The 57,671-nt window shown below is 37.1% G+C and carries 58 protein-coding genes (2 of these 58 running past the window's edge); 14 read left to right on the top strand and 44 right to left on the bottom strand.

The window, feature by feature from the left end:
- From JKA74_RS07890 to JKA74_RS07840, 11 genes are all read right to left on the bottom strand, one after another.
- Positions 1 to 695, bottom strand: the 5' portion of a protein-coding gene (locus JKA74_RS07890) for a hypothetical protein (RefSeq protein ID WP_201430617.1). 382 nt of this gene lie to the left of the window's left edge; 695 of the gene's 1,077 nt are visible here — the first part of the coding sequence; the start codon lies at positions 693 to 695; its stop codon lies off the left edge, out of view.
- A 1-nt stretch (position 696) separates the two neighbouring features.
- Complete coding sequence (locus JKA74_RS07885) at positions 697 to 1,464, bottom strand: ABC transporter permease subunit (protein ID WP_201430616.1); 768 nt, start codon at positions 1,462 to 1,464, stop codon at positions 697 to 699.
- On the bottom strand, positions 1,457 to 2,182 hold the full coding sequence (locus JKA74_RS07880; protein ID WP_201430615.1) for an ABC transporter ATP-binding protein: 726 nt from the start codon (positions 2,180 to 2,182) through the stop codon (positions 1,457 to 1,459). Before JKA74_RS07880 ends, JKA74_RS07885 begins: the two co-directional genes overlap by 8 nt.
- Positions 2,157 to 3,419, bottom strand: coding sequence for a nitrous oxide reductase family maturation protein NosD (nosD, locus tag JKA74_RS07875; protein ID WP_201430614.1), 1,263 nt, complete (start codon positions 3,417 to 3,419; stop codon positions 2,157 to 2,159). The genes JKA74_RS07880 and nosD overlap by 26 nt, the downstream gene beginning before the upstream one ends.
- Positions 3,419 to 3,856, bottom strand: a complete 438-nt coding sequence (locus tag JKA74_RS07870; protein ID WP_201430613.1) for a nitrous oxide reductase accessory protein NosL — start codon at positions 3,854 to 3,856, stop codon at positions 3,419 to 3,421. Before JKA74_RS07870 ends, nosD begins: the two co-directional genes overlap by 1 nt.
- A gap of 11 nt (positions 3,857 to 3,867) precedes the next feature.
- Positions 3,868 to 4,479: a hypothetical protein gene (locus JKA74_RS07865; protein ID WP_201430612.1), complete on the bottom strand. Its 612-nt coding sequence runs from the start codon at positions 4,477 to 4,479 to the stop codon at positions 3,868 to 3,870.
- A gap of 59 nt (positions 4,480 to 4,538) precedes the next feature.
- Complete coding sequence (nosZ, locus tag JKA74_RS07860; RefSeq protein ID WP_201430611.1) at positions 4,539 to 6,560, bottom strand: Sec-dependent nitrous-oxide reductase; 2,022 nt, start codon at positions 6,558 to 6,560, stop codon at positions 4,539 to 4,541.
- A 56-nt stretch (positions 6,561 to 6,616) separates the two neighbouring features.
- Positions 6,617 to 7,120: a c-type cytochrome gene (locus JKA74_RS07855; RefSeq protein WP_201430610.1), complete on the bottom strand. Its 504-nt coding sequence runs from the start codon at positions 7,118 to 7,120 to the stop codon at positions 6,617 to 6,619.
- A gap of 60 nt (positions 7,121 to 7,180) precedes the next feature.
- On the bottom strand, positions 7,181 to 8,407 hold the full coding sequence (locus JKA74_RS07850) for a hypothetical protein (protein WP_201430609.1): 1,227 nt from the start codon (positions 8,405 to 8,407) through the stop codon (positions 7,181 to 7,183).
- Positions 8,408 to 8,499: 92 nt separating this feature from the next.
- Positions 8,500 to 9,222, bottom strand: coding sequence for an iron-sulfur cluster repair di-iron protein (gene ric, locus JKA74_RS07845; RefSeq protein ID WP_201430608.1), 723 nt, complete (start codon positions 9,220 to 9,222; stop codon positions 8,500 to 8,502).
- Between the two features lie 163 nt (positions 9,223 to 9,385).
- Complete coding sequence (locus JKA74_RS07840) at positions 9,386 to 9,577, bottom strand: hypothetical protein (protein ID WP_201430607.1); 192 nt, start codon at positions 9,575 to 9,577, stop codon at positions 9,386 to 9,388.
- Between the two features lie 73 nt (positions 9,578 to 9,650).
- Here JKA74_RS07840 and JKA74_RS07835 point away from each other — a divergent pair, with 73 nt between their 5' ends.
- Positions 9,651 to 10,403, top strand: a complete 753-nt coding sequence (locus JKA74_RS07835) for a methyltransferase family protein (protein WP_201430606.1) — start codon at positions 9,651 to 9,653, stop codon at positions 10,401 to 10,403.
- Between the two features lie 196 nt (positions 10,404 to 10,599).
- On the opposite strand, the gene JKA74_RS07830 is transcribed toward JKA74_RS07835, so the two are convergent.
- From JKA74_RS07830 to JKA74_RS07785, 10 genes are all read right to left on the bottom strand, one after another.
- Complete coding sequence (locus tag JKA74_RS07830; RefSeq protein ID WP_201430605.1) at positions 10,600 to 11,193, bottom strand: NfeD family protein; 594 nt, start codon at positions 11,191 to 11,193, stop codon at positions 10,600 to 10,602.
- Positions 11,180 to 11,671, bottom strand: coding sequence for an RNA polymerase sigma factor (locus JKA74_RS07825; protein WP_201430604.1), 492 nt, complete (start codon positions 11,669 to 11,671; stop codon positions 11,180 to 11,182). The genes JKA74_RS07830 and JKA74_RS07825 overlap by 14 nt, the downstream gene beginning before the upstream one ends.
- A complete protein-coding gene (locus JKA74_RS07820; protein ID WP_201430603.1) occupies positions 11,668 to 12,504 on the bottom strand; it encodes an alpha/beta fold hydrolase in 837 nt (278 codons plus the stop codon). The genes JKA74_RS07825 and JKA74_RS07820 overlap by 4 nt, the downstream gene beginning before the upstream one ends.
- A gap of 592 nt (positions 12,505 to 13,096) precedes the next feature.
- Positions 13,097 to 13,924, bottom strand: coding sequence for an ATP-binding cassette domain-containing protein (locus JKA74_RS07815; RefSeq protein ID WP_201430602.1), 828 nt, complete (start codon positions 13,922 to 13,924; stop codon positions 13,097 to 13,099).
- A gap of 4 nt (positions 13,925 to 13,928) precedes the next feature.
- Positions 13,929 to 14,699, bottom strand: coding sequence for an ABC transporter permease (locus JKA74_RS07810; protein ID WP_201430601.1), 771 nt, complete (start codon positions 14,697 to 14,699; stop codon positions 13,929 to 13,931).
- Between the two features lie 64 nt (positions 14,700 to 14,763).
- Positions 14,764 to 16,578 (bottom strand): OmpA family protein, encoded by a 1,815-nt coding sequence (locus JKA74_RS07805; RefSeq protein WP_201430600.1) that lies wholly within the window; start codon positions 16,576 to 16,578, stop codon positions 14,764 to 14,766.
- Between the two features lie 11 nt (positions 16,579 to 16,589).
- On the bottom strand, positions 16,590 to 17,711 hold the full coding sequence (locus JKA74_RS07800; RefSeq protein WP_201430599.1) for a hypothetical protein: 1,122 nt from the start codon (positions 17,709 to 17,711) through the stop codon (positions 16,590 to 16,592).
- 10 nt (positions 17,712 to 17,721) lie between these two features.
- Positions 17,722 to 18,411 carry a hypothetical protein gene (locus JKA74_RS07795; RefSeq protein ID WP_201430598.1) on the bottom strand — a complete coding sequence of 230 codons (690 nt, stop codon included), beginning with the start codon at positions 18,409 to 18,411 and terminating at the stop codon, positions 17,722 to 17,724.
- 128 nt (positions 18,412 to 18,539) lie between these two features.
- Positions 18,540 to 19,040, bottom strand: a complete 501-nt coding sequence (locus tag JKA74_RS07790; RefSeq protein WP_201430597.1) for an NfeD family protein — start codon at positions 19,038 to 19,040, stop codon at positions 18,540 to 18,542.
- Positions 19,041 to 19,057: 17 nt separating this feature from the next.
- The gene (locus JKA74_RS07785; RefSeq protein WP_201430596.1) at positions 19,058 to 20,545 is read right to left on the bottom strand and encodes an AAA family ATPase; all 1,488 of its coding nucleotides are present in this window, start codon (positions 20,543 to 20,545) and stop codon (positions 19,058 to 19,060) included.
- Between the two features lie 527 nt (positions 20,546 to 21,072).
- On the opposite strand from JKA74_RS07785, the gene JKA74_RS07780 reads away from it, so the two are divergent.
- Complete coding sequence (locus tag JKA74_RS07780; protein WP_201430595.1) at positions 21,073 to 21,459, top strand: VOC family protein; 387 nt, start codon at positions 21,073 to 21,075, stop codon at positions 21,457 to 21,459.
- Between the two features lie 94 nt (positions 21,460 to 21,553).
- On the opposite strand, the gene JKA74_RS07775 is transcribed toward JKA74_RS07780, so the two are convergent.
- Positions 21,554 to 21,760 (bottom strand): hypothetical protein, encoded by a 207-nt coding sequence (locus JKA74_RS07775; protein ID WP_201430594.1) that lies wholly within the window; start codon positions 21,758 to 21,760, stop codon positions 21,554 to 21,556.
- Between the two features lie 253 nt (positions 21,761 to 22,013).
- Between JKA74_RS07775 and JKA74_RS07770 the strand changes: the two genes are divergently transcribed.
- The 5 genes from JKA74_RS07770 to JKA74_RS07750 all read left to right on the top strand — a co-directional run bounded on the left by JKA74_RS07770 (position 22,014) and on the right by JKA74_RS07750 (position 26,196).
- Positions 22,014 to 23,132: an SPFH domain-containing protein gene (locus tag JKA74_RS07770; RefSeq protein WP_201430593.1), complete on the top strand. Its 1,119-nt coding sequence runs from the start codon at positions 22,014 to 22,016 to the stop codon at positions 23,130 to 23,132.
- Positions 23,133 to 23,134: 2 nt separating this feature from the next.
- Positions 23,135 to 24,244, top strand: coding sequence for a hypothetical protein (locus JKA74_RS07765; protein ID WP_201430592.1), 1,110 nt, complete (start codon positions 23,135 to 23,137; stop codon positions 24,242 to 24,244).
- Positions 24,245 to 24,455: 211 nt separating this feature from the next.
- Positions 24,456 to 24,872, top strand: a complete 417-nt coding sequence (locus tag JKA74_RS07760; protein ID WP_201430591.1) for a Fur family transcriptional regulator — start codon at positions 24,456 to 24,458, stop codon at positions 24,870 to 24,872.
- Positions 24,873 to 24,929: 57 nt separating this feature from the next.
- On the top strand, positions 24,930 to 25,292 hold the full coding sequence (locus JKA74_RS07755) for a DUF3703 domain-containing protein (protein ID WP_201430590.1): 363 nt from the start codon (positions 24,930 to 24,932) through the stop codon (positions 25,290 to 25,292).
- A gap of 10 nt (positions 25,293 to 25,302) precedes the next feature.
- Positions 25,303 to 26,196 (top strand): cation diffusion facilitator family transporter, encoded by an 894-nt coding sequence (locus tag JKA74_RS07750; RefSeq protein WP_201430589.1) that lies wholly within the window; start codon positions 25,303 to 25,305, stop codon positions 26,194 to 26,196.
- Between the two features lie 184 nt (positions 26,197 to 26,380).
- Here JKA74_RS07750 and argH read toward each other — a convergent pair whose 3' ends face one another.
- From argH to JKA74_RS07695, 11 genes are all read right to left on the bottom strand, one after another.
- Positions 26,381 to 27,724, bottom strand: a complete 1,344-nt coding sequence (gene argH / locus JKA74_RS07745; protein ID WP_201430664.1) for an argininosuccinate lyase — start codon at positions 27,722 to 27,724, stop codon at positions 26,381 to 26,383.
- A 35-nt stretch (positions 27,725 to 27,759) separates the two neighbouring features.
- The gene (locus JKA74_RS07740) at positions 27,760 to 28,809 is read right to left on the bottom strand and encodes a M20 family metallo-hydrolase (RefSeq protein ID WP_201430588.1); all 1,050 of its coding nucleotides are present in this window, start codon (positions 28,807 to 28,809) and stop codon (positions 27,760 to 27,762) included.
- Positions 28,809 to 29,588 (bottom strand): acetylglutamate kinase, encoded by a 780-nt coding sequence (gene argB, locus JKA74_RS07735; RefSeq protein ID WP_201430587.1) that lies wholly within the window; start codon positions 29,586 to 29,588, stop codon positions 28,809 to 28,811. Before argB ends, JKA74_RS07740 begins: the two co-directional genes overlap by 1 nt.
- A gap of 356 nt (positions 29,589 to 29,944) precedes the next feature.
- A complete protein-coding gene (locus JKA74_RS07730) occupies positions 29,945 to 30,895 on the bottom strand; it encodes a Rossmann-fold NAD(P)-binding domain-containing protein (RefSeq protein WP_201430586.1) in 951 nt (316 codons plus the stop codon).
- A 337-nt stretch (positions 30,896 to 31,232) separates the two neighbouring features.
- Positions 31,233 to 32,201: an N-acetyl-gamma-glutamyl-phosphate reductase gene (gene argC, locus JKA74_RS07725; protein WP_201430585.1), complete on the bottom strand. Its 969-nt coding sequence runs from the start codon at positions 32,199 to 32,201 to the stop codon at positions 31,233 to 31,235.
- Positions 32,194 to 33,393 (bottom strand): argininosuccinate synthase, encoded by a 1,200-nt coding sequence (argG, locus tag JKA74_RS07720; protein WP_201430584.1) that lies wholly within the window; start codon positions 33,391 to 33,393, stop codon positions 32,194 to 32,196. Before argG ends, argC begins: the two co-directional genes overlap by 8 nt.
- A 236-nt stretch (positions 33,394 to 33,629) precedes the next feature.
- Positions 33,630 to 34,373, bottom strand: a complete 744-nt coding sequence (locus JKA74_RS07715; RefSeq protein ID WP_201430583.1) for a GNAT family N-acetyltransferase — start codon at positions 34,371 to 34,373, stop codon at positions 33,630 to 33,632.
- A 477-nt stretch (positions 34,374 to 34,850) separates the two neighbouring features.
- Positions 34,851 to 35,084: a DUF5615 family PIN-like protein gene (locus JKA74_RS07710; protein WP_236587595.1), complete on the bottom strand. Its 234-nt coding sequence runs from the start codon at positions 35,082 to 35,084 to the stop codon at positions 34,851 to 34,853.
- A gap of 111 nt (positions 35,085 to 35,195) precedes the next feature.
- Entirely contained in the window at positions 35,196 to 35,435 is a 240-nt protein-coding gene (locus tag JKA74_RS07705; RefSeq protein WP_201430582.1) for a DUF433 domain-containing protein, read from the bottom strand.
- Positions 35,436 to 35,685: 250 nt separating this feature from the next.
- Entirely contained in the window at positions 35,686 to 36,390 is a 705-nt protein-coding gene (locus tag JKA74_RS07700; RefSeq protein WP_201430581.1) for a hypothetical protein, read from the bottom strand.
- A 7-nt stretch (positions 36,391 to 36,397) separates the two neighbouring features.
- Positions 36,398 to 37,036, bottom strand: a complete 639-nt coding sequence (locus tag JKA74_RS07695) for an SGNH/GDSL hydrolase family protein (RefSeq protein WP_236587592.1) — start codon at positions 37,034 to 37,036, stop codon at positions 36,398 to 36,400.
- A 272-nt stretch (positions 37,037 to 37,308) separates the two neighbouring features.
- On the opposite strand from JKA74_RS07695, the gene JKA74_RS20950 reads away from it, so the two are divergent.
- On the top strand, positions 37,309 to 38,883 hold the full coding sequence (locus JKA74_RS20950) for an OmpA family protein (protein WP_201430579.1): 1,575 nt from the start codon (positions 37,309 to 37,311) through the stop codon (positions 38,881 to 38,883).
- On the opposite strand, the gene JKA74_RS07685 is transcribed toward JKA74_RS20950, so the two are convergent.
- The 6 genes from JKA74_RS07685 to JKA74_RS07660 all read right to left on the bottom strand — a co-directional run bounded on the left by JKA74_RS07685 (position 38,871) and on the right by JKA74_RS07660 (position 45,187).
- Positions 38,871 to 39,227 (bottom strand): MmcQ/YjbR family DNA-binding protein, encoded by a 357-nt coding sequence (locus JKA74_RS07685; RefSeq protein ID WP_201430578.1) that lies wholly within the window; start codon positions 39,225 to 39,227, stop codon positions 38,871 to 38,873. The genes JKA74_RS20950 and JKA74_RS07685 overlap by 13 nt on opposite strands.
- Entirely contained in the window at positions 39,227 to 39,457 is a 231-nt protein-coding gene (locus JKA74_RS07680; RefSeq protein WP_201430577.1) for a DUF6728 family protein, read from the bottom strand. The genes JKA74_RS07685 and JKA74_RS07680 overlap by 1 nt, the downstream gene beginning before the upstream one ends.
- 82 nt (positions 39,458 to 39,539) lie before the next feature.
- Positions 39,540 to 41,495, bottom strand: coding sequence for a (E)-4-hydroxy-3-methylbut-2-enyl-diphosphate synthase (gene ispG / locus JKA74_RS07675; RefSeq protein WP_201430576.1), 1,956 nt, complete (start codon positions 41,493 to 41,495; stop codon positions 39,540 to 39,542).
- Positions 41,496 to 41,965: 470 nt separating this feature from the next.
- Entirely contained in the window at positions 41,966 to 42,550 is a 585-nt protein-coding gene (locus tag JKA74_RS07670) for a 3'-5' exonuclease (protein WP_201430575.1), read from the bottom strand.
- Entirely contained in the window at positions 42,547 to 43,995 is a 1,449-nt protein-coding gene (gene nhaC / locus JKA74_RS07665; protein WP_201430574.1) for a Na+/H+ antiporter NhaC, read from the bottom strand. Before nhaC ends, JKA74_RS07670 begins: the two co-directional genes overlap by 4 nt.
- Before the next feature lie 58 nt (positions 43,996 to 44,053).
- Positions 44,054 to 45,187: an NAD(P)/FAD-dependent oxidoreductase gene (locus JKA74_RS07660; RefSeq protein WP_201430573.1), complete on the bottom strand. Its 1,134-nt coding sequence runs from the start codon at positions 45,185 to 45,187 to the stop codon at positions 44,054 to 44,056.
- A gap of 139 nt (positions 45,188 to 45,326) precedes the next feature.
- On the opposite strand from JKA74_RS07660, the gene JKA74_RS07655 reads away from it, so the two are divergent.
- Complete coding sequence (locus JKA74_RS07655) at positions 45,327 to 45,833, top strand: DUF4442 domain-containing protein (RefSeq protein WP_201430572.1); 507 nt, start codon at positions 45,327 to 45,329, stop codon at positions 45,831 to 45,833.
- A 331-nt stretch (positions 45,834 to 46,164) separates the two neighbouring features.
- On the opposite strand, the gene JKA74_RS07650 is transcribed toward JKA74_RS07655, so the two are convergent.
- The 4 genes from JKA74_RS07650 to JKA74_RS07635 all read right to left on the bottom strand — a co-directional run bounded on the left by JKA74_RS07650 (position 46,165) and on the right by JKA74_RS07635 (position 48,806).
- Positions 46,165 to 46,812 (bottom strand): tetratricopeptide repeat protein, encoded by a 648-nt coding sequence (locus JKA74_RS07650; RefSeq protein ID WP_201430571.1) that lies wholly within the window; start codon positions 46,810 to 46,812, stop codon positions 46,165 to 46,167.
- A 268-nt stretch (positions 46,813 to 47,080) separates the two neighbouring features.
- Positions 47,081 to 47,638 (bottom strand): peptide deformylase, encoded by a 558-nt coding sequence (def, locus tag JKA74_RS07645; protein ID WP_201430570.1) that lies wholly within the window; start codon positions 47,636 to 47,638, stop codon positions 47,081 to 47,083.
- 1 nt (position 47,639) lies between these two features.
- Positions 47,640 to 48,053: a Holliday junction resolvase RuvX gene (gene ruvX / locus JKA74_RS07640; protein ID WP_201430569.1), complete on the bottom strand. Its 414-nt coding sequence runs from the start codon at positions 48,051 to 48,053 to the stop codon at positions 47,640 to 47,642.
- A gap of 3 nt (positions 48,054 to 48,056) precedes the next feature.
- Entirely contained in the window at positions 48,057 to 48,806 is a 750-nt protein-coding gene (locus JKA74_RS07635) for an iron-sulfur cluster repair di-iron protein (RefSeq protein WP_201430568.1), read from the bottom strand.
- A gap of 108 nt (positions 48,807 to 48,914) precedes the next feature.
- On the opposite strand from JKA74_RS07635, the gene JKA74_RS07630 reads away from it, so the two are divergent.
- The 3 genes from JKA74_RS07630 to JKA74_RS07620 all read left to right on the top strand — a co-directional run bounded on the left by JKA74_RS07630 (position 48,915) and on the right by JKA74_RS07620 (position 53,265).
- A complete protein-coding gene (locus tag JKA74_RS07630; protein WP_201430567.1) occupies positions 48,915 to 50,540 on the top strand; it encodes a S41 family peptidase in 1,626 nt (541 codons plus the stop codon).
- A 5-nt stretch (positions 50,541 to 50,545) separates the two neighbouring features.
- Positions 50,546 to 51,706 carry a homogentisate 1,2-dioxygenase gene (locus tag JKA74_RS07625; RefSeq protein WP_201430566.1) on the top strand — a complete coding sequence of 387 codons (1,161 nt, stop codon included), beginning with the start codon at positions 50,546 to 50,548 and terminating at the stop codon, positions 51,704 to 51,706.
- 149 nt (positions 51,707 to 51,855) lie between these two features.
- Positions 51,856 to 53,265 carry an exonuclease domain-containing protein gene (locus JKA74_RS07620; RefSeq protein ID WP_201430565.1) on the top strand — a complete coding sequence of 470 codons (1,410 nt, stop codon included), beginning with the start codon at positions 51,856 to 51,858 and terminating at the stop codon, positions 53,263 to 53,265.
- A gap of 176 nt (positions 53,266 to 53,441) precedes the next feature.
- Here the strand turns inward: JKA74_RS07620 and dnaA are convergent, their stop codons facing one another.
- Positions 53,442 to 54,860 carry a chromosomal replication initiator protein DnaA gene (gene dnaA, locus JKA74_RS07615; RefSeq protein ID WP_201430564.1) on the bottom strand — a complete coding sequence of 473 codons (1,419 nt, stop codon included), beginning with the start codon at positions 54,858 to 54,860 and terminating at the stop codon, positions 53,442 to 53,444.
- A 317-nt stretch (positions 54,861 to 55,177) separates the two neighbouring features.
- Between dnaA and JKA74_RS07610 the strand changes: the two genes are divergently transcribed.
- Together JKA74_RS07610 and scpA are read left to right on the top strand one after the other, a co-directional pair.
- Entirely contained in the window at positions 55,178 to 56,983 is a 1,806-nt protein-coding gene (locus tag JKA74_RS07610; RefSeq protein ID WP_201430563.1) for a methylmalonyl-CoA mutase family protein, read from the top strand.
- A 3-nt stretch (positions 56,984 to 56,986) separates the two neighbouring features.
- A protein-coding gene (gene scpA / locus JKA74_RS07605; RefSeq protein WP_201430562.1) for a methylmalonyl-CoA mutase crosses the window boundary here: on the top strand, positions 56,987 to 57,671 show its 5' portion. Its footprint extends 1,454 nt past the window's final position; only the first 685 of its 2,139 coding nucleotides appear in the window; its start codon is at positions 56,987 to 56,989; the stop codon falls past the right edge of the window.

The following is a 57,671-nucleotide window of genomic DNA, read 5'->3' as shown; positions in this document are numbered from 1 at the left end:
AAACCCACACCTATGTAGCGGTGATGGGATGTTTTCTTCATGGAAATACGTGCCATGTCAAACTTAAGCAGCCACAGCCCAATTAAAATAGCTGCAATGCCCATAACCCAATTACCATTACTGTGGAAAGGAGTTAGTATCCCTATGATAAACAAACCTAATAATCCGTAGAGTAAATACCGACTCCAATTGGGATTAGGTAAAAATTTAGTCAGTTCCAGTCGCTCCCCGACTATTGTCCATAATATAAAAGCTATCCACCAGGGAGAAGCCATGGGAATAAATCCTGTTTTAATTACTAAAATATTGCCGATCAACCAGCAGATGGAGCCTACCAGCAATAGCCACTGCTCAGGCAACTTATATTTAAGTGCCTGAATGTATAATATTAAAACCAGGCCTGCACTTGCAAGCATGAGGAAATACAGCCCTGATTGATAAAAACCTGAAATAAAAAGTGGAGCTGAAAGCCCCCCTAATAAAGGAACAAGAAACCATCCTTTTCCTTTCATGACAATACTTCTTTCCAGGGCAATTAAGCTTCCCAGAAAGCCTCCAGTCATCAATAAGCCATGTGTTGCAGCCGTTTCAGAAATAACAATTTCAGTCCAGCCCAGTCTCACCCAACCACCTGCTATCCCTGAAATGAGAGAGATAATCACAAAGGGAAAGATAAGACTACTTTTCGGTGGCATCTTACAAATCCTTCTTGTGGAACAATCTGAATGAAATAAATACAGGCAAAGCAGTCCAGAAAAGCAATGCCAGAAAGGCTAAAGCAATACCCCAGCCCTGTGTAAAGAACTGGTTAAAAACTGCTCCACTATATCCCATTAAAGCTGCTGCCTGTGTTTGCATCAGCACCAGTATTCTACCAATATCAATCGGGTTAAGCAATGTGATATATAAGATAATTTTTTCTATAGGGTAATCGCTGAAATTATACATCAAAAGCAAGATCAACCCATCAAAAATCAATACAAAATACACCCAGAACAATAAGGAAACTCCCATTCCTTTTGCTTTATCCCGAGTCCATATTCCGGCCACCAAGGCGATAGCTATAAAAATAAAAGTCAGCAACAAATCGACTCCCAATAGCATTAATGAAGCAATGGAATAATTCATTACCAGCATAGGTATTCCTAAACCTACTATTAAGGCCAGTCCGAAGGCGATACATAGCCCAAGGAAAATACTACTTAAAATAGTTTTCCGCTTAAGGGGTTGTGCCAGCATCAGCACTATAAATTCGTACATATTATAGTAGTACATGGTGGAGAAAATAATGGTCATCATGGGTACTACCAACAAGCTCAGGTTAAGCAAGCCCAATAAAGCTTTATCGGCTTGCCCTTCCAGCATAAAAAAACCAAAAGATGCCGCCATCAGGAAAATCATGTACAAGAGGATAATCCAGTTTCTGAAAAGATCCTGAACAATAAATTTAGTGATCTTAAGCATGAACGGCCTCCTCTCCATTTAAAATATGTGCAATGATTTTATTCAACCTGTCTTCTGAAGTTTCCATTTTAAGTTGCTCCAGACTTTTGAAGAACTGCGTTTTCCCGTCCATTAAATAAGCCACATGAGTGGTAATCTCGTCCAAATCATTCAGTATGTGAGAGGTAATTAAAACCAGCTTTCCATTGGTGATGGATTTTCTCAGCTTTTCCTTTAATATTTCATTAGAGACAGGATCCAGCCCTGCTGTGGGTTCATCCAGAACAAGAACTTTTGGATTAAACAAAAATGCCAGGGCAGCACTTACTTTTTGTTTCATTCCTCCGGATAAAATATTTAATCTTTTGGTTTTCATCTGTTCAATTTCAAACGAATCATACAGCTCCCAATCATAGACATCAGCTTTTATATCCTCCCTCACATCCCTTATCATATTAAATAGCTGGCCTACTTTCATATTATCAGGAAAACGGCTGATTTGAGGCATATATCCAATATTCTGACGGTACAAACTCTGGTTTTTAATAGAACTTCCATTGAATAACATTTCCCCCTTATCGGGAATCACCATGCCTAATAATGCTTTAATGAGGGTAGTTTTACCCGAGCCGTTTGGGCCTATTAAAGCCACACCCTGTCCTAATTCAAATTGCAGGTTTATATTTTGCAATACATGATGCTTTCCAAACTTTTTATTGAGTTCTCTGATATGAATCATGTGATATAGGTTTAATTTGTGGTTTTTTGTCTATTAAATGTTCTGGTATCATTTGAGGGAACATACGTTCGGCCATCTCCATGCTATTTACCAAAAAGCTGTGCAACAACATATTGGCTGCAGGAATTTTATCCGTCACCAAAGCAAATAAATTCACAGGCCGATGCGGCACATCCCCTATTCCATCTTTATCCAGATCATATCCTTTATACTGTCCCCAATAATTACCTTCAAAATGATTAAGATTGGATTTTGAGTTGGTTAACACTTCAAAAGTGTTGCCAATGAAGTTGTTGGATAAAATTTCATTATTCAGGCAATTGCCTTTAATGTTAATCGCCTTTCCATTATTGATAAAATTATTATTAGAAATCCTGATTCTATTGGCGCCCTCAGCCAAAACACCGATTGTATTTCTTTCAAAAATATTTCCTTCCATCAGGCCATCGCTTATTTCTTTCAGCAGAATGCCGTAGGAGGCACCTCCCCAATTATCTTTGAACTGATTTTCAATCATTTTAATTTGCTTACTGAACATAACTGCCACACCGGAGCCATTGTGCTGAAAAATATTATTTTTATAAATGTCGTAATTTGAGAACATGAAATGCAATCCGTAACGCATGTTGTATTTACTTGAATTTCCCCTGATCAGGCTTTGGTCCACAAACTCAAAATAGATGCCGTCCCTGTGATAGCTCACCATATTATCAATCACCTCTATATTATTTGCTTTCCAGATGTGAATAGCATTACCAGCATTGATTTCATTTTCGGCATCTCCTATGATGGTGTTGGAGATCACTTTACAATGAGATGATTTTTGTAGATAAATTCCAAAAAATGTATTTTTCAAAATATTATCCTTTATCACCACATTGCGTACCTCCACCAATCTAATAGCCGCTCTGTCTTTAAGAAAACTTACCCCCACATTTTGAAGTGTAAGTCCACTTATGTTTACATTATCGGAAGCCACAATCAATATTTCGTCTCCCCCATTGCTGTCAATAACAGGTTTACCCACACCTATAATAGTCAAAGGTTTTTCAATGGTAATCAGGTCTTCAAAATAAGTGCCGTTATGGATATAAACGGTATCATAATCAGCAGCCATTTCCACAGCTTTTTTTATTTCCGAAAGATCGGATTTAGGTTTAACATGCCAGGTTTTGGCAGATAAAACTTCCGCAGAGCAGGCAAAAAATATGAAACCGATTAAAAGTTTATAAAGCATCAATTGATGGGGACAGATTTCAATTCTTTTTTTAATTCAGGCCAGGTCATTACAAGTCCATCATCAGTCATGGTATTTTCTTGTGAAAGAAATGCTGCAATATTGCCACCCATAGGGCTTTTATACTTTTCTGACTGCACAAAAACCAGCTCTTCTACATTATGTAACTCAGCAGGGTCATCATAGCTTAAGACCAGTATATAGGCATACTTCTGATCGGGATTTTCCTTCATAAATGGTAGCATGCATTCCACGGCATCAAATTTAAATACTCTGGCTTTTTCAGTGACTAATTCTCCCCCATATTTAGGATCTACAATTCCCATTTTGCAATACACACAATGATCGGTGCCAAAAGCAATGGGTTCAGGCTTAGGGGTACACGACTGAAAGCTGATGAAAATTAAAATCAGCATTAAATTTTGAAGGTACTTCATACAATCAATATTTAATTAGTAGATAAATAAGAAGCTTTTTCTTTTGGAACAGCTCTTCTTTTTCTCCAAAAGGCCAACCCTGAAATGATGATTGACAAGCCCAGGAAAACACCACCCCAATGCGGATAAGATTTTACATAGAAGTTGAGTAAATCTTTTTCGCCAAATAATGGTGGCATAAATGACATTCCTTCTATTTTAATGGGAGCCATAGGATCAAGATTATGTCCATAATCATATAACCAAAGATAAAAATCATAGATTCCTAAAGTGCCTAATACTGCCATCAATATAAACCAGCTTAAGTAAGCCCAGGTTTTATTCAGCCAGATGGTTAATACTCCAAAACCCAACATAAAATAGGTGATGATAGGGAAATATTTAAGTTCAGGAATAGATTCAGGATGAATGGCCTGCATGCCTATGTAATGATTGAGAATATTTACATTCTGCACTATATTTTTTTCACTTCCTGAGACCTTATTGATCCAGATATGGAGTTGTAAACCACCCGGAAATTGAGCTGCCTCAAGTGTAATTTGCCAGAGTGGAAAAAAGAAAACTAATCCCAGACATATTAAGCTAGCGAGCATGATGATTCTCGGCTGCAGGAAATTTTTCATAAGAAGATTTTGTAAGTAAAATACTGCCACCGTATGCCGATGGCAGTATTTGAATTTAATTATTTGGAAGCATCAGCACTTGCTTTGGCTTCATCATAGAATTTATGAGCCGCTTGCTGATTGTTTCTCAATTCTTCGTTCAATCCCCATTTCAAAGGAACATCAGAACCTTTAGCAGATACCCTTGCATAACCTGACATTTCCTGATGAAGTGCCGAGCAGAAATCCGTGCAATAGAAGGCATAAACTCCCACTTTTTTAGGTTCCCAAACCAATGTTCTGGTTTGTCCCGGCATAACCAGTAATTCTGCATTGGTGGCTCCCTGTATGGCAAATCCATGAGGTACATCCCAATCCTGCTCCAGGTTAGTTACATGGAAATATACTTTATCTCCTACCTGGAAACCTTCAATATTATCAGGTGCCAGGTGACTCCTCATGGCAGTCATGTACACATGCACTTCATTACCATCACGCTCTACTTTGGTTTTACCCTCACCTAAAGTGGCATAAGGGTGTTCATTGGCTTCAATGTCATAGAATTTCACTGCGTTAGGCTGTACCTTATCAGCTTTAATTCCCTGCGCATAATGCGGCTCTCCTTTGGTAGGGAAATCCAATATCAGTTTCATTTTATCTCCGCTGATATCAAATAATTGAGCTGAGTGCGCTAATTCAGGTCCTGTTGGTAAATATCTGTCTTTGGTGATTTTATTCATGGCGAGCAAGTATTTGCCATCCGGTTTACGGGTTTCACCGCCCGGTATCATTAAGTGACCAGGAGAATAGAAAGTTGGTTGTCTGTCTAAAATTTCTTTAGTTTCTACATCCCATTTCACTACTTCAGATGAAATAAAGAAGGTAGTATAAGCATTGCCTCTTCCATCAAACTCTGTATGCAAAGGACCTAAACCTGGTTTTTTAACAATACCGTGTAGTCCGGCTTCATAGTTAATCACCGGAATTCCATCTATATCGCCATCGAAATTTTCATCTTCTATAGCCTTCATCAATTTACTAAAAGAATAAACAGACATATCTGCGGACAATTTACCGTTACCTACTATATATTCTCCCGTTGGATCAACATCGCATCCATGTGGCGATTTAGGTACAGGAATAAAATAAACCATTCCCGGTAATTCTTTAGGATCAAGAATTTTAGTCAATGTTCGTTCCTTTGATTCAACAATTCCTGTACTTTCATCTACCAAATTGTGGAAATAGGAAGTCTGACGCTCAGTAAATTTACCTTGCTTCATATATTCCTCTGCTTTTTTCCAGTTAATGATCGCCATTAAATCCTTATCTTTCTGAGAAGCATTTACTTCTAAAAGGGAATGTGCCTGCTCTGAATTATAAGTTGTTAAAAAGCTCCATCCGTGCGAAACTGCTTTACCATTTCTTGCAAGGTCATAATTAAAACCAGGCATTTCAATCTGGAAGGCCAGTTCCATATGACCGTGCTCAGGATCCACTGAAACGTAGTTGATCAACCCTTTAAAGTTTTCTTTGTAAGTATCAATAGGCACATCTTTCTGTGGAATGGGAATACTAAAACGTGTGCCGGATACTAAGTATTCAGAGTTTTCGGTAATAAATGGTGCACAGTGCAAGCCTGCCACATCAGGAATTTCAAGAATCTCAACCGTTTCAAAAGTAGATAAATCAATCCTGGCTATTCTTGGTGTATTATTGCCGTTTACAAATAGCCACCTGCCATCAAATTCCCCTTTTGTTTGAGAAAGTTCAATATGGTGTGAATCGTCCCATGGAACAAATCCATAAGAGGTATTGAACATCGGCTTGGTTTCTTCACTATATCCATACCCATTTTCAGGGTACTGAGAAAATACAGGAATTTCTTTTAACAATCTACCTGACGGAAGTCCGTAGGCAGTAATTTGTCCGCTATACCCACCCGATAAAAAGGCGTAATATTCATCATACTCGCCCGGGGCCACATAGGCTTGTTCGGCTGCATTTCCTTCTACCACTTTGGTGGAGTCTTTCTGGTCGCATGAAATAGTGAATGCTATCAGGAATAGCATCCAAAATCCAAACTGCATTCTATTTTTCATGTTCATGATTGTTGATTTTATATTGTTCTTTTTTAGGTAATTATTTTAAGAAAGTATTAGATAGCCTGGTCTTTTTTACCCGTCTTATCCATATCATTATTTCTAAAGAACTCCAGTATGGCACGTGCATCTTCCATTTTCACATTCTGATTTGGCATGCGTGTTAAACACTCTTCCAATAATTTTTGAGCTTCCGGATCTTCCACCAACATTACATCTACATTGGTGATCATATTCATGATCCATTCAGGCTTTCTTCTATTAGTAACACCTGCAAAACCAGGCCCTACCACTCTTTGATCAGTTAATTTATGGCATGAGGAACATTTCATTTCATAAATTTCCCTTCCACGTTTTATCATTTGTTCATCCAATTCCACAGTTAATTCCACCTCTTTCACCTCTCCGATTCCTTTTCCTTGCTTAATAGATTCAGGTACATCTTTCTTCTGGGTTTGTTGCTCAGATTGCTGCTCAGACTTTTGTTCAGAGCCGCCTCCACCGCAAGCATACATAATCATTAATGCGATCAGGATTACAGGTAATTTTAGCTTTTTCATAGTTTTCATTTTTATTGGTACAAATTAAGTTATTGTGTTTAGTTAAAATCATGATAAAAGTCATGTATATATATGAGCTTCCTTTAATTGAACTTGATTGAGCAGTCCCTTTAATAATATAAAAACCAGTCCCAGAGGCAATAAAACAGACATAAAAGCCAGTACTTCATGATAGGCCGGTAACATGCCCCATCCCATCCAGTAGAAAAATCCCTGGAGAAATAAGATCAGTTCTGTAGCCACAAATCCTATGATGAAAACAGCTGAACCGAGTTTACCTTTAAATTGTGGGATTCGTTCAAATAGAATAACAAACAACCATCCTGTAATGAGGCCTAACATGGTTAAATGGATATACCCTATCATGAAATTCCTAATAACAGTGGAAATGCCGGCTATATCAGGGAATACTAACATGAGTTGAAATACTACTTTTGCCAACCATGAAAATAACCCAAACAGCAGTAAGGCACGAGTCAAAGAATTTTGAACTTTAAATGCAGCAAGCAATTGTTTCCTTACCGGCAGAAATAGATATATAATAGCTGCCATTTGCAGTACTACTCCTAATGCATTAGTGAGAAATAAAAATTCCTGTTGGTAGGCCCAGTCCAGTACGTGGAAGAAAGTAAGCAGTAAACCTGATACATAAAGGTTGAAAAATCGTATAAAATGCTTTTGAGAAAGATGTACATTCCAGTTATTGAACTGGCGGAGGATCAATGCTAAAACAGCTAATGCAAACCAGCCATTAAATTGGAAATGAAGGTAAAATTGTATAGCTAAGAGATACAATGGACTGCTTCTCAAATCTGTGGCCATGATTGGCCCCATCGCCCAAATGCCGAGCGTAGAAATAAGCATAAAAATCAGGCTGGCTTTTACCAAAAGAAGCACCTGCGGATTTTGAATTTGCAGATCTTTCCAGATTCTCCAGGCAAAAATATAACTGGCAATAATGTGCAGGGTAGAAAAAGTAATTGAAACGGCTGCATAACCTTGTATAGGAAAGCTGACCATCATACCCACAACAGATAACTGTGTAAACCAAAACAGGCGGGAATAAAACGGCTTTTTTTGTTTGTCAGGAGGAACAAAAAAATCTACAAAAAAGGCATACAGGGCCAGATAGATCCAACCTAACATTGCAATATGTGAATGCCCATGCAACATATGCCTGTAATCAAGCCATGGAATTTCCCATACGAAAGCAAATCGCAATAGAAGTCCCATTAAGGCAGCTATTAAGAAATTAATTAACGAAACCAAAATCCATGAGCTACGCATAAAAGTAGAATTAAGAGCCTTAACTACTAATGTAGTTAATTCTGACCATATTTTAAGATTATTTTATCCTTTTATCCTATAAATAAAAAAAATTATGTTTCATTGGCCTCTATTTCAATAGCCGCAGGGAATAAGATATTGTTTTCCAGATGGATATGTTTATGCAAATCTTTTTCAAATTCCTCCAATAGCTGATAAGTAACCCTATAAGTATTACAGGCATCTGTGGGAGGTGTATAGCCTGAAGTAAGTTCAACTATTCTTTCAAAGCGATCACCTTCAGCTTCATGTTCATCCATCATCATGCTAATTGGATTTTTTACTGTACCAAAATAAGGGGGGTCTATAGCTGTTCCTGCCATTTCAAAATTTACCATCTGTCTTATATAAGGAAATAAAATATCCTCTTCTTTCCCCATATGAGCTGTTAACTCAGTAGCTGATTCTTTAAATTCATCTCTAATCTTAAAAAGCTCAGGATGTGAATCTCCATGTACTTTGCACAGTTTGTCAAGATATTGGGATAGCAATGGAATACGCTCCTGCACATACCTATGATGTTTCTTTTCAATATAATCTGCCAATAAATCCATTGGCCAAGATTTAAAGTCAATATCTCCTTCTTTTTTGACAGCAAAAATTTTATCTAATGCTGACTTTACCTCAGCAGAATTTATTTTCTTCTTATCGCATGCTTCCTCTATGGATCTGTTGCCCTTACAGCAAAAGTCTATTCCAAAAGCTTCAAATACAGTAGCTGCTCTGTAATCCTTTGCCACTAATTCCCCGATTGTTTGTTCTTTGATAGTATTCATAATTATCTCTGTATAGAGCTTTAGTCAAGTTTTCAAATTACTTCTTAAGTTTTGTCCGCTTCTTTTCTTTATGATAATACAAATATACATAATTTTCTATTTCGGATAATTTTATCCTTTATTATTTTAATACAAAACTCTGACAAAACATACATAATAAACATCATATTTTGCGTCTGCTAAAAATTAATTTCAAAGTAATATGAAAAAGACTTAAGATACCTCTATCATCTATTTTAAAGCATTTTAATGAAAAAGTATATTTTGATTGCATAAAATCAGCCCTTTTAATTATTAATTTACCAACAAATTCATACATCATTTTCTCTAAATCCAAATATTGTTTTTTTTCCATTTATCACTGATTGTAATGAATTTTATATTGTTTTGTCTGTTATACCAATCACTAATTGCATCTAAACAACAACATGGCATTACAAGAAGAACTAGAGAAACAAGGAGTATGGCTTTTCAAATACAGAGGTACTCTTCCCATTATTATCTTATTAGTAGGTCTGGCAATTTACCTACATACTGCACTTAATCCTGAAATCTTCCTTCTGAAAGGAACTATCTATGAAGACTATTTTGTCTATTTCTGCATCTTCATAAGTTTAATAGGGCAAGTGGTCCGGGCGTATACTGTAGGCCACACTCCCAAAAATACCTCCGGAAGAAACACTGGTGAACAAGTGGCAGATACATTGAATACTTCCGGGATTTATTCAACTGTAAGACATCCTTTATATGTTGGGAATTTTCTGATGTGGCTTGGGCCTGCACTGGTAACAGGAAATGTATGGTTTGTTGTCGCCTTTTGCTTATTCTATTGGGTATATTACGAAAGAATTATGTTTGCCGAAGAACAATTCCTTCGTAGAAAATTCAAAGATACTTATACAAGCTGGGCAGAAAGGGTTCCTGCTTTTATTCCTTCGTTCAAGAATTTTGAAAAACCCAATATCTCTTTCAGTTGGAAAAAAGTATTGAAAAAAGAGAAAAATGGATTTGCTGCTATATTTATCATTTTTGCACTTTTTGATGTACTAGGTCAATTGGTGACCGGTAAAAATGATTACAATTATTATCTATTGGGGGCATGTGCTTTTTCGATTGTCCTCTATATCATTTTAAAAATCCTGAAAAAGAAATCTTCCGTCTTACATACGGAAGGAAGATAGAATTGATTATAGTTATTTATAGCAATGAAAAGCCGACTTATACTTACTATAAGTCGGCTTTTTTATTGGCATTTTCACCATAGTAATTTGAAAAACTCCTAATTAAAGCTGACTTATATCCGTGCTACAGATCCACTCCTATCAGTAAACTACAACGCTTAGTTTCTGATTTTAACTTCCTATAGTAAATCTCTTCTTAAGATTGATGTAAATCTGTTTGCAGTTCACTCCACTCTTTTAAAGTAGCCAATTCATCTTTTATACTTTTCCTGATCAGAAAATAGAGCCCCACTGCAACAAAAACAAAAGATATGTGCATTAAAATCATCCATTTCTGCTCAATATGGAGGCTAAACTCGGGGGTTAACAAATAAAAGCCAATTACATACAAAACAAGTATGATGATGGTAAAAACACCGTGTATCTTCTTTCGCAGATGATGAAACTCCATCATTTTTCGAATGTGCTGCTCGGTTGTCATGTCAGGAGGCAAACTAAAGCCTTTCATTAAACTGAAAACCTCTGCCAGTATTCTGACCAACAAACCTCCCAACATAAAAAGCATACCTATGTGACTTAACAATTCATTAAAAGGCGCTATGTATTTGAAAAACAAGACAAGCCCTATAAAAGTAATACTCAACACTATGATAGTTCCATAATGGCTCATTATAGATTCTCTTTTCTTTTTTTGTGCCAACTGAATAATTTCCTCTATACCTGAACCTTTCTCCACAAGCTGCTTTCGTCCCGATTGCCACTGATTTTTATAAGTATCAAAATTTTCCATTTTCTATTATTTCTTTAAGCCTGGTCTTTATTCTATGTATTCTTACTCTCAAATTCGTAGGGTTAATCCCAATTACCTCTCCTATTTCATCATAGCTGAGGTCATCCAATACCATCATAATAATTAAGCGGTCCATTTCTTTTAATTGACCAATTGCTGCAAATAACAGATCGTATTCATCGGCTTCGCTTGTATCTGCATTCATTTCCGAATGTTCCGTATCCAATGAAGTATACAGTAATTTCTTGTTTTTTCTGAGGTAACTCAAGCAAGTATTTACAGTAATTCTGTACACCCAGGTTTTGTAAGAAGAGCGCCCTTCAAAACCTGCCAATGCATTCCAGACATTCATAAAAATCTCTTGTGTTAAATCATTTGCAGCTTCTTCATCTCCCTTCACATACCCAAGGCAAACTTGTTTTACCATGGGTTTAAATTGCAAATGAAGAGCTTCAAATGTTTGAGGGGTAAAATTCATTGAGACAGAAAATCATTTAATTGGTCATAAAACCATTCCGGCTGATCAAACATAATAAAATGCTTGCTATCAGGAGCCAATACAATTGACTTTTCCTTAAGATGAAGAAATTGCTCTTCAAAGTTTTTCAACACAATCTCTCTATCCGGGAAGTCCGCTCCTAAAATGATTGTTTTTGCCTTTATATCTTTCAGCGAAGGTCTTAAATCCACTTTCAGTAAATCTGTATAACCATACACAAAAGTTTCTCTGTCTGCTTCAATTCCCCATTGCGTTAAATCATTTATTTTACTTTTATTGTTGGTCATATTTTGAGCCATTAAATTGGCCATAGCCGCTATAGCACTGTCATTTTGCTGCAACATTTGTTGATTATAAGCACTTTCATATTGTATTGCTGTTGATGGAACTCCCGGCATCATTAGAGCACGCATGCAGGGCAAAGCATCCACAAGGATTAATTTGTCAATCTTCTCCGGAAATTCAGCAGCAAGTTCCATGGCCAACATACCTCCCATGCTATGCCCAACTATCGAGAAATGATTGAGCTTCTCTTTGAGAATATAGGCTCTTAATTCTTTTTTAATAGTTTCGTACCAGGGCATTTCAATAGCTGGTAAACCATTAAAGCCTGCATAGGAAACCATGATTGAGCTATGCTGCTTTTCTAAATGCTGTATGCTTTCTTCCCATACAGCACCTGGAGTGGTAAAGCCTGGTAAAAGCAGCAGAGTGTTTCCCTCACCAGATTTTTCTGTATAAATAGCCGGATTTTGAGAAAAAGCTATCCAGGAAAATAAAAAGAATGCTAAAGTGATTGTAATTGTTTTCATACGTTTTCAATTTATAAGTTTCCACTTAGTATCAAAAACCATTGAATTGTTACATTGAACCGAAAATATTCTCCAAAAACTCTATCACTCTGCAAATTAGTCGCTAATCAGTTACTTTGCTCACTCTCCCCTTTTAATGTCTATTCCAGGTTGAAAGCTTAATTTTAGGCTTCTCATGAAAAATAAATATTCATTTAAAAATTAGATTCTTTTAATCAGGAGATACAAGAATTAAATTCGCCTATGAAATCTCGAAAAATTAAGAGTTTTACTGAATATTGAGGTTTTCACTTAAATTTCACACCTCTTAAAACCATATTTTCTTCTCCTTTCTTTTGTTTTGATACAAAAGAAACAAAAAATCAAGACAAAAAGATGCTTCCACGCTGCAATTCAACGCGCTCCCCGCCTTTTTGTCGGCCAGCCCGCCCGATTATAGCGAAGATCATTTGGTTATTGAACATCGAAATATTTAACAAGACAACTCTAATTTTATGCTTTTTGGGATTTCCAGTAAGAATGTCGTATTGATAAAAAAAGATCCGACTAATTCATAGTCAGATCTTTATCACATAAACTGAAGCGGTATTGCTTAAGAAGCTAACATTGCAGTTTTTATTTGTTTTACTATTTCTAAATGCCCCAAGCCAAATTCTTTCCAGGCCAGGTTCAATGCTTTCATGTCAAAATGCTTCACTATTGTACCATAATGAGCATGTTCACCATCAATTGTAGGATAGCCAATTACATAAATACTATCGGCAAGCTCAACAGCCAATTCAATATCATGTGTGGAATACATAATGGTATTAAATGAATGAAGAGAGCTGATTAGGTTAAAGGCATTTTTGGCATCTTCAATGTTTCCTACATCTAGCCCTGAGAAAGGTTCATCAAGCACCATGTAATGCCCGGAACAAAATATTTGCTCAATAATAGCTGTTCTCTGTCTTTGCCCCCCGGATAATTCATTGGGATATTGATCTTTTGCTTTTTCAAGTCCCCATTCAGACAGATAACTCATGATTTTGTCATGTTTTTCCTCCTTTGTCATCTTCTGGTTTCTCAACGCAAATAATAAAGCCTCATAGACAGTTTTATTTCTAAAGAGAGTGTATTTTTGATCTACAAATCCAACATCTCCTTCTTCAACTTCTTTGGCATCGTTTCCTCCATCTGTTAAGGTATCTGCTATCAAAATTTTGCCTGTAGTGGGTTTTACCAAGCCTGTAAGTGCCCTGAACAGCGTGGATTTACCCCGGCCTGAACGACCTACAAATGCTATTACCTGTCCGGTAACACTGCCTTCTCTTACAACATCCTTTTCAACAAAGTTGATATCCTTTATAATTACTTTATCACCATAAGCCACGCTTAGGTTTTCAACATAGAGTAAGGTATTATGCTTGCTATAACTCATCAAACTAAATCTTTGAATATCTAAAAAATGTTTTTCTAATGAAGCTCAAGATAAAATCTATAGATAAGCCCAGCGTTAAAATAACAATCTGCAAAGCTATAATTCTCCCATGGTTCATGAATTTATCAGAGTTTTTAATAAGAAATCCCAAGCCACCGGCTGCAACAAGAATTGACTCCACTGTTACCAGCATCATCCACACTATGGCCAGATTCTGACGGATAACCTCAATAACATGATCAATTCTTCCTTTCACAACAACTTCCCATAATACTTCCCATCTGTTGCACTTTAACGATCTGGCATGATCAAATTCCTGCTCACCTATTGCGTTGACCATACTTAATAAAGAAGTAGTTAAATAGGTACTCATAAAAGTAACCAGCACCCAAATCTGCATTGTTCTGGCATTGCTAATAAGTATAGCAAGGTAAAAAGTGATCCCGGTAAGCGGCAAATACCTTAATTTACTTACAGCAATGGCTATTGGCTTAATTACAGGAATAGTAGATAGGTATGTGAGTATCAATGATATGATGATTGCTACAAATATAGCTATGACGCATAACCATAATGAACTGGCAATGTGTACTACCAATCCTTCATTATATAATTCCACAAAACCTGTTAAAACCTGCTGTGGGGAAGGAAATAAATGCCTTTCACCCATACTGGTTAAAAACCAGATAAGAAGCAATGCACCAATCCAGAAAATCACAATCATTCTGGCAGTGTTCTTACCTACATCTTCGAATGGTTTAACTAAATACTTCATCAGCTTATCTTATAAAAAAACAGCTCCCCCTTAAATAAAAGGAGAGACTATCTTGGTGAGTGATTTATTTCAGTAAACTGATAACTACTCTTCTGTTTTTTGCTTTCCCACTACTAGTAGAATTACTGGCAATAGGCTCATCTTCGCCTTTACCTATAACACTTTGGAAACGTGATTGTGGAATTCCTTTGCCACGCAAGAAGTTAACCACAGATTGAGCTCTTTTTTGAGACAAATCATAATTCATTTCAGCAGAACCATCGTTATCGGTATGTCCTTCAAGCCTAAGTTTTGTATCCTCTGCCTGAATTAAAAGGTTATAAATTGTTTCTAAAGTAGCTTCAGAAGAAGGTGAAATATTGGCACTTGCTGTTTGGAAATTAATATTCCACTCACCGGATGCCATTACTTCATCAGCAACCTGGCTATAATCAGCCTTGTAAGCAGAACCGGCATCAATGTCATTTATATTTTTTATAAAGTAAAGATTAACAGCTTCATCATAAGGAATAATTCGCTTCACTGATTCATTAAAACCAAATGGATTCAGCTCACTTAAATAAGAAGAAACCTGGTTATAAACCGCTTTGTATCTGTTCGTTCCATCAGTAATACCATAATATTGCATTACATCGGCATAGTTAAAAACCCTTGAGCCTCCCATGTTATAATCAATGCCATTTTTAGTACCTTTTTGCCCCTTGAACATATCGTACCAGTACTTTGGCGTTTCCAATTCGTAAGTTGATGCAACAGCTTCAGAAGCACGCACACTCCACTCATCATACTGCTTCATTTGATTGGAAGCAGTTAAAGCTGACTTTAAAATATTACTTACAATATCCGGGTGCTTAACAGCCCATTCCTTTACAGCAATCACTGTAGTGGCCATTTGATTATTGAATTCCTTTGTAGAAACGATATCAGTAAAACCACTTAGCTCATCGAACACCATTTTATCTCCTGGCGTCCATGTTGCGCAACCATCGATCTTTTTATTAATCACCTTACCGGTCAATTTTCCATTAATTACCTCTTTTAAAGGTACTGTCCAACCTGCTTTTTGCGACTTGATTAGTTCCTCGGCTGATTTTATATAATCATCATCCTGAGAAGGATAAAAATTAACTGCCTCAGCATCATAAGTAGTTACATCCGGGTTAACTTTAAGTCCGTTGGCAAAAGCGTAATTCAGAGCCGTTACCCAATCACCATCACCCAAAACAGTAGATATCAAAGCACCTTTCATACTTTTAGGATCAACTTTCCAACTCGGGGGGCCTATTAATTTATCTTCTCCATAGCTCAAACCTACAGCTCCAACCACCTGAACATGGTATTTATCAACACCAAATTTATCATTCAAAGCCTGTTGCATGGTACTAATATAAAATGGTGCACCATCTCCCATCATCATAATAGCAAAAGCACTTTTATCAGCATCAGGAAATTCTTCACCTCTGTCAAATTCTTCAATAAATTTCATTTGCATATTCCGAAGTTCGGAAAGCCAATCTTGTCTTACAATTTCAAGGTTAACCCCATTCTTCTCCATTAATGATCCGGCTGTGGTTCTTGCTCCTCCATTAGATACAATTATACCTGACTGAGCATTCCATGCATAAGCGGCAATCCTTACAAGTGGCTTATCATCTACTTCGCTTGATCTCTTAGTAGATGGCAGGGGCATTTTCTCTGTCGAAGTAATATTGTTTACTTCTTTATTATCAATATTTAGCTTATCTAATTGCTTCGCCTCACCAACTATAAGGCCAGGTGAATAAAAATAAATTGAGGCAAGGATAGCCCCAATTACTACTACTACAATTAATAATTCTGATAAGGTTGTTAACTTTGATGTTCGTAAAATCTTTCCCATTTTTTTCTTTTTTAATCAAACATATTACCGAATCCTCCTCCGGCTTGTTTATCTTCTTGTGTTAATCTATAATTAGGATTATTGTATTTTTTTGATTCAGGAATAAAATCATCTCCTGTCTTAATTTTATCTGCCAACGTATCTAGTTGAGAATATAACTCGTCACTATTTACATCATATTTTGAGGTTAACATGTCAATATCAGATAGATTCTCCTGCGTTTTGGCAATATCCATCGCAATGGTTTCTGTTACCACATCAAGTGCGTATTCCAGCTCCCAATCTTTTGTGAAAAGCATAGCAGATTTAGCCCCATCAGTGGCAGCTTTGGCTGTTTTGGCAAATTCATATTCCTTTTCAAGCATTTTAATGGTTACCTCAAAATCAGAAATTTTAATGTCTATTGCTGTTCCGGCCAAGGTAAGTTTGCGATCCAACTTGCCCATAATATTAGCTCTACTTCCATATTTCTGCACAAAGCTCTTACTTTGTTCCAGCTGATGTGAAATCCGCTGTGACTGGGACAGTTTTTTCGCCAAATTGCTATGAAGTTCTACATATTCATCTGTATCCTTTCCTGCATTGCCTTTTTCACTCAATATAGCTTCCATCTGAGATTTGATGCCTTGTGCTTGCTTTTGTAATGAAAGTACTTGATCCTGGAATTCTTTTGCTTCTTTTTCAGACCGAAATGCTTCAGACTCCATCGTATTCTTTAAGGCTTTGATCTTTGCTTTTGAATCAACAAAAACCTTTCTGTTCTTAAGCATTTTCATTTTCTGCTCCTGTAACTCACCAAAAGGATCATGTCTGATCAATGATTTGTGAATTGATCTGGTAACGCTCCTTAAACCTTTAAAAATGACTGGGAGCATCATTACAAAAAATATCAGAAAAACTGCCACGCCTGCCAATGCAATAATTTGCCCAAGGGCAGTAAATAATGGGGGGAGTATATACACCCATGCAGCATAGCCTAAGCCTCCGAAAAGAGCTATTTTTAATAATGCGTTAAGCCCCTTTTCTCCGCTTCTCCAGTTTTTAGGGTTTAAGGAAATCTCTCCTTTTTCGTCATTAAAATGTTTTAGAATGGGTAGCTCTAAGACATGGCTTTTTGATTGTTGTTTATCCATTTAGATAAAATTATATGTTTTTATTTATTCCATTCACTACTACCATTATAGTGTCCAGAATTTTAGATTTCGCCACATCATTTGCAGTGATTTTTTGATCTATTTCTGAAACTTCTGCCAGCATATTTATATCAATTGACTGCAAATCCTTCTTTTTGCTGCTAATCTGATTTTGTATATCCCTTAGCTGTTTCTCCAAAGAAGAAATTTCGGCAACAAGGTTCTCTTTTTTTACTTTTTGAGCATTTTGAATTTGTTCTTTCTTGGATTTTCCCTGGCCTTCATACTTCTGATGAACTTTTTCAATTTCCGCTATATAAAAATCGGATTGCTCTAATAGGCTACTTTTAGTGATCTTTGAGTCAACACTTTGAGCCATTGTAAGAGCCATTTTATACATCTGAGGATCATTGGAACCTACTGATTGAATGGCTTTAAAAAATTCATAAAAATCATAACCCGGCTGATTTAATCCTTCAAAGCCAGCTTCGTACATTTCAATAATAGAAGCCAATACAGATTCACTTAAATCCTGTTTTGGTGTAACCTTCGGAAATTGTGTAGTGCTTTTAGGAGAATCAGGGAAATTTTGGGAAGGTTTGGCCTTCTCTACTACTTTTTTAGCTTTAGAATCTTCCTCTACTTGACTTTTGTCAACATTTACAAATAGAGCTTTCCAATCGAATTTTTCTTTAGACATAGTAATATATTGTTCAAAAATAGAAATTAATTTGTTATATAAAAAATCAAATTTATATCATTTTCTTGTCAGAAATTCAGTTAATGCTGTATTTATTCAGTACTGCTGCGTTTAATATCGATAGAAGGTTATTTAATAAGTCTGGACCATGCATATTTCAGGATTAAAAACAAGCAGACAAATGCTATGAGTAATTGTATGATACCTCCAAGAAATACTACTCCAAAATAGGTACGTTGCAAGACGAAAATTATAAAGAATGATGTACCTATTAAAATCATCAAGGCTGAGAGCTTTCCAAAACCAGGAATTGCTTTCATTCCTATTTTTTTACTCAATATAAATAAGCTTAAAACCATAAAAATGATTGGTAGGAAATAAATCATCACATTTAGTTCCAGCAGATTAGCACTCAATATAAAAAACATATAAAAAGTAAGCACAGCAGCAAGAATCCCTGGAATACAAACCCCATAAACTATTACACTAGCCACATATTTAAGTCTGTTAAAATTATTGCGATTAACAGTTGTTGAAAGTATAAGTGTAGCAATAAATAGGATACAGAAATAGGCTAATATAATGTATTGGCTTTCTGAAAGGAAGTTAATGAGATCTTGTATAGTCACTTGTTTTCTGTTTAGTTTTATTCCTGATCAAATAAAATAATTTCATCTACAGCTTTTAATACCTCTGGTACATCCTCCTCTGTAATGGTCATTAAAATTTCTTTAGTAATAGGAGTAACTATTACAATACGGTTGGCCTGCTTTTCAATAATTTTTTCAAATAAATTCCGCATTGTTCTGGCATTGCCAAATCCTCTATGTCGCTTTTCATGAGCCCGCTCTATAATTGCCATCACCTTTTCTTCAGCATCCTCACTTAGCACAAAATCAGCATTGGTCACATACAGTTTGAATATTTCCAACAATGCTTCCGGTTCAAAATGATCAAATTCAAAATAGCGATTAAACCTTGATTGAAGGCCGGGATTAGATTGAATGAAGATTTCCATTTCATCCGGATAACCTGCCACAACTATTACTAAATCACTCCTTTTATCCTCCATCCTCTTGAGCAATATCTCAATGGCCTCCTGACCAAAATCATTAAGACCGCCAGATGAAAGGGAATAAGCTTCATCAATAAAGAGCACCCCTCCTTCGGCCTGTTTGATTATTTCTTCTGCTTTAATGGCTGTTTGTCCTACATAACCTGCCACTAAGCCAGCCCTATCTGTTTCAACAACATGTCCGTTCTTTAGATAACCTAAATGTTTATATATTCTCCCAAGCAATCGGGCTACTGTAGTTTTACCTGTTCCGGGAGGCCCCATAAAAACAGCGTGTAGAGCATTTTTAGTAGTTTTCAGCCCCTCTTCTTCTCTGATTTTCTGTATTTTCAGAAAATTGGTCAAATTATTCACACTACCTTTTATTCCATCAAGACCAATTAGATCATTCAGCTCATCCAACACTATTTCCAGAGTGTCATTTTCAGGAATTCCTTTATAATCAGAGTGGGAAATGATAATTTTGGGATGATTAAGTTTTTCCAGTATTTGCTTTAAAAATTCTTCCTCTGCTTTGGTAATGCTGCCATCTGATTTCACCATTAATGAGGCTATTCTGTTGATGACTCCTACAAGGCCAGGCAAAAGTTCACTTTTCATTTTGGCTAATACTGAAGAAAGCATCAATTCTCCTTCCATAGCTTTAACAGCTTGAATAAATGAAGTATTCCTAATCAGCTGTATGTTCTTATCAAACTGTTCAGAAGTAGTAAGCGCGTTGAGTTTTTCCAGGCTATAAATTGTACTTAAATCTTTTCCCTGAATCATCTCATATAAGTAGATAAGAATAAATTTAGCTCCTGATTCATTGGCATTATTTCCTGAAGATACTTTTAGATAATCATTATATACCTGCAATATATCAGCCATTAAAACATACTCTGCTTTATAATGGGAAGCCGAATGACTATCATTTGCCAATTGAGCTACTATATTACTAAATTCCTTATCTGAATTGAGTTGCCTGCAAATAGAGAGTGATTTAACCACTTCTTGTTTAAGTATATTGACAAACTCCGCACTTACCTTAGGGGAATTGGAGTTGATTTCATTTTTCATTCAGAAGTAGCTAACTATAATAATAAATCAATTCTAAGTCAGCAATATAATAATAATTACAAAAATTTGATCAAAATTAGGTAAGTATATGAAAATAATAATTCTCTTATCTGTGTAGTAGTTGGTCGTAAAATGATAATGGATTGCCCAAAACGCCAACTACTGACAAGAGAGCGGAATTATAATAGAACCTAATGCTTTGAAAATGCTGGATTACCTGGGGCTTGGGGCTCAAATACGGGCAATCAAGATTATGTGATAACAATTCGTGGCGCTTTGGTTAAATGGCACATAGCAGATTGGATCTGCTTAGCATGAAGAATTATGAAACTCACGCCAGAATCAGTAACCAAAAAACAAATGAATAAACACTATACCATTGATGAATCACTGAAAGGAGCAAGTAGTATTTTTTAGTTCTCAGCATTCTTTTATTTATATTTTAAATGTCAATTAAATCTACTAGATTAGTTACATTTCAAATACCATCGCACACTTTATGCATTGATTCCTAAAATAAAAGCAAAATGAAAAACAACTACAAACCAGATGGATATAATTCTGTCTCTCCTTATTTTGTGGTAGATGGAGCCCAAAAACTAATTGATTTACTTAAGCAGATTTTTGATGCGGAAGAATTGAGACGTTACGACACACCTGATGGCAACATCATGCATGCTGAACTTCGAATTGATGATTCTGTTTTGATGATGGGAAATTCCTCCGTTCAATATCCACCAAATCAATTAATGCTACATATTTATGTGAAAGATGTAGATCAAACTTTTCAGAAGGCGATTGATGCAGGTTGTCAATCAGTAGAAAAACCAAAAGAAAGAGAAGGTGATCCTGATCGCAGAGGCACATTCAAAGATTTTGCCGGAAACACATGGTCTATCTCTACTCAAAACTGAAATAGCAAAATAATGCCAAAGAACATGCTTTTTCGGTTTGATATAGACATAATAATATAAAAGAAGACTATAAGATGTATGTTAACTCACGCGATTATTCATCTTCTCCACTCCTCAATGCCCAAATAGTGATACCGGCAACAGTAATTACTCCAACTGCGAGCAAAGCAATATTTATATTTCGCTGAGCTCTTTTCGCTTTGTTCAGATATCCAGATCCCAGTCCTCTTCTATTAATAAAGGCTTCTATATCACTCACTCTATGTTCCAATTCCTCTTTTGCTCTTTTTGCTATTTCCATCACATTTAAGTTTTGTTTGTCTTTTTATTTACGGAAAAAGTATCATTCATGTTTGATCTCTTTTCTTAAATAAAAAGGACATTCTGACTCAAAAAGAGCCATACTTAAGGAGTAGTGAAAATTAACCAATCAGCCCCTGGCTATTTTAGGTGATAGAGTTCTTACATATTTGGTGTTTTCCTTTTATTTCATCTAATAATTCACTTTTTTTATTGGATAAAAGGGGAAGCTTACTCAACAGGAAATTTGAAATATGGGATTCTTTAAAGGTTTAAGAGGTGAATTTATTGATATTATTGAATGGACAGATAATTCCAACAATACTTTAGTCTATCGTTTTGAAAGGCACGACAATGAAATTAAAAATGGCGCGAAATTAACTGTCCGTGAAGGACAGGCTGCAGTATTTATAAACGAAGGCAAAATTGCCGATGTATTTATGCCCGGCATGTATTCGCTTACTACTGAGAACCTTCCTATTCTTTCCACCCTAAAAGGATGGAAATATGGTTTTGACAGTCCTTTTAAAGCAGAAGTTTATTTCATAAGCACCCGTAATTTCACTGATCAAAAATGGGGTACTAAAAATCCCATCACTCTTTCCGACAGTCGCTTTGGTATGTTGGAAATAAGAGCTTTTGGTACCTACGTGATAAAAGTCAATGATCCTACCCTCTTTATCAGGGAAATTGTAGGTACTGATGGTCATTTTACTACTGAGGAAATCAGTAACCAGCTCCGTAGTTTGGTGGTCACCCGCTTTACAGATGCTATTGGGGAAGCTGGTTTACCTGTGGAGAAATATGCGGCCAATACCAATGAAATATCCGGGTTGGTAAAAGGCATTATGCAGGAAGATTTCAAAACCTATGGTATAGATTTGACTAATTTTCTGATAGAGAATATTTCCATGCCGGACGAAATCAAGACAGAAATATTTGAATTAAGCAGATTGAACACTATAGATTTGGACAAATTTGCTAAAATAAAAGCGGCCAAAGCCATGGAAAAAGCGGCCGAAAATGAAAGCGGAACTGCCGGTGCAGGAATGGGCATGGGAATGGGTTTCGCTATGGCCAATCAGATGGGCCAATCATTCACGCAACAACAGCCGAATCAAACAAATAATCCAAATTCCGCAGGAAGCCCTCCCCCGGTGCCCAATCAGACAGCTTTTCATGTAGTAGTGAATGGCCAGCAATCCGGCCCTCATGACATGGCCACACTGCAACAAATGATTGCTCAACACCAGCTCACTAAAGATTCCCTGGTATGGAAACAAGGGATGAACAATTGGACAGCGGCCGGTCAGATAAATGAATTTTATAATTTATTCGGAAGCGTTCCCCCACCACTTCCTCCGCAGGAATAATAATGGATAACATAACAAATAATCCGGTTGCCATTACCGATACCTTTGGCTGTATTGATTGCGGAGCAGATTTAAAATACAAGCCCGGTTCCACAGAATTGATCTGTGAATATTGTGGTGCCAAAAATGATATCCCACAATCGGAAGATATCATTGAGGAAATGGATTTTGAATCCTTTTTTGACAAGGAATCGGATATGCAGGACCAGATGTCCGTGAACATTGTCAAGTGTACAATTTGTGCTGCCGAATCTTCTTTGGAACCTCACATAACTTCTTCCAATTGCCCCTACTGCGATACTCCCTTAATTGTTAGTAATGCACATTTGGAAAATATTTTACAACCCAAAAGTCTGCTACCTTTTAAAATCCTGAAGGAAGAAGCCATTAAATCTTTCAGGAATTGGATCAAAAAACTCTGGTTTGCACCCAATGCATTGAAAAAGGCAGCCTTGTCTTTTGATCATTTTAAAGGTGTTTATCTACCATTCTGGACTTATGATTCAGATACCGAAACGCCTTATATTGGTCAGCGAGGTACCCATTATTATGTAAGTGAAACTTATTCCACTACTGAAAACGGCAAATCCGTTACTAAAACAAGACAAGTTCGTAAAACCAGATGGCATCCTGTTTCCGGCCGTATTAATCATTTATTCGATGATGTGCTCGTGCCGGCTTCCCAATCTCTTCCTCAAAAACAGGTGACTGCACTGGAACCATGGGATCTGAATAACCTTGTTCCATATGATGCCAAATTTTTAAGCGGTTTCATCACTGAGAAATACCAAATTAATCTGAAAAATGGGTTTGATAATGCCCGCAACATTATGGATTCCAGCATTACCACCTTAATCTATCAGGATATTGGTGGCGATGAGCAAAGGATACTAAGCAGAAACACCTCTTATTCCAATATTACATTCAAGCACATCCTGCTTCCTGCCTACATAAGCGCCTACAATTTCAAAGGTAAACTCTACCAGTTCATGGTAAATGCCAGAACGGGTGAAGTGCAGGGCGAAAGGCCATGGAGTGTGGTCAAAATTGTATTTGCTGTATTAGGAGTTTTAGCTGTTATTGCTTTATTGTACTTTCTTTTTAAGAAATAGGTAGTCAGGTAAAATCTGCTATTCTTAAGATAATGTCTCAATTAGAGAAATTCGCAGAAACCTTGAATGGGAAATCCAGTATTTATATAGAGTCAATGAGGTTCTTATGATTTTCACCAAACCTGAATTTTTGCGGAAAAATATCAAACTTTATGAAGAATAGCCTACAAAGCTAATTTATAAGAACACCTCCCACTAAAGCATTTAAAAAATGGTAAAAGCACTAGAGCAAAAACTATTAAAGCACAATATAAAGCCTACTGCTATGCGCGTGCTGGTGTTGGATTATTTTAATAGCTTATCTGCAGCGATTAGTTTATCAGCATTATATGAGGAGTTCGACCGATCAGATAGGATCACCTTATACAGAACCCTTAAAGCATTTGAAGCTAAAGGATTGGTACACAGTATTGATGATGGAACAGGTGCCCCAAAATATGCACTTTGTGAAGCCAATTGCAATACTACAGATCATAATGATTCACACATTCACTTTCATTGTGACAGCTGCGAGAGGACCTTTTGCCTGCAAAAATTCAGTATACCTGAATTTGACCTACCTACTAATTTCATTCAACAAGAAGTTAAACTTGTAGTAAATGGGGTTTGTGATCAATGCACTGCGTAAAAATGCAATTCCATTGCACTCCTTTGTTATTTACCTTTGGGTCAAAATGGAACAATAATGAAGTTAAATAGAGTAATGCCCAACTACCTAAAGGCCCATTTCCAAAATGAGCTTAAGATAAGCGAAGAAGCGTGGGTTAATGGAAATCTGCTTAAATCATGGCACCATCTTGAAAGAGCCCACATATTAGGGCAGGCTTACCCTGTTCCACACACATATGTGCATTGGCTAATGTTGGTTTTCGGGTTCAGAATTAAAAGTTTCAGTGAAATAGTGGGCCAGCTGCCGAGATTACTTGTAGGTGGGGTAAAATCTTTTGTTGGTACTATTCCGGTTGGCAATACCGGAGGTGCCAATGTACCTCCACTTAAACCTATGACTATTCCAGCCGATTTAGCCGAAATGATGAAAAAGCCATAAAACTCAAGCTATGTCACATCATCATTCACATGAAAATCAGTCCGGTAAAAACCTGAAGATTGCCTTTTTTCTCAACTTAGGATTTACCATTCTTGAAATAATTGGTGGCTTTTACGTCAACAGCATTGCTATCATCTCAGATGCGGTGCATGATCTGGGAGACAGCCTTTCCCTTGGTACTTCCTGGTACCTGGACCATAAATCGAAACAAGGTGCCAGTAAGGATTTCTCTTTTGGCTACACACGTTTTTCACTCTTAGGGGCTTTAATTAATAGCTTGGTGCTGATAGCGGGATCTATTTATGTGATTTATGAAGCAATAGGCAGGATTTTGGAGCCAGAACGTTCAGACGCTGATGGTATGATTATTTTCGCCATTATTGGGGTATTAGTGAATGGATATGCTGCCTACAAGCTCAGCGGGGGCAAATCAATTAATGAAAAGGTAGTGTCCTGGCATTTACTGGAGGATGTTTTGGGTTGGGTAGCTGTTTTGATAGTTGGTATAGTCTTAAAATTCGAAGATATTCAGTACTTAGACCCAGCCTTGTCCCTTTTAATTACAATTTACATACTTTATAATGTAATCAAAAGATTAAGGGATACACTATTCATATTTTTACAAGGAGCACCCAAAGATATAGATATCAATGAAGTGAAAAATAAAATTTTATCCATCAAAAATATTGAATCATTGCACCACACACATATTTGGTCATTGGAAGGAGAGAAGCATGTGTTTACCACGCATATCAAACTAAAAAATATCAAAAAATTTGAACAATTGCTGCAGATTAAAAAGGAGGTGAAAGCACTTTTGAAAGATTATCAATTTGAACATTATACCGTAGAAACAGAGCTTGATGAAGAGACTTGTGAACTTGGAAGTAAAAATGGGCCATAAACTGTCAACAATGAATTATTTCATTTGATTTAGGTTTAGTACTTCTTCCGGGTCTCCATTATCATTTATGATTTACTTCCTTTCAAAACCATGACCAAAATCAACTCTCCATTTCCTTGCAGAATAAGGCTTTAAATTATTGATCTATCCATAATCTGCTGCTGAAGACTACAGATAGTAGCCCTCAACGATCACCATCTGCTAATTTCACCAAAGCCTCCTCTACCTTTTCAAACCCAAAACCTTTCTTCACCTGCATAAAAGCATTTTGAATCTCTGGAAGGCACAAATTTCCTATGCTTCCTTCATGGCTGTGATCCACCTTTCGCTCAGGGTTAAACTCGCCATTTTCAATGGCTAATCCCACCTGAACATAGGCTTCTCTAAAGGGTACACCCGATAAAACTAATCTGTTTACCTCTTCAACGCTGAACAAGTATTTGAACTTGTCATCTGCTAACAGATTATCTTTGACAGTGATGTTTTCCAGCATGTAATGCATCATTTTCAGGCAGCTTTTCAATTCCCCAATAGCAGAAAAAAGCATTTCTTTAATCTGCTGCAAATCCCGGTGGTAGCCGGAAGGTAAATTTTGCGTTACCATTTGAATGTTATTAGGTAAAGCTGAAAGCTGATTGCATCGCGCCCTGATTAATTCAAAAACATCCGGATTTTTCTTATGAGGCATAATGCTGGAGCCGGTAGTCAAATGATCCGGAAAGCTGATAAAGCTAAAGTGCTGGTTTAAAAATAAAGTCACATCCATTGACATTTTTGCCAGTGTTTGGGCAATAGAAGCCATACCCTGAGCTAAAATTCGCTCAGTTTTGCCTCTGCCCATCTGCGCATACACTACGTTATAATTCAGGTTTTCAAATCCTAAGAGTTCTGTTGTCATTTTTCTGTTTAAAGGAAAAGAAGAACCGTAGCCCGCAGCTGAGCCTAAAGGATTTTTATTGCTGACTTTCCATGCCGCCAGCATCACTTCCAAATCATCAATCAGGCTTTCTGCATAGGCACCAAACCACAAGCCAAAAGATGAAGGCATGGCTAATTGCAAATGTGTGTAGCCCGGCATTAATTTCTCTTTATGCTGATCAGCCAGTGCAATCAGTTGGTTAAACAGCAACTCTGTACCCGCTACAATTTCATGAATTTCATGCCGAAAATAGAGTTTCAGATCAACCAAAACCTGGTCATTTCTGGAGCGGCCGCTGTGGATTTTCTTTCCTACATCCCCCAGCCTCTCTGTTAATAGTCCTTCAACCTGAGAATGAACATCTTCAACTCCGTCATCGATAGTAAAGTGACCATTGTCTATTTCAATAAGAATCTCCTTTAAGCCTTTCAATAAAGTTCGAAGTTCTGATGAAGTCAGCAAGCCTACACTTTCCAGCATGGTGATATGTGCCATAGACCCGAGCACATCAAATCGTGCCAGTGAAAGATCCAGTTCACGGTCTTGCCCCACGGTAAATTGATCCACTAAAGAATCATTGTCAGTGGCCTTCTGCCAGATTTTATTCATTTTTTTCATATCTACTTAGTTTGGTTGCCAATTGATTAGCTGACTACCTTTTCTAAAATTTTAATATACAAAGCTATTCCCTCTTCAAATTCTTGTATGTAAATAAATTCATCTGCTGAATGACTTCGTGCAGAATCTCCGGGACCCATTTTTAGGGAAGGCACGTCCAATAGGGCTTGATCAGAGGTAGTAGGGCTTCCGTATGTGGTTCTTCCTAATGCTAAACCAGCCTGAACAATCGGATGCTCAGGTGCAATAAAGCTTGGTTTTAAACGGGTCGATCGCGGGATGACCTCACTTCCTACATGCTTTTTAATAATTTCAAGTGCCTCATTATTGCTGTATCTGTCTGTGGTACGCACATCTACAGTAAATTTACAGGTATCCGGCACCACATTGTGTTGGGTGCCTGCCTGAATCATTGTTACAGACATTTTCACGGGGCCCAGGAAATCTGATACTTCAGGAAATTGAAAACTTCTAAACCATTCAATATCCTCCATGGCTTTGTGAATGGCATTCACTCCTTCTTCCCTTGCAGCATGCCCGGCCTTCCCTTTCGCCACACAATCCAGCACCATCAGCCCTTTTTCTGCAATGGCCATATTCATTAAAGTTGGCTCGCCAACAATAGCAAATTCAATAGGTGGCAGCTGAGGATAAAGCAATTCCAGTCCATTTTTCCCTGATATTTCCTCTTCTGCAGTACCCGCCCAAATGATGTTATACTTTAGATTCTCACGCGAATAAAAATGTAGGAAAGTTGCCAACAAGGCCACTAAAGCTCCTCCGGCATCATTACTTCCTAAGCCGTACAATTTCCCGTTTTGAATATCAGCTGAAAAAGGATCACTTGTGTAAGCAGCATTAGGCATTACTGTATCATGATGAGAATTCAATAAAACACTAGGCTTTAGAGGATCAAAAAGTAAATTGCTTGCCCATACATTGTTATGCAACCTGTTAACTGCAACACCTTCCTTTTCAAGAAAATTACTTAATAAATCAGCCGTGGCATGCTCCTCTTTACTAAAAGAAGGTGTTTTAATCAATTCGCACAGAAGATTCAGATATTTATTTTCCATTATTTTTGAATAAACGTTCCTGCTAATGGATTAGCTACTTCTTCCGCCTGAACAATTCGTACTGCTTTTACGTCATGCGAGAGCGCCTGAAAAGCAGTTTCCAACTTTGGCAACATACCATCCGCAATTGCTCCCCGCTCCTTCAAGCTTTTGTAGTTTTCTGTATTGATTTCCTTGATGAGTGAATTGTCATCGTTCACATCTTCCAGCACTCCTTTCTTATCAAAACAGTAAATTAGCTCCACTTCGTACGATTTTGACATTGCCATAGCTAAAACAGAGGCGATTGTATCAGCATTTGTATTATATAGCTGTCCTTTTCCATCATGCGTAATCGGAGAAAATACCGGAATCAGTGATAATTTTAGTAAACCTGAAAGCGTATCTGTTTGTACTCCCGAAATAGCCACATCTCCCACTAAACCATAATCGACCACTTTTGCCGGACGTTTGGTAGCTGTAATTAAATTTGCATCTGCCCCGGAAAAACCTATTGCGTTAGAATGCTGCATTTGTAATTGTGCCACCAGGTTTTTGTTGATTAAGCCTGCATATACCATCGTCACCAAATCTAAAGTTTCAGCATCTGTTATTCTACGCCCTTCATGCATTTTGGGTGAAATACCCATTTTGGCACCTAGTTCTGAAGCAATTTTTCCTCCACCATGAATTAAGATTTTTGCTCCTGAAATAGTAGAGAAATCCTTTAAAAAAGATTGCAATCGAGATTTATCATCAATGATGTTTCCTCCTATTTTAATGATTTTGAGTGGGTTCATAGGTGTAGGTTTAGTGTTATGATTAAGATTAATATTTGGATGAAAATAAAATCATTTTGAAATAAAAACTACTTGTATAAAATGCCTCACATTCGAGTAATCATTGGCACTCGTAAAAATTCAATATATTTCCTTTATTTTAATCTTTTGCCTTGATGCAAAAGATAGAAAAAATCAAGACAAAAATATCCCCAACAGCACCAAAGCCTACTCTGCCCGGATTTTTGTCCTCCCACGCGCTTTCGTCCGCTTGTGGCGAACGAGTTGTTATGCATTGAGAGTTTAAGCATGGCTTCTGCTTATATCTAACTTCTTGATCTCAATTGGTTTGTTATAAACATACAAACACCTCCCCATCACTCCATCTCTTCCAGCATAGTTTGTAAAACAGCCTGGGCAGCAAAAACCCGGTTGCCGGCTTGCTGTATCACCACTGAGTGCGTTCCATCTAAAATTTCATCTGATATGACCACATTCCTTCTTACAGGCAAGCAATGCATTACTTTTGCTTCATTGGTTAAGCTATGCTTTTTTCCATCAAAAGTCCAGTCTGGAAAGCGATTACTTACTGCACCATAATCGTTGAATGATGACCAATTTTTAACATACACAAAATCTGCATCCGCTAAGGCCTTAGACTGATCATACTCAATTATTGCTCCACGGGTAAAATCCTCAGATAATTCGTGTCCTGCCGGATGGGTAATGGTTAAATCATGCCCTGCAGCCAGCATCCATTCAGCAAAAGAATTAGGAACAGCCTGAGGCAATGCTTTAATATGCAGTGCCCAGCTCAATACTATTTTAGGTTTTTTTGTTTTTTTCAATTCTTCAATAGTCACCAAATCAGCCAGACTTTGCAATGGGTGCCTGGTAGCCGATTCTAAACTCACCACGGGAATTCCAACATATTTCAAGAAAATATTAAGCATTTCCTCCCTGTAATCTGCTTCTTTGTCTTTCAGACCGGGAAAACTTCTCACACCAATAATATCACAATACTCACCCATGACTGCCACCGCTTCTTTGGCATGCTCTGCCTTGTCTCCATCCATAATTACTCCTTCCCTGGTTTCCAAAGCCCAGGAATCTTTGTCCATGTTCATCACAATCACATTCATTCCTAAATTGTAAGCGGCTTTTTGGGTGCTCATACGCGTGCGCAAACTAGGATTGAGAAAAATAAGGCCTAAAGTTTTGTGAGTGCCTAAAGTCGTGTTTTGAAGAGGGTATTTTTTAATTTCCACAGCTTCGTTTACAAGTTTGGGGATGTCCGGAACATCATGTACTGAAGTAAAATTTTTCATTAATTAATTTATTTTTTGGTCTTGCTATGAGTATCTATTTAAACTTATTAGTAAACCTATTTTATGAAAGCCAGTCTTATCTATCAATATCCTTCCTTGTTTTTTACAAAGTGGCCTTACCAATCTTATTTTACTTTTAATCTTTTTTCTTGACAAAAAAGATAGAACGCCAAAGGCATCCCTTCGGGGAAAGTCAAGACAAAAAGATGCTCCCACGCAAAAATTCAACGCGCACCTCGCCTTTTTGTCAGGCCACCCGCTTTCGTCCTTAGGGGACGATTGGAAAAGCATTATGCCAAAGGCTAAGTTTAGGGTCTAGCTGTCAGAATGCCATGAATTAAAACCCAGTTGCCTTTAATTTTAGTCCTGTACTTTCATCAAAACCAAACATCAGGTTCATGTTTTGCACGGCTTGTCCGGAAGCTCCTTTTATCAGATTATCTATAATACTGCTTACAATTAAATGTTCTCCTTTTTTCTCCAAACGGATAAAGCATTTATTGGTATTCACTACCTGCTTTAAATCCAGCTCCTGTTGAGTGACATGAGTAAAAGGCTGATCCTGATAAAAATTCTGATAAATTTCGGTTGCTTCATCAATTCCTAAATCTCTTTTGAAATAGGATGTAATCCAGATACCCCTGGTAAATGGCCCCCTGTAAGGTACGAATAAAATATTAGGCACTTGATTGCTCAACTTTCTAAAATTATGCTTGATCTCCTTTAAATGCTGATGTTCAAAGGTTTTATAAGTAGATATATTATTCACCCGCCAACTAAAATGACTAGTTTCTGAAAGTGAAACACCTGCTCCTGTAGATCCTGTGATGCCAGAAATATGCAGCTCATCGTTTACTAAAGCTTGTTTTACCATAGGTAATAATCCTAACTGGATAGCTGTGGCAAAACAGCCCGGATTGGCAATGTTATTTGCTTGTTGGATCGCTGATTTAAATAATTCCGGAAGACCATATATAAATTCCCTGCCTTGAATTGATTCTCCCAAACGAAAATCCTGGCTTAAATCGATGACTTTTATGTGCTCAGCCAACTTATTCTGCTTTAAAAAATCCTTTGCAGCACCATGGCCGGCACATAGAAATAAAACATCAATGTCTGAATGGAAATCCTTCACAAATTTTAAGTCGGTTTCTCCCAGTAAATCAGGATGCACCGCACTGATATTTTTCCCTGCCTGGCTCCCGCTGACAGCAAAAGCAATTTCCACTTCAGCGTGATTGAGCAAGATCCGAATCAATTCTCCTCCCGTGTAACCGGCTGCCCCGATAATTCCTGCTTTAATCATCTGCCTTATTTTTAACCTGGTGATAAATGGCTGTTTGATTGCCGAAAATCTTAGTGAAACCTTTTACATCTTCACCTGTCCAGCCGGTATTTTCTTCTCCATACTTACCAAACTCACTCGACATTAAATCGTATTTTGATTCAATTCCTTCCACAGCAAATCGGTAAGGATATAATTTCACCCACACATCCCCTGTTACGTTATCCTGCGTATCCAACAGAAATTTTTCAATATTGCGCATGGTAGGATCTAGAAACTGACCTTCATGCAGCCTGTTTCCATACCAAACCGATAATTGCTCTTTCCATGATAGTTGATACTGGGTAAGCACATGTTTTTCCAGTAAATGATGCGCTTTAATCAGCAAAACCGGAGCCGGAGCTTCAAAACCTACACGACCCTTAATGCCGATGATGGTATCACCCACATGCACATCTCTACCGATGCCATATGTGCCACCAATCTTATTCAACTCCTGCACTAAATCAACTGTATGACTGAACTGCTGGCCTTCCAATGCTACAGGCTCTCCTTTTTTGAAAGTAATTTTAATAGTTCTTTCAGTGCTTACACTCACCTGAGTGGGATAGGCAGACTCAGGCAATGACTGTCTGCTATTCAATGTCTCTTTACCTCCTACCGAAGTGCCCCAAATACCTTTATTGATAGAATATTGGGCTTTGGCAAAATCCATGTCTACGTTGTGCGATTGAAGAAATTTGATCTCCTCCTCACGAGATAATTTATTATCCCGAATAGGCGTAATAATTTCAATACCCGGAATGATTGTTTGTAAAACCATATCAAAACGTACCTGGTCGTTACCGGCTCCAGTGCTCCCATGCACCACAGTATTGATGCCTATTTCTTTGGCATAATGTGCAATAGCGAGGGCCTGAAAAACTCTTTCTGCACTTACTGAAAGCGGATAGGTATTGTTTTTCAACACATTGCCGAATACCAGGTATTTCAGGCAATCTTCCCAGAATTTTTGGGTAACATCTACTGTTTTATGTGACTGCGAGCCTAAATCATTAGCCCTTTTTGCGATTTTAGCGACTTCTTCTCTGTCAAATCCACCAGTGTTTACAGTGATGGTGTGTACTTCATAGCCCAGCACTTTGCTGAGATGGAGTACGCAATAAGAGGTATCTAATCCGCCACTAAAGGCTACTAATGCTTTTTTATTCATTTTTTGATGGTTTTATAGCCTCTTCCTCAATCTTCCTTCCCAATTGGTAGGGACAAGCCCAAGGAGAAAAGGAGGCATTTTTTTTATTGTTTAACGTTTACTATAATATTTAATACTGTTTCTTTCTATCACGTCTAAAACCTCATCCTCAATCCTTCTCCCAAGGAGAAAGAGGCTCGACCTGACGAAACAGAAAGATATTCTTTCACTTCTTTAATTTTACTAATGTTGAGTATTCAAAAACTAAAAAAAGACCCAATAACTTGAAAGAAGTTCAGCTTTTTGGCTTTCCCTCCTTCGTTACTATTTACAGCAGATTGAGCTTTCTTCTCTCTTAAAAACACCTTCTTTTTAATGCGCATCCATCTCTCAAAGAGGCTAAACTCTCCTTCGAAATGTCTGCCCCACTTGGTCTTTTTCGGCTTCTTCTTTTGCTCCCATGCAGGATCGTAGAGCATGGCAGTGCAAAAGCAGTTAGATTTACCTTTCGCCATTAATATTTCATAGTTCACACAACTTTTACAGCCATTCCAGAAAGCTTCATCGTCTGTTAGTTCAGAATAAGTTACGGGCTCATAGCCTAACTCTGAATTGATTTTCATCACTGCCAAGCCGGTTGTTAATCCGAAAATTTTAGATTCAGGATATTTTTTGCGGGAAAGCTCAAATATTTTTTCCTTAATGCTGCTGGCCACACCTGTGCCTCTATAAGGTGGAGAGACAATCAGCCCGGAATTGGCCACATACTTGCCATGGCCCCAGGCCTCGATATAGCAGAAACCTACCCACTCTCCTGTTTTGGTAAGTGCAATCACTGCTTTTCCCTCTTCCATTTTTAGTTGGATGTATTCAGGGGTGCGCTGCGCAATACCTGTACCACGGGCAGCTGCAGATGAAGCCATTTCATCTGCAATGATTTTAGAAAACTTTCCATGCTGCTCATTAGCTATGCTAATGATTACATTTTGATGATTTTTCATTGATCGAAATATCAAAAATTAAAATGTGAATGAAATAATGTCTTTTTGTTAAGATTTAAATCAAAACCTCATCCTTAATCCTTCTCCGATGGGAGAAGGAGTTTTGCCTTAACAAAAAGACATTAACGTTAAGATTTAAAAACTTAATTGCTAAACTGAAAAAAGAAAAAAATACGGTGGAGATTTGGCACCTGCGTAAGGCACACTGAAATATAGAGCCCGTTAGGGCCTAAAAGTCCTAAGGCTAGGACGAACAGAAAAATTCACTAATGACAATACCATAGCACTTTTAGCTACCACTTGAGCAGGGCAGTTAAATTGTTGAGCTGATATGTTATTTTCGTTTGTCATTAATTATTGGACAAAGGTTCGGTAATTATTTTGTTAATTCAAAATGTTAGGAGGAAAAAATTTTAATGAATACAATTGATATTAATAAGCAGTTTCTATCGCTATTGTCTTTTACTGCTCCAAGTATTAATAAGGCCTCTGTCTAATAGAGCGTTCATCAACTACTGTTAAACGATTGACAAATTTGTGTCCTGTCTCCATTAATTGCAGTAGAATTGTAGCAGGTTCAATAGGCTCAAATTCAAATAGTCGAAAATATATCACACCTTCTTGAGGTTTATAACCATATTTAAAAATTAGTTCACCATAATCACTGTCATGAGTTAAAATAGTTAAATTTTCATTCATTGCTAAATTCATTACTTCCTTATCAGTAATTCCCGGTGAAAGTTGAGCGATTGATTTTATTTTAATTCCTCTTAAGGTATTCTATACTGGGACCCGGGAAATTTTCATTAGCTAAAAAAGTCATTAACTGGCCTTCTTTCGTATTTCAACCATTAACCCATCCTTTACACAATCGTTCAGGTAGGCAAAGACAGCTTGAATGTCTTCCTTTTTTAAATGAGGGTATGAATTAAGTATTTTTTCTTCTGTCCAGCCGGAAGCCAATCGCTCTAATATGAACTCAACAGAAATACGTGTCCCTTTTATGATAGGCTTACCCAATAGAACTTTATTGTCCGATACTATCCTTTCATTCCAATTCATATTACTAAATTACGCAATTTATTTCAAAAATGTTCTTTGGAAGGCAGTGGAGATAATTGACTAAGAGCATAACTCGTTTTTATTCTGACCACTTTTATATCACTTAAATTTTTTAGAATGGGTGCTTTTGAAGAGAAGTGTACCACTCCAGAAGAGGGGTGGAATGAGTTGTATTTTAGTCCTGATTTAAGTTTGCAATTTCTCTCTAGTATAAAACAACAATGGCATAAAGAAAGATCAACAGTAGTTGCTATCCCTCTCCTTCTTCTGAATCAGCGGGGTTTTCTTTAGGGACTGCAACAGCTTCATTAACTTCTCCGGCAGCATCATTGTCAGACCTGCGTTTGCCCTTTCCCTTCTCCTCTCTATTTTTCTTACCACCAAATAAACCTTTCAGGAACCCTCCCTCTTTCTGTGTGGAATCATTCACAGCAGGTGCCTCTCTGCTTTTTCTTGCTTCAGCAGAATCCCTTGCAACAGCTTGTGCCAGTAGAACTTCATTCCCCACTAAAACCATATAATTTACGAAATCCACATTGTAATGGAATCTTTTTGTGTTGTCCCATGCATCTTCACCCTCTGCAAACTGAAGTGTATCATTGTTCTGTAAGGCAGCACTATCCATATCGAATTCGGCCATTTCCTCTGGTTTTTTATCTCTTTTGTCTAATAAAGAATCTATCTCTTCACTGAAAACATCCTTTTGATCCACCAGAAGTAGCCTCTGTTCTTGCCAGTAACCATACTTTCGTTCTGACATACCATAAATATCCTTTTTATAATTATTGTTGCTTGCTTCCAGCACAAGTGAATCATTTTGAAAGAAAGAAAACTTCTCCACCTGCTTTTGATCATCCAGAATGTAACTACTCTGAAAGGCAGCACAAACCATCCTGTCTTTGCAGGAAGCAAAGACCAGTACTGAACCAATCAAAAGGATGAATATTTGCTTCAAGTAATTATTATTTTAATTGTTGATATACCCCGGCTGCCATATAATCCACCCATTCACTGTACATTTTTGCCGATGGATGGAGTTGATCAGTGGCAAGATATTGCTTTGGCTTCTTTACCGCCTTCAACGATAGGGGTGTAATATCATAAAAATGAACTTTGTATTTTAACGCTATTTCCCTTGCAATGGTATTATATTTAAATAACTCTTCAGTTACTGTTTTACTGTCTTTATTATTTTCTGCTGCAAATGGGGTTATTCCATAATCAGGAATACTCACAACAAATACCTTGTCCGGCCTATTACCTGAAAGTTGAATAGATTTTTTCAATAACCCTTCAAACTCTTTTTCATACTGAGCAATAGGATATCCCCTATACTGGTTATTCACGCCTATAAGCAAACTAACCAGTCCGAAGTCAAATTGTTCCAGACTATCATGTCCTTTATCGATGGCCGCCAACAACTCATCGGTTGTCCAACCTGTAGTCGCTATGATCTGTTTTAGCTCAACCTCCAAGCCAAATTCATTTAGTTGTTCGGTTAATACAACAGGCCATCGGGATTCCTCATCCACCGATTCGCCTATGGTATAAGAATCACCCAAAGCTAAATAGGACACCTTATTTTGCGACATTAATTTCATTGAGTTATTCATTAAAATAACATACAAAAATATACTTAAAAAGGCCGTTTTCATAATATTCATCAAATATGTTAACTAAAATGTAAAACATACGGTACAAAAATAGAATTAATCATGATTTAGTTTAGAATAAGTGTCAATTTAATACTCCTGAAAGCTACGTTAATCGAAAAAGTAGATTATTTACATTAGATTATAATTTATAAAGTCCTCCCCATTGGCTGAATTTCAATGTTAATAATATATTTACATTGTATCTGTAAAATAATTTTGTGCGAATAATATATATTTATCTGTTTCTACAATTTATCCCTGCTTTCTCATTTGCCCAGGAGAAAGTTACTACAGAGGGAATACCCGGAGATGTAAACAGTAAGTTCCAGGATGTTAGGCCCATCATTTCAGACAATGGCAAATTACTCTATATCAACAGAAGGTTTCATCCGGAAAATATACGGGGAGAAAAAGATTTTCAGGATGTATGGGTTAGCAAGTTTGACCCCCGAGGGATATGGACAAAACCTGTTAACCTGGGGAGTCCCTATAATGATAAAAAAGCCAATGATATAGTACGAATAAGTTCAACCGAGGATTCCATCATTTTCGTAAACACCGATTATAAAGGGATAAGTTCAGAGCTTGCTTTATTTATAAAAGGCAATAAGGATGCTGTTAATATGACCATTGATGGTTTTTACAATAAAAGCCCCTATGTGGATTTTGACTATAATTTCAAAGAAAAAGTAATTATCATGGCTGTTGAGAGAAAGGATACCGAAGGTGACCAGGATCTTTATTACAGCGTATACCAACCTGCAGAAAATACCTATAGCACTCCAATGACTATGGGTAAAAACATTAATACTGAAAAAGCAGATTTTGCACCTTTCCTTACCAACGATGGAAATACCTTGTTTTTTGCCAGTTATGGGCATAGCGGACAAGGTGCCGCTGACCTCTACATGAGCCATAGAAAAAGTAATTCATGGGATAACTGGACAGAACCTGAAAATTTGGGAAACATAATCAATACCCCCTTTGAAGAAACATTTGTCTCCATTGATCCAAGCTTTACTTATCTTTATTATGATTCATACCCTCCCGGTGCAACCAACAGGGATATCTGGAGAGCTACTTTATCCGATGAAATTAAAGACAAAATCATAGCAGCCAAAAACAATCAAAAAACAAGTATATCAGGAGTAACAGCTCAAACAGAAATAAAAGAGCCGGAAATAGCTGACAACAAGCCTGAAACAGAAGAACAGAATGTAATTGATACCACTACTTCCCAAAAGGAAGTTGCTATCATTCCCACCCCAGTAGAAAACACCATGGTGGCTGATCAACCTGAAAAGCCTGAGGCCGTAAACCTCAATTTTGAGAATCAAAACATCACAGAAACAAAGGAGCCGGCTGTTTCACAGGGTTTCTTTGCCAAAATAGGTGAAAAATTAGGTATAGGTGGCCAGAAGCATACTCTCGGTTATGTAGATGCAGGTGCCAAAGGAACTAAAATTACTAATAATATTTATTTCCATTTTAACTCAGATAAAATTCAAAACAAAAACAATTCTTTATTAGAGTTGATTGTTAAAGAACTCAATAACAAGCCTCAGTTAAAAATACTAATAGAAGGTCATACCGATGCCATTGGTGGTGAAAATATCAATATTGACCTTTCATGCAGAAGATCAAAGAATGTAAAGGAAGCATTGGTATCATTAGGTTTAAATGCTTTAAGAATAGAAATAAGTTGCGAAGGAAAAGAAAGGCCACTGGCCACTAATGATGATGAAATTGATGGAAGGGAATTAAACAGAAGAGTAGAATTTTATTTATTCTGATCTACTTCCTCTCTTAATTTTTGGGGTAATTTGGAAACGACCAATTCGTAGCTGTGATCAATCCAAAATTGGATTTCCTTATCGGGTATACTGCCATCCATTTCAATGGTATTCCAATGTTTTTTATTCATGTGGTAGCCTGGTTTTACAGACTCATAATTCTCTCTTAGCTCAATGGCTTTTTCAGGATCGCATTTAAGATTAATACTTTGAAATAAATCTACATCTACCAGGGCAAACATTTTACCCAATACCTTGAAAACCAATGTACTTTCTCCAAAGGGAAACTCCTCTGTAGTACCATACTTTTGCATGCAGTAATTCCGAAATTCTTCAATATTCATTATCTCATAAATGCTCTAACTGACATTACAATTATAGCAATTAAAAACATAATAATGGAAATTTTATTGATGCCATGCATCATTTTTAAATTGATATTGGATGGGGCAGTAGGATCTTTTTTGCCAAATAACCTTTTGATATAGTTAGCTACTTCTCCCAATTGAAAATAACTTTTCCAATTGTTTGAAGAGCTGTTATTTAATTCTTCCAAATCTCTTTGCTCTTTCATAAAATATTGTTTGATAGTATAAAATTAAGTTTGAAAATAAATCCACAATGGCTGCCTGTTCAAACTCAACTAGCTAACAGTATTACATTGTTTCGGGTTCTAACCATTTACCATCTTTTCTGATAATATCTATTAATTCGTCCACTGCTCTTTCTGAGGGAACGCTTTTTTTCATTACTTCTTGTCCTTTATAAAGGGTGATTTTACCTTTCCCTGAACCCACATAACCATAATCAGCATCTGCCATTTCACCCGGCCCATTTACAATACATCCCATTATTCCAATTTTCACTCCTTTAAGATGATGAGTCCTTGACCTGATCATGGCAGTGGTTTCCTGCAAATCAAACAAGGTTCTGCCACAGGACGGGCAAGAAATATATTCTGTTTTGGAAATCCTGGTCCGGCTGGCCTGTAAAATATTGAAAGCTGTTTCATTCACGGCTTTATCACCACCACAATTTTCTGCAGCTATAAATACACCATCTCCCATCCCGTCAATTAACAAAGCCCCCATATCAGTGGCCGCATATAATTGAAGTTTTTCAATTGGCAAGTCTCTGTAGGCCCTTCCAATAATTACCGGCACATCGCATCGGGCATTTATTAAATCAACAAACAAACGCCTCTGTTCCGCCATTCCATGTTCATTGTAGGTATCAATCAACAACACAGCTTTTTTATCTTCTTTTAACCGCTCAATTAAAGATTTATTCAAATCAGGTAAAGTGGCATAAATAAAATTGAGAGTTGGATGTTGCTCTACTCCTTCCATATATTCTTTGGCATTGATGAAAGGATATCTTCTTTCTTTGGTTTTTTGGGTCAACCATGTTTTATATTCGTGAACAATACCCAGCGTACCAGGAATTTCAAATTCAATGGTTTTATCGTAGGTAAAAATATAGTCGCAGGCTAAATCGGAAATAGACCATTTGTCCAAAGGCACAGAATAATTATAACCCACTGCAAAAAGCGATGCGGGTGTAATATGCTTTTTTAAAGAGAAATCTGCCATTACAACAGGCACTTCCTTAGCTCCAATATTATTGACTTTACGGCTATCCCTTTTCTCATATTCAAAAGGGTTAAAGGGGCAATCAGCTATTTCAGGAATGGGCTCATGGTTTCCCCTGTTTTCATAACGTTCTGCCAGCATTTTAGCCACAGGGATTTCATATTCAGGCTCTTCCGTTAATGATACCCGGATGGTATCCCCCAGTCCATCTTCCAGCAAAGTACCAATACCCACAGAAGACTTAATCCTGCCATCCTCTGCTTCCCCGGCTTCTGTTACTCCCAAATGTAAAGGATAAGGCTTTAAACCTTCTTCATCCAGCTTCTGCACCAGCAGTCGGTAGGCCTGCACCATCACCTGTGGATTACTTGATTTCATGGAAATGACAATGTCGTAGTATTCCATCTCCTCACAAATCCGAATAAATTCCAGGGCCGATTCCACCATGCCAAATGGTGTATCTCCATAGCGACTCATGATCCGGTCGGACAAAGAGCCATGGTTGGTACCAATTCGCATAGCTGTGGCATGGGCTTTGCAGATTTTCACTAATGGCGCAAATCGTTTTTTAATCCGGTCTAATTCAGCCTGATAGCTTTCCTCAGTATATTCAATTATTTCAAATTTCTTTTTATCGGCATAGTTGCCGGGATTTACCCTTACTTTCTCGACTATCTTAGCGGCCAGTTCGGCAGCGTTAGGGGTAAAATGAATGTCCGCCACCAAAGGGGTGTTGTAGCCTCTTTTGACAAGACCTTCTTTAATGGCCCGTAAATTTTCAGCTTCTTTTATAGATGGGGCTGTAATACGTACCAGTTGGCAGCCAGCTTCAATCATGCGGATAGATTGTTCTATTGAGCCTTCTGTGTCCATGGTGTCAACGGTAGTCATGGACTGCAAAATAATGGGGTGATCTCCGCCAATGGTGATGTCCCCTACCCTCACAGGAATGGTCTTTCTGCGGCTATATTGAACCAGGCTATTACAGTATTGTTGAAAGTTTTTGACAGAAATCTCCATGATGTTAGTTATGCTACTCAATTAAACAACAAAATAAGGAAATTGTTAGTGCAACAACTATATTTTTATGGGTTTTTTACTGTTAAGCTATGAGATAGTTGAGTTATTGGGAAGAGAAGTAGATTAAAAATGAGTTAGCCTGTAGAAAATATCTACTAAGGGTGATGAATTTACAGCTATTGACTTTTGGATATTGATACAATCGGAATGCTCTCGCCATTGAGAGTATTCCAAGGGCTTACGGACTTGGAAGTACTTAAAGTGGAAATAACTGTTAGCCGGTAATTTTCAGACAAAATCAAGGAAGCAGTCTGTGATGACTAAGGTTTATATTATCGATCAAAATTTACTCCTACTGGTTATTGCGAGCATGCTATTCCGTTGGCACGGAATTCATGCGAAGTAATCTGTTGGTCATGTACTCCACTATTAGGTTTGTCAATTGGAATTTAAAATTAACCCGCTAAACCCTAAACCCACTTTAACCCTTGAAAAATTTCATATACTTTAAGGCATAGATAAGCATCGGTAGCTGCATAGTCCAATTGAGCCCGGGAAAGCTCTGTGCGTTCCCAGTTGGACGTTTGCTGTGCTTTTGAGATTCGTTTCCCTAAGAAAATGGCTGTCAGGTTTTTGGCCCCTATTTGCTTGATATTGTTTCCATGGGCAATAGTACTAATATCCTCAAAGCCCTGGGGTTCAAATTTTCTTAATTTTTGCAAATCTTTTAAATCGTCACGAATGGCAGCCCCCACCTTTATAATAGAGGGGTCTTCAAATATACGGATCAAATCACCGGGGAACCCACAAAGAAGGTTCCTTATGACAAACACCTCATCTGCTGTGGCCAATTGAATAACTGAAACCGGGTTATAAACTCCTTTTTTAAAGGCAGGCTTTGCTTCGGTATCAAAACCTAAAATATCGGCTTTCCATAGTTTAGGAATTACTTCCTCCCAATCGGAATCTTTCTCCAATACAGTAATTTCTCCCTCAAACTTCCACAAAGGAAGGTCATTTATAGCATCTTTAGTAATTTCAGTAACTAAACTCATTTATCTTTATCAGTAAATCTTCTAATTTTAATATTAAGGTAAGCAAATAGTATAGTCATAAACGGACTGATAATATTGAAGAAACAATAAGGTGCATACACCCAAGTAGATACTCCCAATACTGATGATTGCGTTGCCCCACATGTGTTCCATGGTATCAATACACTTGTCACTGTTCCGGAATCTTCCAGAGTCCTGCTCAATACTTCCGGCTTTAAACCTCTTTCTTTATATGTTTCTGCGAACATTCTTCCGGGCACCACTATGGCCAAATACTGATCTGAAGCAGTGATATTGAAGAACACGCACGTACCCGCAGTAGAAGCCACCAATGATCCGGTAGAATTGGCCAATTTAATAATTGAACTGGTAATAGTTCTTAACATATTTGTTGACTCCATAATTCCACCAAATACCATGGCACATAAAATTAGCCATATAGTATTCAACATCCCGGCCATTCCTCCGGTGGACAAAAGCTCATTAACCATTTCATTGCTTGTGGTTATACTAATGTCCCCGTACATGGAAAGCATTACTGCTTTATAAGAAGCTTCAAATAGATTTCCTTGTATACCTGAAATGGTTTCTATTACCTGAGGCTGAAAAATAATGGCAAAGACCCCTCCCAATAAAGAGCCAATTAATAAGGCCGGAATGGCAGCCACTTTTTTTACAATCATGAAAATAACCGCAGCAGGCACCAAAAACAACCAAAAATTAATATTGAATTTATCCTGAATGGAAGCCTGAACCAATCCAATCTGTTCTATATCTGCTTGGGAGTTGTTCATAAATCCCCAAACCAGGAAAACTATCAAGGTAATAGCAAATGTTGGGATGGTGGTATAAGCCATATAACGGATATGAGTAAACAAATCGGTTCCGGCCATGGCTGGTGCCAGGTTAGTTGTATCACTCAAAGGGGACATTTTATCTCCAAAATAAGCTCCTGATATAATGGCTCCGGCTACAACGCCCTCTCCCAGACCCAGGGTTTGACCAATCCCCAATAAAGCGATACCCAAAGTGGCTATGGTGCTCCATGAACTACCGGTAGCAACTGAAACAATGGCACTTACAACACAGGCTGCAAATAGAAATATAGTAGGGTTAAGAATTTCCAATCCATAATAAATCATAGCGGGGACAATACCACTCAAAAGCCATGTACCTGCCAAAGCGCCTATGAGTAATAAGATCAATATGGATGACATGGCAGAGCTGATACTTTCCACTATACCATCTAACATATGGGTCCATCTATAGCCAACTCGCAAAGCTACTATTGCAGCAATACCAGCTGCAAGGATGAGGGCGATTTGATTTGAACCGTCTAAAGTAGCATCGCCAAAAAAATATACATTAAGGCTTAGTAGTGCTATTAAAAAAATGATTGGTATTAAAGCTTCAATTAAACTTGGCTTTCTCTGCGTCTCCGTCATGTGGATATTTTCAATCTGAATTTATTAAATGAATTCGAAATATAATAAAAATAATAGTTCAGTCACCGAATAATTCTTGTATTTCAGCTCCTATTTGTGTTCCTATGGCAACTCCCATTCCTCCCAGGCGTACCCCGACAACTATTTTATCGCTTATTCGCTTGACAATAGGTGATTTATTTTCTCCGAAAGCCATAATTCCGGACCATTCCATATCTATTTGAAAATCTTGTCCGGGTAATATCATTTCAGAAATATCACGGAGTATGGCAGCTTTTATTTTCTCATTAATTCCAAATGCAAGGGTCTGTTCCGATTCCTTATCCAGGTTTCTCCCTCCTCCTATCAATAACCTGTTTTCAAAATTCCTGAAGTAAAAATACCCCTCATCATAATGAAAAACCCCTTTTATCTTTAATCCATCAACAGGTTGGGTAATCATCACCATTCCCCTACCGGGAATTATGTTTTCATTAGGCAAGAATTGTTGGGCAAATGCATTGGTGCAAATGGCTAACTGTTTGGTCTTAAAGCAAACTTTATCTGACCCAGTGGTGTTTTCAACTTTTAACACAACAATTTCACCCTGCTCATCAATATGTTCAATTTTGCAGCCTGTAAATAATTTAATATTATTTTCTCCACACAAATCCCACCAGGCACGCATCATTTTCCCGGTATTTATTTGTCCCTCAAATTGATTGCTCACTACCGTTTGGATTTTGGAAGTACTTAAACCGAATTGCTTTATCAACCGAGGCTCATCTTTAAACACATTGGCTTGAAAAATAGCTTTTAGCCTTTCGTTAAATTGATCCAGTTTGCCCAATGCAGGCATTTCCTTTTCACGAATCAATTCAAAACCTCCATTACATTGATAATCAATTTTTTTATCTCCCAGCGTATTACGCAATTTTTGTAAACCCGTCCACCTTTTTTCTACCAGGGCCATAAGAGACTCTTCGCCTAATTGAGGCAAATCATCTACAAGTTCGGTCAAACTGCCAAAACAGGCAAAGCCTGCATTTTTCGTACTTGCTCCACTGGGAAACACACCTCTTTCCAATATAGCGATGGAAGCATTCGGGTGTTTCTGGCGTAAATGATAAGCTGTAGAACAACCTACTATCCCGGCCCCCAACACTACAAAATCATAATTTGTAAAATGCTCACGCTCCCAAAAACTGATCATTTATTTGCTATTATTAATAGATTGGAAAATTATAATTTGAAAAATAAAAGGTTTTAAGCGACATTGGCGCATACATTGAAATAATTTTACAAAATTCATCATTGAATTCAATTCATTCCTTATAAATCAATAACGAAGCATGGACTTAGATCAAATTATCAAAAAAGCTACTTACTCCCCATTCTATTTATGGGTATTAAATAAAGGATTGGATTATATGATTCCATTCAATAAACCTCATGGATTCAAAATTGTAGATATTAAAGAAGAAAAGATCCGTACTAAGCTTCCTTACAAAAGGCGAAACCTCAATCATATTAAAGGAATTCATGCCTGTGCCATGGCCACTATTTCAGAGTTCACAACAGGTTTGATGATATTATACAAACTGGATGTAAAAAAATATCGCATTATTATGCAGAAACTGGAGATGGAATATCATTTCCAGGGCAAAATGGATGCCTATGCTGAATTCTCAATTGATGAAAATTGGGTGAAGGATAAAGTGGTAGAACCTCTCAAAGAAGCAGATGCTGTAATAATTCCCTGCGAAGTGAAATTGTACGATGCAGAAAACAACCACCTGAGCACCGGGCTTATCTATTGGCAAATTAAAGCATGGGACAAAGTAAGAACCCGTAAATGATTTCGGGCTTGTTAGCCTAGAAAATTATTGAAATTTTTCACCCAAAAGGCAGATCGTTAAGACTATGTTATCGATTACTAAGATTATTTATTTTGGATCAAGCAATAATTCCGGGTAATAGTATTTGAAGCATATTTTTTTTAATAGGCTATAAAGAAGCCAGAGTCAAAGGATCTCAATTATTGAAAATCTTTAGAGTTCTGCGGAACTCCACGCATAGGTGAGAAAAGAGGATCATAAAAAACCATCAAAACTGAGTCGAATGGCTTTTGTATAAAATCATCATAAAGAGCTGAAGTTCAGCCTAAATGAATTCCCTACGTTCAAATGATTAAAATTCTGTAGGATAACACCGTGCATCATTACAACGCTCCCGGATCATTTCATAGGCTTTCAAGTCACCTAACTCACCTGCTTTACTCAGGTCAAGGCAACCTTCTGAGAGTTGTCCGTATTCTATTCGAAGTACCCCTCTCAAAAAGAAAGCATCAACGTTCTTAGGATCTTTATTCAATATTTGCGTACAATCATTAATGGCATCCTGGTAAGCTTCCAATTGTTGTTTGGCCTGTCCCCTTTTATACAATGCATCCAGATTATTCTCATTCAACTCAATGGTTTTGGTATAATCATTAATTGCTCCATAATAATCTTGTAAAAGATACTTTATATTACCTCTCTCGAAATAAGCTTCAGGAAATTCAGGATTAGCGTCAACCGCACTATTGTAATCTTTCATTGCTCCATGTACATCGGCAAATTTCTGTTTGATATTGCCTCGCATATAATAGGCCTGATAAGAGGATTTATCTAACGCTATTGCTTCATTCAAGCTAACAATTGCTTCCATGTATTCCTTCTCTTCATATTTCTTGGTGCCATGGTCAATAAAATCAGCAGCTGTTTTTTGCGCATAGGCAAAATCTACTGTCATCAACACCATTACAATAGCGAAGGAAACTTTTGAAATATTATTCATAATAATTTAATTTAATTCAATTTTCACAAGTAATTAACAATAATACTGCCAATTTACAATTACATCACACTTTCTCTAGTATTCGGGAAGAGAAGCTGCTTTTCAAATCTTAATTTATGCTATTTAAGCAACATATAAAAACCAATCATTATCAAAATTATACAAAAAGAGCTGTATTAAAATCTCAATGTTAAAGTAAAAATTACATGTTCATCCTATTTGTTCTATTAGAATGACATTCACAAAACAATTGAGGTGAATCATCTACCTACTTTTTTCTGGCAAACAACATTTTATAATCTGCTGATACTTTTCCTTTACTAATATTGGCCAATTTCCCTTTTATCATTCTCTTTTTGAAAGCTGAAACATGATCAGTAAACAAAATACCTTCAATATGATCATATTCATGTTGAATTACCCTCGCACTAAAACCTTGATATTCTTCTATGTGTTCATTCCAGTCTTCATCAAAATATTGAATCTTGATTTTTTCTTTTCTAAATACATCTTCCCTAATAGTTGGAATGCTAAGGCACCCCTCTTCAAATGCCCATTCCTCACCCTCTTCCAACAAAATTTGTGGATTAATAAAAGCTTTTTTAATCTTTGGTTCATCTTCCTCATCGTCAATTGGATCTGTATCCACTACAAAAAGGCGAATACTTTTACCAATCTGGGGAGCAGCCAAACCCACTCCACTGGCATTGTACATGGTTTCATACATGTCCTCTACCAGGGCTTTTACATCAAGCTCATCTTTCTGAATATCTTTTGCTTTGGTTTTCAAAACAGGATGGCCATATGCCACAATCGGGTAAATCATATTAATTTTCTTCTAAATATTGTTGCAAAATAATCGCAGCACTTACTTTATCTATATTGCCTGACTTCTTGTTACGTTGTTTTCTATTAGAGCCAGCCATTATCATAGATTGCATTGCCATTTGCGAACTGAAACTTTCGTCTTGCAAATTTAAGGGCATATTTGGAAACTTCTTCTTGAAAAGGTTAATAAATGCCTGCACTTGTTGGGTAGCATCAGTTGCCTCTCCCTCCTCATTGGTAGGGTAACCAATAACCACAGCTTCCACTTCCTCTTTATTGAAATAGTTGAAAAGAAAGTCAATTACATCTTTTGAGTGCACGGTTTCTAAAGGAGAAGCAATAATTTGTAAGGGATCTGTCACAGCCAGGCCTACTCTTTTGTTGCCATAATCTATTGCAAGAATTCTCGCCATTGTTTAATTATTGCGGATCACTGACTCGAATTTCCTTCGCACTTGCTTTTCAAGCATTAATGCTTTCGGAAACAATACCTCATTTTCAATTTTGGCATGCACTTTCAACTTTTCCTCAAAACGTTCCAACTCCGAAAATAAAACCTTGGTATTTAATTCTGTATGTTGTTCCATAGGGTATTGATCCATTAAAAACCGGATGCCTTTCATTTCATCATCGTGCACTTCATGTTCAATGGCGAATTTTTGCATACTGAAATTGGCATGTTGATAAAAAAATGAAGAAGGGTTCAGCTTCTTTTCATCAATCTTTTTAAGCTGAAGGATATGCTGAAAAAGTGTATCTTCCTCTTCATAAATGTGGTGAACAAAATCTTCCACAAACAAAGGAAATACATCTTTTATCTCTTGTTGGATAGGTAAAAAAACCGGGTTCTTTGTTTTTAACTGATTAACCAGCTTCACTAAAAATGGCAGATCCTTTTTAATGAAAATAAAATGAGTATGCTTTAAGTAACTAATAACCAAATCAATAGGAAAAGACAACAGCTTCAGATTGGCTATTTCTTCATTAGTACGAATCCGCTCCAGTTCATTAATTACCTGCTGAACCTGAAGGCCCTTACATGAACAGACTTTCTGTAGCGTATCCTCTTCATACTCATAGTAATCTATACCTAGGTAATAAAGAACAGAAGCGAAAACATAATTTTCCGCCACTAATTCCTTAATCTTTTTTTGAGAATATTCCACTTTTATTGATTTTAGCTGTGTAACAAAGGTAATTTAAATTTTAAGGCTTTTCAATTCAACGAATTACTAAATTTATGCGTTATTTGTTAGAATAAAAATTTAATAAACGTGAGTAAGATAAATAATAGTTCATTTCAAATAAAATTACCCCTCATTATATTTTCAACATTGGCAGCTGGTATACTCATAGGTGCCACAATGGCCAATCCTGAAAATTCTAAAGGCACCGTGCTCGAGGGTATTTCAAGAATAAAGGAGATTCTTCTGCAGATTGATCAAAACTACGTGGAAGAAGTGGATACTGATGCGTTGGTAGATAGCGCCATTGAAGGCATCCTGAAGGAGCTTGACCCTCATACTTCCTATATTCCTGCAAAAGATTTAGAAATGGTTTCTGCTGACTTACGAGGAAACTATGAAGGTATTGGAATTGAATTCAACATTTTTAAAGACACCTTATATGTAGTAGCGCCCTTGAGCGGTGGCCCATCTGAAGAAGCAGGCTTGCAATCCGGAGACAAAATAATTTCAGTAAATGGCGAAAATATTGCCGGGATAGGCTTAACCAACAGACAGGTACATGAATATTTGAGAGGTGAAAAAGGAAGTGAAGTAGTTGTGGGCATTTTAAGAAAGAACCAGAATGAAATAATGGACTTCACTATTACCAGAGACCAAATACCACAATATTCAGTAGACGCCAGCTACATGATCGATCACCAGGTTGGCTATATCAAGGTAAGTAGATTTTCTGCTACCACCTATACAGAATTTTTGGAAGCCTTGACTGATTTAAAGGAAAAAGGGTTAAAGAAATTAATCCTGGATTTACAAGACAATCCGGGCGGATATATGGACAGAGCGATCAGCATGGCCGATGAGTTCCTTTCAGATAATGCCCTAATTGTTTATACAAAGGGCAAAGAGAAAAGATTTAATTCGGAGGCCAAAGCCATAAAAAAGGGTATTTTTGAAGAAAATCCATTGATAGTACTTATTAATGAAGGAAGTGCCTCAGCTTCAGAAATAGTTTCAGGTGCTGTGCAAGATAATGATAGAGGATTGATTGTAGGGAGACGTTCGTTTGGAAAAGGCCTGGTTCAAATGCCCATTCCACTGAAAGATGGGTCAGAATTGCGATTGACCATCTCCAAATACTACACTCCAAGTGGCAGATCCATCCAGAAGCCTTTTGGCGAATCCTCTGAGGATTATCGAAAGGAAATGGCCAATAGGTTTGAACATGGGGAGTATTTCATAGCAGACAGCATTCATTTTGATGATTCATTGAAATACACTACCCAAAATGGCAGAACAGTTTATGGGGGTGGCGGTATTATGCCTGACTACTTTGTTGCCTTAGATACAGCCTCACATTCAGATTACCTGAATAAATTGTTGTACAGCAACAGCTTAAGACAATACACTTTTTCCTATCATGAAAGCAATAAGAAAATGCTCAAAAACATGGGGATGGATGGATATATTGAGAATTTTCAGGTAACAGATAATATGTTGAAGGATTTGGTTAAATTAGCTGAAAGCAATGATGTGAAATTCAATGCTAAGCAATTTGAAAAATCAAAAGATTTGATTAAAGTGTATGTGAAAGCTTATATTGCTCGAAATCTTTGGAACAATAAAGGCTTCTACCCTATTATTAATCAGCAAAATGAAATATTCAAAGAAGCGTTAAAGCTTTTCGATCAAGCAGAGACACTGACTAAAAAATAATTTTTATGGCCTATTATGTAAAAAAGGGTACCATCCCACCAAAAAGACACACACAATTCAGACAACCTGATGGTAGCTTGTATGCCGAAGAACTGGTGAGCTCTGAAGGATTTTCCGGGATTTATTCAAATTTGTACCATATCAACCCACCCACTAAAGTTAAGGCTATCAAAGATTCAGTGCCTTATGGCACTACTGCTGATAAGGATTTTCCATTACAGCAAGTTCATTTGAATACTTCAATGGTAAAAAACACTGGCACCGATTTTTTAGATGCAAGAAAAGTGCTTTTAATGAACAATGATGTATCCATGGCTCTTTGTATGCCTAGCAGAAGAGGAATGGATTATTATTATAAAAATGCCGAAGCTGATGAGTTACTTTTTATTCATGATGGTAGTGGTTATTTGTATTCCCAGTTTGGCAAGTTAAGAATTAAGGCAGGGGATTATGTAGTAATTCCCCGTACTACCATTTATAAATTGGATTGGGATGCTGGAGAAATCCGGTATTTAGTGATTGAATCTGCCAGTCCTGTTGAAACCGTAAAGCGTTATAGAAATCAGTTGGGACAACTCTTGGAGCATTCCCCTTATTGTGAAAGAGACATTCATCCCCCACAGGAGTTAATTACTGAGGAAAGCAAAGGGGAATATCATGTAAAAATAAAGAAAGGTGGGTTTATTCATCATTATGTATATGAGCATAGCCCATTTGATTTAGTAGGCTGGGACGGTTTTTTATACCCTTATACACTTTCTATTCATAATTTTGAGCCAATTACAGGCAGAATTCATCAGCCGCCACCAGTTCACCAGACTTTTCAGGCACACAATTTTGTGATTTGTTCCTTTGTCCCCAGGTTATTTGATTACCATCCACAATCGATACCCGCACCTTATAACCATAGTAATATTGATTCAGATGAAGTATTGTATTATGTGGAAGGGAATTTCATGAGCAGAAAAGGAGTTGATCGTGGTTCATTTACTTTACACCCCGGAGGATTGCCACATGGGCCGCACCCCGGCACTGTGGAAAAAAGTATTGGTGCAAAAGAAACGGAAGAGCTTGCTGTGATGTTGGATACTTTTAAACCACTTTATGTAACAGAACAAGGGAAAGAATTTTTGGACAAAAAATACCCTATGAGCTGGACAGAGTAAATGCTGAATATTGAAAGGGTTTAGAGGAATTTTAGCACTTAGGTTAGACCAAAGTTAGACACCGGACTCAGTCTTTAACTCTAACCCCTTTTATTGACCGCAATGATTCACTTTTGAACTGAACGGATCAGCCATTAAAAATATTTAAATTGTACGCAATAGTTGATATAGAAACCACAGGTGGCTACGCAGATAATAACAGAATCTGCGAAATAGCTATTATTATCCATGACGGACAAAAGGTGGTGAAGGAATATCAAAGCCTCATTAACCCGGAGAGAAGCATCCCTTACGGAGTGCAGGCCATTCATGGTATCAATGATGCAATGGTGGCCGATGCTCCTAAATTCTTTGAACAAGCAAAAACAATTTACGAACTGCTGAAAGACAATATTTTTGTGGCTCACAGTGTCAATTTCGATTACTCTTTTGTTCAAAAAGCATTTGTAGAATTAGGTTTCCCGCTCCAGCTTAAAAAGCTATGTACTGTACGATTGAGCAGAAAGATATTTCCCGGCTACAAAAGCTACAGTCTGGGCAATTTATGTGATCACAGAAAAATCATTATTAATGACAGGCACAGGGCATATGGAGATGCCATTGCAACAGCCGAGCTTTTCACCCAACTGCTAGCACATGATACAGAAGGAGTTATTGAAAAAACGCTGAAAAAGAACGCCTCTAACGTCAACATACCAGAAAATTTAAATAAAGAAGTATACGAAGCTTTACCACAGGCTCCCGGTGTTTATTATTTCCTCAACAGTAAAAGCCAAATTATTTATGTAGGTAAAGCAAAAGATATTAAAAAAAGAGTCAGCACCCATTTTGGAGGAAATAAAGGTGAAATTGCCAAGCAGGCTTTTCAAAAAGATATTTATCATGTGGATTATCTGCTTACCGGCAATGAGCTTATTGCTTTGCTACATGAATCACATGAAATAAGAAAGCATTGGCCAAGGTTTAACAGCGCTCAAAAGAACAATAATCCCGGTCATTGCATATTCTTGTATGAAGACAGATTGGGTTATAAAAGATTGCAGATAGGCAGAAAACAGAATGGCATGAAAACCCTAATGCGTTTCGCCAATCATGCTGGTGCTTTTAAATTTTTAGTAGATAAAAGCAAAGAGCTAAATATCTGCCCCAAAATGGCTGGCTATCAATCATCTCCAACAGAATGCTTTGACCACAAAATAAAGGAATGCGAGGGCGCTTGTATTGGTGATGAAAGCCCGGAAAGCCACAATAAAAAAATTAAGGCATTCATCCAACTCTGCGACTCAGAAAAAAGTGATTACATATTTATTGGCAAAGGCAAAAGCCAGGAAGAAATGAGCATAGTAATGGTGGAGGGAGGAAGCTATTTAGGCTATGGCTTTCTACACAAAGAAGAAGCTATCAGTGAATGGGAAGATCTGAAAAATTACCTCCAAAAATTTCCCGACCACCCTGAAATCTATAAAATCCTTAATAGCGAAACAGCAACCAAAGGCTTGAAAAAAATCAAAAAAGATGATTGGCTTCAGCAGAAAATAAGGTTGAGTCAGGCGAGTTGAAAGAATAAAATGGGAAGTGAGTTTGAGTAGTGAGTGGAGACACTCACCACGGCCGTCATGAATAAGGTTTGAAGAGGTGAAGTGGATACACTCACTGTGGCTGAGAAGAATCTGGAAGACCCAAATCTTGGAATTCTGTATCCCTACTCCCCAAGGCCATTCTTGAGTTTTGAAGTTTAAACCTTCTTCATCTTAAACTTCTTCTTCAATTCTTCCATCTGCTCTTTAAAGTTTTTATCCACATGCATCATATCATTTACAGATTGTACTGCGTGAATTACAGTGGAGTGATCCCTTCCTCCAAAGTGATATCCAATAGATTTTAAAGAATGGTTAGTATGCTCCTTGCAGAAGAACATCGCCACTTGTCTGGCTATCACTATTTCCTTTTTACGTGTTTTGGCTTTTAAATCGTCCATTTTCACTGCAAAATGCTCGGAAATAGTCTTTTGTATGTAATCTATACCTACTTCAGACTCAATGTCGTGCACAATGTTTTTAAGCGTTTGTTTTGCTAATTCCAGGTCAATTTCTCTGCGGGTCAAAGAAGCATGGGCAATTAAAGAAATCAAAACACCTTCCAACTCCCGAATATTGGTATCTACGCTATAAGCCAGATATTCAATCACATCACTCGGTATATGAATACCATCGCTTTGCATTTTGTTTTGAATAATGGCAATTCTTGTCTCCAAATCAGGCTGTTGCAAATCTGCAGTCAGTCCCCATTTAAAACGGGAAAGCAATCTATCCTCCAGCCCTTTCAAATCACGGGGAGGTCTGTCACTGGTCATAATGATTTGCTTGCCATTCTGGTGCAGGTGATTGAAAATATGGAAGAAAATCTCTTGCGTTCTTTCCTTTCCTCCCAAAAACTGTACATCATCAATGATCAAAGCATCAATGTGCAGATAATAGTTAGAGAAATCCTGAATCTTATTATTTCTAAGGGCATCAATGAATTGATTGGTAAATTTCTCTGAAGAAACATACAGTACAAATTTCCCTTCTAATGTATTTTTAATTTCATTGCCAATGGCCTGTACCAAATGGGTTTTACCCAACCCTACTCCACCATAAACCATCAAAGGATTAAAAGAAGTGATTCCTGGCTTTTTGGCGACTGCATAACCTGCAGACCTTGCCAATCTGTTACAATCACCCTCAATAAAGGTATCAAAAGTATAGTTAGGGTTCAGTTGTGAACTTTGCTGGCTTAAGTCAACACCATTTAATGTGAAAGGATTAGAAAAAGTCTGTTCCTTCTTAGCTTCCTTAGGTTTATCACTTTTGTTGTTATTGGGTAAGTTAATGGTAAAGGGTTTATATTTTTCATTTCCCCTATCAACTATTACCGAATATTCTAATCTTCCCTCCGGACCCAGCTCCTGATGGATTACTTTCCTAAGGATATGCACATAATGTTCTTCCAACCATTCATAGAAAAATTGACTCGGCACCTGGATAGTCAGGACATTATTTTCCAACTTCAAAGGTTCAACAGGTGAAAACCACGTGTTAAAACTTTGTTCACCCACACTCTCTTTTATTGAGTGGAGACAATTATTCCATACTGATTTACAGTCTTTAACCATTAACACAAAAACTTGTAGGATTGTATTACTTAAGCCCTTTGAATTTCTCAGGCTGACAAATTTGGTGAAAAAATAGAAAACAAAAAAATGAGATTTTACTTGACAGAGTCATAAATCAAATTCAGACTATTAATCTTTAATAATCAAAAGAAAATTCTTCAAAAAATCATATTACTTCATTTCCATTAATTCCTTATCAGACAGATAATTTTCAGGGGAGTTTTATAAAAGTATGAAATAATAATCCTTTTAAATAATTATCATTCATAGAAAATCAGAAATATATTACCTTTAACATATAAATAATTTTAAAAGGCATGAGTGAAGCAAATCTATTTGCAGATTTTAATAAAAGTACAGCAGCAGAATGGCAGGAAATCATTGAAAAAGGATTGAAAGGCAAGAGCTTTGATTCTTTGATTACTCCCACTGCCGAAGGAATTCCCATTCAACCATTTTATCATCAGGATTTTCTTGAAAAAGAATTACATAACATTTCCAATCCTATACAAAAAGAAAATCCCGGGCTACCAATTCGCTATTGGGTAAATCAATATAAAATATCAACACAAAATGTAAAAGAAGCCAATCAGCTCGCTCTTAAGGTATTGAATGAAGGGGCAGATGGTATTATATTCCAGATTAAGGACAACCTACCGGACTTAAATATACTCTTAAATGAAATTCATCCGGAATTTTGCATGATTTCATTTGAATCCATCAAACCCAATTTCAATTTTGTTCAGGACTACTTTCATTTTCTGAAAGCAAAAAATTACAATAACAGCAACATCACCGGAGCTTATTTTCATGACTTACTGGAAAATAGAGACGGGGGTTTGTTTAATTTCTCTCTAAAGGATTTTGAAAACTTAGCTCAATGTATAAAAGCCGGGATTGAGTACCCGCAATTTAAGCCTTTGCACATCAGTGCTCAGTTGTATCACAATGCCGGTGCCAATATTAACCATGAATTGAGCTTTACCTTATCAAAGTTGGCCGAGTATCTGGATAAATTAACTGATTTAGGACTTGAGGTAAAGCAAGTATTCAATACAATTAGCTTTTCATTTGCTTTTGGAAGACATTACTTTTTTGAAATTGCCAAAACAAAAGCTTTTAAAGCCACTGTATTAAAAATTGCTTCTGCTTACGATTTGGAAATTTCTGCAGATGACATTATCATCCACGCCAATACCAGCAAAAGAAGTAAATCTGCATTGGATTTCAATGTGAATTTACTGAGAAACAGCACTGAGGCCATGGCTGCTATATTGGGTGGCTGTAATAGCCTCTGGGTAGAACCTCATGATGCCGTGCATGCCGGCCAATCAAAAGAAACTTTTAAACGAATTGCCTTAAACGTTTCTACCATTTTGAAAGAGGAAGCCTATCTGGATAAAATAGTTGATCCTACTTTAGGCACTTATTACTTAGAATCTATTATCAAATCATTGGAGGAAAAATCATGGGAACATTTTTTAAATTTAGAAGAGCATGGTAGCTACTCTCAATTGTTTGAACAAGGATTAATTAGTGAAAGCATTCAGTCTGATGAGCAAAAAACTTCACAGGAAGTAGCTGAAAGAAAGGACTTGTATATTGGCGCCAATACTTTCCAGTTAATAGGTGAAAAAGTAGAGCTTGAAGTGATAAAACCAACAGATTCTAAATTTCTGAGCCCGAAAAGGGCCACACATAAAATTGAATCGCTTAGAAACCGAACAGAATCTTATGTAAAAAAGAAAGGAGCAGAAAGCAGACCTATGGCTACTCTTGTTTTATTGGATACAGATCCGTTATCCAAAGCAAAATCGGATTTTAGTTATAGTTTTTTAGGCATGGCTGGAATTGGTATTGCTGAAGAATATTTTTTAAAGCCCCAGGAAAATTTAGCAAAAAAAGTAAAATTGTTCAACTCAGAGGTGGTGGTTTTCTGTTATAAGGAAAAGCCTGATTATTTAAAGGACAGCTTGCAAAATGTTAAAAACATAGCATTAATAGCAGGCCAGGAAGCTGATGAAGAGGAATTGAAATCAGCAGGACTCTATGGATGTATCCATAGAAAAACATCCACTTTAGATTTTTTGAATCAATTATTAACAGACTTAGGAATCCAATAAGATATGAGACCCGATTTTTCTCAAATAAAGAATATAAAAAATAAACCGAATCCACACATTGTACAAGAAAGATCCGGATGGGAAACCCCTGAGAAAATAGAGATCCCTCCTATTTTACAGGTAAAAGATATTGAAGGCCTGCCGCATTTGGACTTCATTGCCGGGAAAGCACCTTATTTACGAGGCCCTTATCCTACAATGTATGTACAGAAACCATGGACCATCAGGCAATATGCTGGTTTTTCAACTGCTGAGGCTTCCAATGAGTTTTACAGAAAAAATCTGGCAGCTGGCCAAAAAGGATTGTCCGTTGCTTTTGATTTAGCTACCCACAGAGGTTATGATTCTGATCATCCAAGAGTGGAAGGTGACGTGGGAAAGGCAGGTGTTGCTATTGATAGCATACTTGATATGAAAGTGCTTTTCGATAGCATTCCATTAGATAAGATGTCAGTTTCAATGACCATGAATGGTGCCGTAGTACCTATTATGGCATTTTATATAGTAGCTGCGGAGGAACAAGGTGTAAAACCGGAGCAACTTTCCGGCACCATCCAAAATGATATTTTAAAGGAGTTTATGGTGCGGAATACCTATATCTATCCACCGGAACCTTCTATGCGTATTATTTCCGATATATTTGAATACTCCAGCAAGTACATGCCTAAATTCAACTCCATCAGTATTA

The sequence above is a fragment of the Marivirga aurantiaca genome (genome assembly GCF_016679925.1).
GTDB lineage: Bacteria > Bacteroidota > Bacteroidia > Cytophagales > Cyclobacteriaceae > Marivirga > Marivirga aurantiaca.
The sequence above is the reverse complement of the archived record's forward strand: the minus strand, read 5'-3'. Positions and strand labels throughout refer to the sequence as shown.

Bases quoted from the DNA above. Each gene is read 5' to 3' on its own strand.
- JKA74_RS07885 (WP_201430616.1), bottom strand. From the start codon at position 1,464: ATGCTTAAGATCACTAAATTTATTGTTCAGGATCTTTTCAGAAACTGG.
- JKA74_RS07880 (WP_201430615.1), bottom strand. From the start codon at position 2,182: ATGATTCATATCAGAGAACTCAATAAAAAGTTTGGAAAGCATCATGTA.
- nosD (WP_201430614.1), bottom strand. From the start codon at position 3,419: ATGCTTTATAAACTTTTAATCGGTTTCATATTTTTTGCCTGCTCTGCG.
- JKA74_RS07870 (WP_201430613.1), bottom strand. From the start codon at position 3,856: ATGAAGTACCTTCAAAATTTAATGCTGATTTTAATTTTCATCAGCTTT.
- JKA74_RS07865 (WP_201430612.1), bottom strand. From the start codon at position 4,479: ATGAAAAATTTCCTGCAGCCGAGAATCATCATGCTCGCTAGCTTAATA.
- nosZ (WP_201430611.1), bottom strand. From the start codon at position 6,560: ATGAAAAATAGAATGCAGTTTGGATTTTGGATGCTATTCCTGATAGCA.
- JKA74_RS07855 (WP_201430610.1), bottom strand. From the start codon at position 7,120: ATGAAAAAGCTAAAATTACCTGTAATCCTGATCGCATTAATGATTATG.
- JKA74_RS07850 (WP_201430609.1), bottom strand. From the start codon at position 8,407: ATGCGTAGCTCATGGATTTTGGTTTCGTTAATTAATTTCTTAATAGCT.
- ric (WP_201430608.1), bottom strand. From the start codon at position 9,222: ATGAATACTATCAAAGAACAAACAATCGGGGAATTAGTGGCAAAGGAT.
- JKA74_RS07840 (WP_201430607.1), bottom strand. From the start codon at position 9,577: ATGGAAAAAAAACAATATTTGGATTTAGAGAAAATGATGTATGAATTT.
- JKA74_RS07835 (WP_201430606.1), top strand. From the start codon at position 9,651: ATGGCATTACAAGAAGAACTAGAGAAACAAGGAGTATGGCTTTTCAAA.
- JKA74_RS07830 (WP_201430605.1), bottom strand. From the start codon at position 11,193: ATGGAAAATTTTGATACTTATAAAAATCAGTGGCAATCGGGACGAAAG.
- JKA74_RS07825 (WP_201430604.1), bottom strand. From the start codon at position 11,671: ATGAATTTTACCCCTCAAACATTTGAAGCTCTTCATTTGCAATTTAAA.
- JKA74_RS07820 (WP_201430603.1), bottom strand. From the start codon at position 12,504: ATGAAAACAATTACAATCACTTTAGCATTCTTTTTATTTTCCTGGATA.
- JKA74_RS07815 (WP_201430602.1), bottom strand. From the start codon at position 13,924: ATGAGTTATAGCAAGCATAATACCTTACTCTATGTTGAAAACCTAAGC.
- JKA74_RS07810 (WP_201430601.1), bottom strand. From the start codon at position 14,699: ATGAAGTATTTAGTTAAACCATTCGAAGATGTAGGTAAGAACACTGCC.
- JKA74_RS07805 (WP_201430600.1), bottom strand. From the start codon at position 16,578: ATGGGAAAGATTTTACGAACATCAAAGTTAACAACCTTATCAGAATTA.
- JKA74_RS07800 (WP_201430599.1), bottom strand. From the start codon at position 17,711: ATGGATAAACAACAATCAAAAAGCCATGTCTTAGAGCTACCCATTCTA.
- JKA74_RS07795 (WP_201430598.1), bottom strand. From the start codon at position 18,411: ATGTCTAAAGAAAAATTCGATTGGAAAGCTCTATTTGTAAATGTTGAC.
- JKA74_RS07785 (WP_201430596.1), bottom strand. From the start codon at position 20,545: ATGAAAAATGAAATCAACTCCAATTCCCCTAAGGTAAGTGCGGAGTTT.
- JKA74_RS07780 (WP_201430595.1), top strand. From the start codon at position 21,073: ATGAAAAACAACTACAAACCAGATGGATATAATTCTGTCTCTCCTTAT.
- JKA74_RS07775 (WP_201430594.1), bottom strand. From the start codon at position 21,760: ATGGAAATAGCAAAAAGAGCAAAAGAGGAATTGGAACATAGAGTGAGT.
- JKA74_RS07770 (WP_201430593.1), top strand. From the start codon at position 22,014: ATGGGATTCTTTAAAGGTTTAAGAGGTGAATTTATTGATATTATTGAA.
- JKA74_RS07765 (WP_201430592.1), top strand. From the start codon at position 23,135: ATGGATAACATAACAAATAATCCGGTTGCCATTACCGATACCTTTGGC.
- JKA74_RS07760 (WP_201430591.1), top strand. From the start codon at position 24,456: ATGGTAAAAGCACTAGAGCAAAAACTATTAAAGCACAATATAAAGCCT.
- JKA74_RS07755 (WP_201430590.1), top strand. From the start codon at position 24,930: ATGAAGTTAAATAGAGTAATGCCCAACTACCTAAAGGCCCATTTCCAA.
- JKA74_RS07750 (WP_201430589.1), top strand. From the start codon at position 25,303: ATGTCACATCATCATTCACATGAAAATCAGTCCGGTAAAAACCTGAAG.
- argH (WP_201430664.1), bottom strand. From the start codon at position 27,724: ATGAATAAAATCTGGCAGAAGGCCACTGACAATGATTCTTTAGTGGAT.
- JKA74_RS07740 (WP_201430588.1), bottom strand. From the start codon at position 28,809: ATGGAAAATAAATATCTGAATCTTCTGTGCGAATTGATTAAAACACCT.
- argB (WP_201430587.1), bottom strand. From the start codon at position 29,588: ATGAACCCACTCAAAATCATTAAAATAGGAGGAAACATCATTGATGAT.
- JKA74_RS07730 (WP_201430586.1), bottom strand. From the start codon at position 30,895: ATGAAAAATTTTACTTCAGTACATGATGTTCCGGACATCCCCAAACTT.
- argC (WP_201430585.1), bottom strand. From the start codon at position 32,201: ATGATTAAAGCAGGAATTATCGGGGCAGCCGGTTACACGGGAGGAGAA.
- argG (WP_201430584.1), bottom strand. From the start codon at position 33,393: ATGAATAAAAAAGCATTAGTAGCCTTTAGTGGCGGATTAGATACCTCT.
- JKA74_RS07715 (WP_201430583.1), bottom strand. From the start codon at position 34,373: ATGAAAAATCATCAAAATGTAATCATTAGCATAGCTAATGAGCAGCAT.
- JKA74_RS07710 (WP_236587595.1), bottom strand. From the start codon at position 35,084: ATGAATTTAGCAATGAATGAAAATTTAACTATTTTAACTCATGACAGT.
- JKA74_RS07705 (WP_201430582.1), bottom strand. From the start codon at position 35,435: ATGAATTGGAATGAAAGGATAGTATCGGACAATAAAGTTCTATTGGGT.
- JKA74_RS07695 (WP_236587592.1), bottom strand. From the start codon at position 37,036: ATGAAATTAATGTCGCAAAATAAGGTGTCCTATTTAGCTTTGGGTGAT.
- JKA74_RS07685 (WP_201430578.1), bottom strand. From the start codon at position 39,227: ATGAATATTGAAGAATTTCGGAATTACTGCATGCAAAAGTATGGTACT.
- JKA74_RS07680 (WP_201430577.1), bottom strand. From the start codon at position 39,457: ATGAAAGAGCAAAGAGATTTGGAAGAATTAAATAACAGCTCTTCAAAC.
- ispG (WP_201430576.1), bottom strand. From the start codon at position 41,495: ATGGAGATTTCTGTCAAAAACTTTCAACAATACTGTAATAGCCTGGTT.
- JKA74_RS07670 (WP_201430575.1), bottom strand. From the start codon at position 42,550: ATGAGTTTAGTTACTGAAATTACTAAAGATGCTATAAATGACCTTCCT.
- nhaC (WP_201430574.1), bottom strand. From the start codon at position 43,995: ATGACGGAGACGCAGAGAAAGCCAAGTTTAATTGAAGCTTTAATACCA.
- JKA74_RS07660 (WP_201430573.1), bottom strand. From the start codon at position 45,187: ATGATCAGTTTTTGGGAGCGTGAGCATTTTACAAATTATGATTTTGTA.
- JKA74_RS07655 (WP_201430572.1), top strand. From the start codon at position 45,327: ATGGACTTAGATCAAATTATCAAAAAAGCTACTTACTCCCCATTCTAT.
- JKA74_RS07650 (WP_201430571.1), bottom strand. From the start codon at position 46,812: ATGAATAATATTTCAAAAGTTTCCTTCGCTATTGTAATGGTGTTGATG.
- def (WP_201430570.1), bottom strand. From the start codon at position 47,638: ATGATTTACCCGATTGTGGCATATGGCCATCCTGTTTTGAAAACCAAA.
- ruvX (WP_201430569.1), bottom strand. From the start codon at position 48,053: ATGGCGAGAATTCTTGCAATAGATTATGGCAACAAAAGAGTAGGCCTG.
- JKA74_RS07625 (WP_201430566.1), top strand. From the start codon at position 50,546: ATGGCCTATTATGTAAAAAAGGGTACCATCCCACCAAAAAGACACACA.
- dnaA (WP_201430564.1), bottom strand. From the start codon at position 54,860: ATGGTTAAAGACTGTAAATCAGTATGGAATAATTGTCTCCACTCAATA.
- JKA74_RS07610 (WP_201430563.1), top strand. From the start codon at position 55,178: ATGAGTGAAGCAAATCTATTTGCAGATTTTAATAAAAGTACAGCAGCA.